49 protein-coding genes and 1 tRNA gene (2 of these 50 cut by a window edge) are annotated in these 56,680 nt (G+C 70.5%); 23 read left to right on the top strand and 27 right to left on the bottom strand.

The annotated features are described in order from the left end of the window. The 8 genes from VZQ01_RS17865 to VZQ01_RS17900 form a co-directional block, all read left to right on the top strand. Positions 1–799 carry the 3' portion of a glycosyltransferase gene (locus VZQ01_RS17865; protein ID WP_426748454.1) on the top strand. 395 nt of this gene lie to the left of the window's left edge, so only the last 799 of its 1,194 coding nucleotides appear in the window; its start codon lies beyond the left edge, outside the window; it ends in the stop codon at positions 797–799. Positions 800–876: 77 nt separating this feature from the next. After that, the gene (locus VZQ01_RS17870) at positions 877–1,653 is read left to right on the top strand and encodes an ROK family protein (RefSeq protein WP_426748455.1); all 777 of its coding nucleotides are present in this window, start codon (positions 877–879) and stop codon (positions 1,651–1,653) included. Positions 1,654–1,844: 191 nt separating this feature from the next. After that, positions 1,845–3,272 (top strand): tetratricopeptide repeat protein, encoded by a 1,428-nt coding sequence (locus tag VZQ01_RS17875; protein WP_426748456.1) that lies wholly within the window; start codon positions 1,845–1,847, stop codon positions 3,270–3,272. Positions 3,273–3,337: 65 nt separating this feature from the next. Continuing rightward, positions 3,338–4,000, top strand: a complete 663-nt coding sequence (locus VZQ01_RS17880) for a choice-of-anchor Z repeating domain-containing protein (RefSeq protein ID WP_426748457.1) — start codon at positions 3,338–3,340, stop codon at positions 3,998–4,000. Between the two features lie 132 nt (positions 4,001–4,132). Further along, on the top strand, positions 4,133–5,029 hold the full coding sequence (locus VZQ01_RS17885; RefSeq protein ID WP_426748458.1) for a S1C family serine protease: 897 nt from the start codon (positions 4,133–4,135) through the stop codon (positions 5,027–5,029). A 16-nt stretch (positions 5,030–5,045) separates the two neighbouring features. After that, positions 5,046–5,960 (top strand): S1C family serine protease, encoded by a 915-nt coding sequence (locus tag VZQ01_RS17890; protein WP_426748459.1) that lies wholly within the window; start codon positions 5,046–5,048, stop codon positions 5,958–5,960. A gap of 160 nt (positions 5,961–6,120) precedes the next feature. After that, a complete protein-coding gene (locus tag VZQ01_RS17895; protein WP_426748460.1) occupies positions 6,121–6,558 on the top strand; it encodes a type II secretion system protein GspG in 438 nt (145 codons plus the stop codon). Continuing rightward, positions 6,555–6,689 (top strand): hypothetical protein, encoded by a 135-nt coding sequence (locus VZQ01_RS17900; RefSeq protein ID WP_426748461.1) that lies wholly within the window; start codon positions 6,555–6,557, stop codon positions 6,687–6,689. Before VZQ01_RS17895 ends, VZQ01_RS17900 begins: the two co-directional genes overlap by 4 nt. Here VZQ01_RS17900 and VZQ01_RS17905 read toward each other — a convergent pair. Then, the gene (locus tag VZQ01_RS17905) at positions 6,686–6,979 is read right to left on the bottom strand and encodes a UBP-type zinc finger domain-containing protein (RefSeq protein ID WP_421542255.1); all 294 of its coding nucleotides are present in this window, start codon (positions 6,977–6,979) and stop codon (positions 6,686–6,688) included. The two genes, VZQ01_RS17900 and VZQ01_RS17905, sit on opposite strands and share 4 nt — an antisense overlap. Before the next feature lie 149 nt (positions 6,980–7,128). On the opposite strand from VZQ01_RS17905, the gene VZQ01_RS17910 reads away from it, so the two are divergent. Then, positions 7,129–8,583 carry an MFS transporter gene (locus tag VZQ01_RS17910; RefSeq protein ID WP_426748462.1) on the top strand — a complete coding sequence of 485 codons (1,455 nt, stop codon included), beginning with the start codon at positions 7,129–7,131 and terminating at the stop codon, positions 8,581–8,583. Positions 8,584–8,630: 47 nt separating this feature from the next. Here VZQ01_RS17910 and VZQ01_RS17915 read toward each other — a convergent pair whose 3' ends face one another. The 6 genes from VZQ01_RS17915 to VZQ01_RS17940 all read right to left on the bottom strand — a co-directional run bounded on the left by VZQ01_RS17915 (position 8,631) and on the right by VZQ01_RS17940 (position 15,617). Beyond that, positions 8,631–9,467, bottom strand: coding sequence for a GSU2403 family nucleotidyltransferase fold protein (locus VZQ01_RS17915; RefSeq protein ID WP_426748463.1), 837 nt, complete (start codon positions 9,465–9,467; stop codon positions 8,631–8,633). Then, positions 9,464–10,513: a hypothetical protein gene (locus VZQ01_RS17920; RefSeq protein ID WP_426748464.1), complete on the bottom strand. Its 1,050-nt coding sequence runs from the start codon at positions 10,511–10,513 to the stop codon at positions 9,464–9,466. The genes VZQ01_RS17915 and VZQ01_RS17920 overlap by 4 nt, the downstream gene beginning before the upstream one ends. A gap of 240 nt (positions 10,514–10,753) precedes the next feature. Next, complete coding sequence (locus tag VZQ01_RS17925) at positions 10,754–11,335, bottom strand: thioredoxin family protein (protein ID WP_223751842.1); 582 nt, start codon at positions 11,333–11,335, stop codon at positions 10,754–10,756. A gap of 55 nt (positions 11,336–11,390) precedes the next feature. Further along, on the bottom strand, positions 11,391–13,694 hold the full coding sequence (locus tag VZQ01_RS17930; protein WP_426748465.1) for a protein-disulfide reductase DsbD family protein: 2,304 nt from the start codon (positions 13,692–13,694) through the stop codon (positions 11,391–11,393). Positions 13,695–13,877: 183 nt separating this feature from the next. Beyond that, a complete protein-coding gene (locus tag VZQ01_RS17935) occupies positions 13,878–15,131 on the bottom strand; it encodes a vWA domain-containing protein (protein WP_141331093.1) in 1,254 nt (417 codons plus the stop codon). A gap of 321 nt (positions 15,132–15,452) precedes the next feature. Beyond that, a complete protein-coding gene (locus tag VZQ01_RS17940; protein WP_170300443.1) occupies positions 15,453–15,617 on the bottom strand; it encodes a hypothetical protein in 165 nt (54 codons plus the stop codon). Between the two features lie 573 nt (positions 15,618–16,190). Between VZQ01_RS17940 and VZQ01_RS17945 the strand changes: the two genes are divergently transcribed. Then, a complete protein-coding gene (locus tag VZQ01_RS17945; protein ID WP_426748466.1) occupies positions 16,191–18,401 on the top strand; it encodes a (Fe-S)-binding protein in 2,211 nt (736 codons plus the stop codon). Positions 18,402–18,485: 84 nt separating this feature from the next. On the opposite strand, the gene VZQ01_RS17950 is transcribed toward VZQ01_RS17945, so the two are convergent. The 7 genes from VZQ01_RS17950 to VZQ01_RS17980 all read right to left on the bottom strand — a co-directional run bounded on the left by VZQ01_RS17950 (position 18,486) and on the right by VZQ01_RS17980 (position 23,224). Beyond that, positions 18,486–19,040 carry a DUF2378 family protein gene (locus VZQ01_RS17950; RefSeq protein WP_426748467.1) on the bottom strand — a complete coding sequence of 185 codons (555 nt, stop codon included), beginning with the start codon at positions 19,038–19,040 and terminating at the stop codon, positions 18,486–18,488. A gap of 145 nt (positions 19,041–19,185) precedes the next feature. Then, complete coding sequence (locus VZQ01_RS17955) at positions 19,186–19,644, bottom strand: ankyrin repeat domain-containing protein (protein WP_267698464.1); 459 nt, start codon at positions 19,642–19,644, stop codon at positions 19,186–19,188. A 64-nt stretch (positions 19,645–19,708) separates the two neighbouring features. Next, positions 19,709–20,686 (bottom strand): TolB family protein, encoded by a 978-nt coding sequence (locus VZQ01_RS17960; RefSeq protein WP_223751847.1) that lies wholly within the window; start codon positions 20,684–20,686, stop codon positions 19,709–19,711. 119 nt (positions 20,687–20,805) lie between these two features. Next, positions 20,806–21,333 carry a non-proteolytic archaemetzincin-like protein gene (locus tag VZQ01_RS17965; RefSeq protein WP_046710478.1) on the bottom strand — a complete coding sequence of 176 codons (528 nt, stop codon included), beginning with the start codon at positions 21,331–21,333 and terminating at the stop codon, positions 20,806–20,808. A 66-nt stretch (positions 21,334–21,399) separates the two neighbouring features. Continuing rightward, positions 21,400–21,470, bottom strand: a tRNA-Gln gene (locus tag VZQ01_RS17970). Between the two features lie 210 nt (positions 21,471–21,680). Then, positions 21,681–22,838: an RtcB family protein gene (locus VZQ01_RS17975; RefSeq protein ID WP_426748468.1), complete on the bottom strand. Its 1,158-nt coding sequence runs from the start codon at positions 22,836–22,838 to the stop codon at positions 21,681–21,683. After that, positions 22,835–23,224 (bottom strand): ribosome-binding factor A, encoded by a 390-nt coding sequence (locus tag VZQ01_RS17980; RefSeq protein ID WP_223751849.1) that lies wholly within the window; start codon positions 23,222–23,224, stop codon positions 22,835–22,837. The genes VZQ01_RS17975 and VZQ01_RS17980 overlap by 4 nt, the downstream gene beginning before the upstream one ends. 570 nt (positions 23,225–23,794) lie before the next feature. Between VZQ01_RS17980 and VZQ01_RS17985 the strand changes: the two genes are divergently transcribed. From VZQ01_RS17985 to VZQ01_RS18020, 8 genes are all read left to right on the top strand, one after another. Continuing rightward, on the top strand, positions 23,795–25,186 hold the full coding sequence (locus VZQ01_RS17985; protein WP_223751850.1) for a dihydrolipoyl dehydrogenase family protein: 1,392 nt from the start codon (positions 23,795–23,797) through the stop codon (positions 25,184–25,186). Positions 25,187–25,617: 431 nt separating this feature from the next. Beyond that, the gene (locus VZQ01_RS17990) at positions 25,618–26,880 is read left to right on the top strand and encodes a glycosyltransferase family 87 protein (RefSeq protein ID WP_426748469.1); all 1,263 of its coding nucleotides are present in this window, start codon (positions 25,618–25,620) and stop codon (positions 26,878–26,880) included. Positions 26,881–26,962: 82 nt separating this feature from the next. After that, a complete protein-coding gene (locus tag VZQ01_RS17995) occupies positions 26,963–27,739 on the top strand; it encodes an energy transducer TonB (RefSeq protein WP_305070718.1) in 777 nt (258 codons plus the stop codon). A gap of 44 nt (positions 27,740–27,783) precedes the next feature. After that, positions 27,784–28,536 (top strand): MotA/TolQ/ExbB proton channel family protein, encoded by a 753-nt coding sequence (locus tag VZQ01_RS18000; RefSeq protein WP_223782151.1) that lies wholly within the window; start codon positions 27,784–27,786, stop codon positions 28,534–28,536. Then, a complete protein-coding gene (locus tag VZQ01_RS18005; protein WP_426748470.1) occupies positions 28,520–28,927 on the top strand; it encodes an ExbD/TolR family protein in 408 nt (135 codons plus the stop codon). Before VZQ01_RS18000 ends, VZQ01_RS18005 begins: the two co-directional genes overlap by 17 nt. A gap of 9 nt (positions 28,928–28,936) precedes the next feature. After that, on the top strand, positions 28,937–29,362 hold the full coding sequence (locus tag VZQ01_RS18010) for an ExbD/TolR family protein (RefSeq protein ID WP_141324143.1): 426 nt from the start codon (positions 28,937–28,939) through the stop codon (positions 29,360–29,362). A 365-nt stretch (positions 29,363–29,727) separates the two neighbouring features. Next, positions 29,728–32,928, top strand: coding sequence for a TonB-dependent receptor domain-containing protein (locus VZQ01_RS18015; RefSeq protein ID WP_426748976.1), 3,201 nt, complete (start codon positions 29,728–29,730; stop codon positions 32,926–32,928). Positions 32,929–32,954: 26 nt separating this feature from the next. Further along, complete coding sequence (locus VZQ01_RS18020) at positions 32,955–34,337, top strand: beta-helix domain-containing protein (protein WP_426748472.1); 1,383 nt, start codon at positions 32,955–32,957, stop codon at positions 34,335–34,337. A gap of 124 nt (positions 34,338–34,461) precedes the next feature. Here the strand turns inward: VZQ01_RS18020 and VZQ01_RS18025 are convergent, their stop codons facing one another. The 4 genes from VZQ01_RS18025 to VZQ01_RS18040 form a co-directional block, all read right to left on the bottom strand. After that, on the bottom strand, positions 34,462–35,532 hold the full coding sequence (locus VZQ01_RS18025; RefSeq protein WP_426748473.1) for a Fic family protein: 1,071 nt from the start codon (positions 35,530–35,532) through the stop codon (positions 34,462–34,464). A gap of 367 nt (positions 35,533–35,899) precedes the next feature. Continuing rightward, on the bottom strand, positions 35,900–36,418 hold the full coding sequence (locus VZQ01_RS18030; protein WP_223751853.1) for a hypothetical protein: 519 nt from the start codon (positions 36,416–36,418) through the stop codon (positions 35,900–35,902). Between the two features lie 156 nt (positions 36,419–36,574). Further along, positions 36,575–37,681, bottom strand: a complete 1,107-nt coding sequence (locus VZQ01_RS18035; RefSeq protein WP_223751854.1) for a metallophosphoesterase family protein — start codon at positions 37,679–37,681, stop codon at positions 36,575–36,577. 178 nt (positions 37,682–37,859) lie between these two features. Beyond that, complete coding sequence (locus tag VZQ01_RS18040) at positions 37,860–39,233, bottom strand: hypothetical protein (protein ID WP_223751855.1); 1,374 nt, start codon at positions 39,231–39,233, stop codon at positions 37,860–37,862. Between the two features lie 449 nt (positions 39,234–39,682). Here VZQ01_RS18040 and VZQ01_RS18045 point away from each other — a divergent pair, with 449 nt between their 5' ends. Next, complete coding sequence (locus tag VZQ01_RS18045; protein WP_426748474.1) at positions 39,683–42,511, top strand: protein kinase domain-containing protein; 2,829 nt, start codon at positions 39,683–39,685, stop codon at positions 42,509–42,511. 445 nt (positions 42,512–42,956) lie between these two features. On the opposite strand, the gene VZQ01_RS18050 is transcribed toward VZQ01_RS18045, so the two are convergent. Beyond that, a complete protein-coding gene (locus VZQ01_RS18050; protein ID WP_426748476.1) occupies positions 42,957–43,586 on the bottom strand; it encodes an FMN-binding negative transcriptional regulator in 630 nt (209 codons plus the stop codon). A gap of 130 nt (positions 43,587–43,716) precedes the next feature. Between VZQ01_RS18050 and VZQ01_RS18055 the strand changes: the two genes are divergently transcribed. Next, positions 43,717–44,727 (top strand): hypothetical protein, encoded by a 1,011-nt coding sequence (locus VZQ01_RS18055; protein ID WP_426748477.1) that lies wholly within the window; start codon positions 43,717–43,719, stop codon positions 44,725–44,727. 114 nt (positions 44,728–44,841) lie between these two features. On the opposite strand, the gene gyrB is transcribed toward VZQ01_RS18055, so the two are convergent. Beyond that, positions 44,842–47,295: a DNA topoisomerase (ATP-hydrolyzing) subunit B gene (gene gyrB, locus VZQ01_RS18060; RefSeq protein WP_223751859.1), complete on the bottom strand. Its 2,454-nt coding sequence runs from the start codon at positions 47,293–47,295 to the stop codon at positions 44,842–44,844. 157 nt (positions 47,296–47,452) lie between these two features. Further along, positions 47,453–47,911 (bottom strand): hypothetical protein, encoded by a 459-nt coding sequence (locus VZQ01_RS18065; RefSeq protein WP_223782143.1) that lies wholly within the window; start codon positions 47,909–47,911, stop codon positions 47,453–47,455. Positions 47,912–48,011: 100 nt separating this feature from the next. On the opposite strand from VZQ01_RS18065, the gene VZQ01_RS18070 reads away from it, so the two are divergent. Continuing rightward, positions 48,012–48,761, top strand: coding sequence for a GNAT family N-acetyltransferase (locus VZQ01_RS18070; protein ID WP_223751861.1), 750 nt, complete (start codon positions 48,012–48,014; stop codon positions 48,759–48,761). A gap of 10 nt (positions 48,762–48,771) precedes the next feature. On the opposite strand, the gene VZQ01_RS18075 is transcribed toward VZQ01_RS18070, so the two are convergent. From VZQ01_RS18075 to VZQ01_RS18085, 3 genes are all read right to left on the bottom strand, one after another. Continuing rightward, complete coding sequence (locus VZQ01_RS18075; protein ID WP_223751862.1) at positions 48,772–49,590, bottom strand: helix-turn-helix domain-containing protein; 819 nt, start codon at positions 49,588–49,590, stop codon at positions 48,772–48,774. A gap of 10 nt (positions 49,591–49,600) precedes the next feature. Then, a complete protein-coding gene (locus VZQ01_RS18080; RefSeq protein ID WP_223782141.1) occupies positions 49,601–51,751 on the bottom strand; it encodes a cation:proton antiporter domain-containing protein in 2,151 nt (716 codons plus the stop codon). Between the two features lie 95 nt (positions 51,752–51,846). Next, the gene (locus tag VZQ01_RS18085; RefSeq protein WP_141324131.1) at positions 51,847–52,215 is read right to left on the bottom strand and encodes a response regulator; all 369 of its coding nucleotides are present in this window, start codon (positions 52,213–52,215) and stop codon (positions 51,847–51,849) included. A 444-nt stretch (positions 52,216–52,659) separates the two neighbouring features. Between VZQ01_RS18085 and VZQ01_RS18090 the strand changes: the two genes are divergently transcribed. Both VZQ01_RS18090 and VZQ01_RS18095 read left to right on the top strand, forming a co-directional pair. Continuing rightward, the gene (locus VZQ01_RS18090) at positions 52,660–53,349 is read left to right on the top strand and encodes a hypothetical protein (RefSeq protein ID WP_426748478.1); all 690 of its coding nucleotides are present in this window, start codon (positions 52,660–52,662) and stop codon (positions 53,347–53,349) included. Between the two features lie 11 nt (positions 53,350–53,360). Continuing rightward, complete coding sequence (locus VZQ01_RS18095) at positions 53,361–54,074, top strand: ferritin-like domain-containing protein (protein ID WP_223751865.1); 714 nt, start codon at positions 53,361–53,363, stop codon at positions 54,072–54,074. 10 nt (positions 54,075–54,084) lie between these two features. Here VZQ01_RS18095 and VZQ01_RS18100 read toward each other — a convergent pair whose 3' ends face one another. The 3 genes from VZQ01_RS18100 to VZQ01_RS18110 all read right to left on the bottom strand — a co-directional run. Further along, on the bottom strand, positions 54,085–54,693 hold the full coding sequence (locus tag VZQ01_RS18100; protein ID WP_223751866.1) for a TIGR02265 family protein: 609 nt from the start codon (positions 54,691–54,693) through the stop codon (positions 54,085–54,087). Between the two features lie 296 nt (positions 54,694–54,989). Then, positions 54,990–56,150, bottom strand: coding sequence for a pyridoxal-phosphate-dependent aminotransferase family protein (locus VZQ01_RS18105; RefSeq protein WP_267698477.1), 1,161 nt, complete (start codon positions 56,148–56,150; stop codon positions 54,990–54,992). Between the two features lie 103 nt (positions 56,151–56,253). Further along, on the bottom strand, positions 56,254–56,680 hold the 3' portion of the coding sequence (locus VZQ01_RS18110) for a M20/M25/M40 family metallo-hydrolase (RefSeq protein ID WP_426748479.1). It continues 869 nt past the right edge of the window; 427 of the gene's 1,296 nt are visible here — the last part of the coding sequence; its start codon lies beyond the right edge, outside the window; its stop codon occupies positions 56,254–56,256.

The raw sequence follows: 56,680 nt of genomic DNA on the forward strand, positions 1-56,680 counted from the left end.
GGCCGGAGTCTCCTCCGCGCTCTCCCTGCTCGAACCCATGGAGGACTACGGGCTGCGCCGCAACGTGCGAGCCCTCGCGTCCGAGCGCGCCGCGCTCTTCGCCCAGCACGGCTTCGACGCGCGCTTCCGCAACTGCGAGTGCCTCTCGCCGCGCCTCAACATCATCTTCGCCACCGAGGACTTCCTGGGACCCGACGCGGGCCTGCCCCCAGCCACACAGCTGGTCGGTCCGTCGACTCCACCCGAGCCCCGAGGCGACGAGGTGGACTTCCCCTGGGAGCGATTGGGCACGAGGCCCGTGGTGTACGTGTCCTTCGGTAGCCAGATTTCGTGGCAGCCCACGTTGTTCCGCACCATCGCCGAGGCCGCCGCGCCCCTCGGCGTCACCCTGGTCCTCAGCGCCGGAGCGCTGGCCGACACGGACTTCGCACGCTCGCTGCCCGGTGACGTGGTGGCGGTGCCCTACACGCCTCAACGTCAGCTCCTCCCACGCGCCTCCGCCTTCGTCTCGCACGGCGGCGCGAACTCCGTGATGGAAGCGCTCACCGCGGGCGTGCCCCTGTTGCTGCTGCCGGTCTGCAATGACCAGCCCATCCAGGCCCACTTCCTCCAGAAGTCTGGCGCGGGCCTCGCGCTGTCGCCCGACACCTTGAGCGTGGAGGAGTGCCGCGCCGCGCTCCGTCAGCTCCTCGATGCGGGGACGCCCCTGCGCGCGAAGGTGTCCGCCATCTCCAAGGCCTACCAGGCGCGCGACGGCGCGAAGGAAGCCGCCGAGCGCATCGCCGCCCTCGTCGCATGAGCGCACCGAAGCAAGGCTGGCGCCCACGCCGATATCACGCCCCCGGAGTGACTCCGCTCGAGGTGTGGAACCTCCCGGTGCTCGGCCACGAACTGTGGGAGCTGCTCAGCACGCCGCGTGTCGAGGCGGACCGGAGCGCCGGAGTCCCCGAGCACGCGCTGGCGACACGCCTGATGCCCGCGCTCGCGAGCGCGCTGGAGTCCCTGGTCCATCAGCACACAGTGGACGCGGTGTGGCTCAGTGGCGGACTCGCGTGCCTCCAGGGTTTCGAGCAGGCCCTCACGACCGCGACGACGAAGCTCGGCCGTCCCGTGGTCCTCGCCGCGTCCCCGCGCTTCGCACCCGTGCATGCGGGCCTCGGGTTGCTGACGTCCTCAGGCTCCGCACACGAAGCGCTGTGCCTCGACGTGGGCCAGACGAGCCTCAAGTGCGCGAGCCCCCAGACCCTCCAGGTCTTCGAGCGGGACACCACGATGCTGCCTCGGCTCTTCATCGGCATGCCTCGCCCCGAGGACGGGCACCACATCATCGCGGCGGTGCGCTTCCTCGCGGGAGCGCTGCGCGCCCTGGCCCCAGACGCCTCGCTGGACGCACTGTGCCTCGCGCTCCCGTGTCCTCTCGATGAGGGACTCGTTCCGGGCAGCTGCACCTACGGCTGGGAGGGACACGCGACGCTCGTGGCCGACATCCTGGCGGAGGCGCGACTGACAGGAAGCGGGGAGGTGCTCGTGCTCAACGACGCGGAGCTCGCGGCGGAGGCCGCGCGCGGCGACGCCCGTCTCGCGAGTCATCGTCGCATCCTGTGCCTCACCCTCGGCTTCGGTCCGGGAGGCGCGCTGCTCGTGCGCGACTGACACATCACCGTCGACCACGCGCTGTTCCTCGGCCCACGGGGACGACCCGCACCTCGCGAACGGTCCGTGGTCCTCATCATGCTACCGTCCCTCACACCGTGCGCTCCGAGCACGGCGCATGAGTCCCCGAGCAGGCGTCGGCGCTGCCCTTCCCCGGTCTTCGCCATCCATCCCGCCGCCTGCGTCCCGACATGAACCTCCCCTCTCCGCTCCGAGTCCTCGCGCTGGCGGTCCTCGTCACCGCCTGCGCCACGTCGCCCAAGCCCCTCCTCGCGTCCAAGCCGGGCGAGCCTCGCTACGTCGTCGGCTTCCTCTCCCTGCGCCCCACCACCCCCGAGGCAGCCGAGGAGGCCCGCGCCCAGGAAGCACGACTCCTCACCGCGCTGACCGAGCTGACCCGGAACACGCCCATCGACGTGGTGCGCCCCACCGTGGCGGTGCCGGCCTCGCTCGAACAGGCGCCCGGGCTCGCCCGCGAGGCGAAGGTGGACCTGCTGCTCTGGGGTGACGCCACGGTGGACGCGGGCAAGCTCACGGTGAAGCTGAGCGCCTTCGAGACACTGCTGTCCCTGCCCTCGTCGTTCTGGCCCATGGAGTACGCCGCCGGCGACGCGAAGCGACCCGAGGCCCTGTCACTGGACGCCCTGCGCCTCTCGCAGGCGGTGCTCCAGGAGACCCTGCTGCCGATGATGATGCTCGACCAGCCGGCGAACACGCGCGCCGTGCTGGACGCGCTCGTCGTGAAGCAGACCAAGGACTGGGTCGACTGGAACATGGACATCATCCAGCGACGCTGGGGCATGCTGGGTCGGCTCCTGCGTGACGGCGCGCTGACGGAGAAGGGCTACCGGGCCGCTCTCGACAGCGTCCTCGCCTGGCGCAAGGACCACGCGGCCACGCCGAGCTCCGACATCAAGGAAGCCTTCTACAGCGTCGGGCTCGCCCGGGGACTGCTGCTGCAAGGCAAGCCCCAGGCGGTGGTGGACCTGCTCGCGCCCATCGTCGAGCGCATGCCGAGAGACCTCGAGTCCCGCCTGCTGCTCGGCCGCGCCCTGCTCGCCCTGGGCCGCGCGAAGGACGCGGCGGACACCCTGGAGCCGCTCGCCCGCGAGGGCACGTCCATCGGCGCCACCCGCATCTACGTCGCGGCAGTCACTGAGTTGCCCGATGGCCCATCACGCGCGACCACGGCGCTCGACACGTTGGTGGAGAAGAACCCGGAGGACGCCATGGCCCATCTGCTCCGCCACCTCACGGCGCCGGGCACCCGGGACGCCTCCGCGCTGAAGGCCTTCACCGCCACGCACCCCGGCGAGGACTGGCCGCTCCCCCTGGCGCGCCACCTCACGGGCGAGGCCCCGACCTTCGGCGCCAACCCGGACGCGGAGGAGGCGACAGACCACGGCGTACGCCTGCGTCGCATCCAGCTCCACTACTACCTGGGCGAGGCCGCGCTCGCGGGTCGGCTCCCAGGCAAGGCAGGCGTCGTCGACCCCACGCTGGCCCGACAGCACTTCGAGGCCGCCCTGGCCACGCACGCCTTCCACCATCCCACGTACGACGTGGCGGACTTCCAGCTCGAGCAGCTCGCCCGGGCACCGTCGGCCGAGACGCCCTGAGCGCCGTTGCGCAAGAAGCACGGCTCCGGGGTGATGCCGTGACGCGGGCTGTGAAGGGAGCACGGATGCGGCTGGGAACGATGGCGACACTCACCGGGCTGCTCTGTGCTTGCGGCACGGGCCTCCAGAGCGCTCCTCCGGACGCGGGGGCGGCTCCGAAGGAGGAGACCCTCCCGCCCATCACCCTGGAAGAAATCGCGGTGACGGACCATGAGGACGGCACCCTTACCGTTCGCGTGCGAGGCGTGGACTTCAGCACGGGCAGCCTCCTGGTGATGACGCGGCGGACGCTCGCCACCCAGGTGACGAGCAGCACCGAGCTGCGGGCGACCCTCCCTCCCTCCTTCCTGGAGGAGCGCGAGGGCCTCTATCTCGAAGCGCTGACCGCCTCGCCCCAGTACCCGCATGGCGCCAGGTCCCCGCAGCTCGGGTTCAATATCCCCGCCCCCGAGCTGACCACCGTGGAGCCCCCAAGCGTCCCCGCGGGCTCGTCCGAGCCCACCACCGTCCTCCTCTACGGAAAGAACTTCGTGAGGAACAGCGTGGTCACCTTTCGTGGGTTGACGTACCCGCTCCACGTGGTCAGCCCCACCAGCGGCGTGGTGAACCTGCCCCCCATGCTCCCCCCCGGCGAAGAGGAGTTCGAGCCCATCCACATCGGCGTCCCCGCGCCGATCTCCGCGGAGACGAACTCCGGATGGCTGACGGTGTCGGCGCCCTCTCCCTGAGGTGAGGGCGCCGGGTCTCACTCCTCCGAAAGGAGGGGTGACCTCCCCGAACAGGCAGGTCCCCTCCCTGCCCGGTCCGCCGATGTGGCGCGCCCTCGAGGCTTTTACCTTCCGCCTCGAAAGGAACACGCCATGTCCACCGACCTCTCCTCCCTCTCCCAATCCCTCGCCTCCGTGGTGGAGCGCACCGCGCGGAGCGTCGTCCGCGTGGACGCCCGCCGTCGTCGCTGCGCCACCGGCATCGTCTGGAGCGCCGACGGGCTCATCCTCACCACCAGCCAGGTCGCCGAGCACGGCAGCCACCTCCAGGTCGGCCTGGGCGACGGGCGCACCCTCCCCGCCGAGCTCATCGGCCGGGACGCCAGCACCGACGTCGCGCTGCTGAAGGTCGACGCCACCGGACTCAATCCGCTCACCCCCACGCCGCTGGACGGCGTGAAGGTGGGGCACCTCGTCGTCACCGTGGCGCGGCCGGGGCGCACGGCGAGGGCCACGCTCGGCATGGTGAGCGCGCACGGCGAGGGCTGGCGCACGCACGCGGGCGGACGCGTGGACCGCTACCTCGAGACGGACGCGGACCTGCCTCCCGGCTTCTCCGGGGGCGCGCTGGTGGATGCGACGGGACAGTTCATCGGAGTGCTCTCCGCGGCCTTCTCTCGCACGTCCGCGGTGGTCATCCCGCACGAGACACTGACGCGGGTGACGTCGTCACTGCGAGAGCACGGCGGCATCCGCCGGAGCTACCTGGGCGTGGGCGCGTATCCCGTGAAGCTGCCGCAGCACCAGTGGGCGGCGGCCGGAGCGGAGGCAGGGCTCATCTTCCTCTCCGTGGACCCTGAGGGCCCCGCGCAGAAGGCCGGGCTGCTGATTGGCGACGTGCTGGTGAGCCTGGATGGACAGTCACTGCACCGCGTGGAGGACCTGCTCGGCTATCTGGGCGACGCGAAGACGGACACCACCATCCAGGCGCGCGTGCTGCGAGCCGGCGAGGTGAAGGAAGTGCCCATCACCCTGGGCCGGCGCTCGTGAGGACGAGGAGCACACGATGAAACTCCTGCAACAGTTCTCGGACGACCTGGAGACGCTCGTCGCGCGCGCCTCGCCCGCGGTGGTGGGCGTGGAGCACGCGCGGGGCCATGGCACGGGGCTCTTCCTCACGCCGGATGGCTACGTGCTCACCAACCGCCACGTCGTCATGCGCGGCTCGCGCAAGCTGACGGTGCAGTTGTCGAACGGAGAGGAGCTGCGCGGCTCGCTGGTGGGAGGCGACGCGCCCACGGACCTGGCGGTGGTGCGAGCGGAGGGGACGGACTTCCCGACGCTGCCGCTCGCCGCGCCGGAGACGGTGCGCGTGGGCCAGCTGGTGATGGCCATCGGAAATCCGTTCCGGTTGGAGCAGTCGGTGGCGCTCGGCGTGGTGAGCGCGGTGAACCGGAGCGTCACCCTGCCGGACGGCGTCATCCTGGAGGGCATGCTCCAGACGGACGCGGCCATCAACCCGGGCAACTCCGGCGGGCCGCTCATCAACACGCGGGGCGAGGTGGTCGGGCTCAACACGCTGGTGCTGCCGTACGCACAGGGCATCGGCTTCGCGGTGAGCGCCACCACGGCGGCGTGGGTGGCCAGTCTGCTCATCCAGCGTGGCAAGGTGGAGCGGCGCTTCCTGGGCATCGCGGCGGCGGCGGTGAACCTGGGCGCGGAGCACGTGAGAGACCTGGGGCAGCCCCGGGCCGTGCGGGTCATCAAGGTGCAGGGTGGAACACCGGCGGATGACGCGGGGCTCCAGCCGGAGGACCTGCTGCTCGCCATCAACCGACGACCGGTGAGCAGCGTGGACGACCTCCAGCGACTGATGGCCCTGGCGGCCGATGACGAAGTCTCACTCGACGTGCTGCGCAAGGGACGGCGAAGGACGGTCGCGGCGCGCACGCGTCCACGCATCGAGCCGGTGGCCGCGTGAGCACGGTGTGGCTCCGGGGCCCTGTGCGCCTCGGAGCCACGGCTGTCATTCCGGCCGGTGCGGACCCGCGGCCTTGACGGAATGACAGACACCGAAGGACGCGAGTCGGTCGGAGCGAGGGGAACGCCACCTCGGCACGTGGCTTGAAACGCGGGCGGCGATGACCGAATCCATCCCTCGTCGCCCGTTGTCACGAGCACTCCGCCAGGCTGGCCTCGCGCTGCTGTGGGTCGCGGGGCTCGGCGTGTTGGCGTTGTTCGCGATGCTCGTGGGTATCTCCGTCAACTCGGACGGTCCACGTCGAGAACGCGCGGCCCTCGACCTGCGCTCCATCCAGGGAGCGCTCCTGCTTCACCAGGACGCACAAGGCCGGCTCCCCACGGAGACCGAAGGGCTCAGGCTGCTCGTCGAGCACCAGGCGCTCCAGGCCCTGCCGATGGACCCGTGGCACAACCCCTACGAGTACACGGTGCGCGACGGACAGGTGAGGCTGCGCAGCCTCGGCGCCGATGGAGACCTCGGCGGCGACGGCAGCGACGCGGACATCGAGCTGACCTTCCCCGTGGCGACAGCCCCCGAAGGCAGGCCGACGCCATGAGCCCCTCGACGCATCAGCTCATCACCGGTCTCTGGCTCCACCTCTCGGGAATCCTGGCGGCGCTGCTGCTGGCGATGCTCCTTGTGGGCTGCTTCGCCAGCCTCTTCCGCGAGGACCGCGACAGGGCCTAGACGCGAGAGCCTTCTTCCTGCTGGGGCCTGTCGTCCAGGAAGAGCCGGTCCTCGAAGCACCACACCCACGTCTCACCCGGCTCGAACGACTGCACCACCGGGTGCTTCGTCTGATGGAAGTGCTTCGTCGCGTGCTTGTTCGGCGACGAATCGCAGCACCCCACGTGCCCGCACTCCAGGCAGCGGCGGAGGTGGACCCACTGGGCATTCATCTTCAGGCACTCCTCGCAGCCGTTGGTCCGCGGCTCGGGGTTGCCCGCCTGCTCGATGTGCTTGCACTCGGTCGCCATCGCTCGTCTCCATTCGAAACACGTTGTCCGCGGACAGGGTGTGCACGGGGCCTTCGCTCCACCATGTGCTGGGCATCCGGGCAGCCAGGCTCACGGCTCCTCGAAGCCCGCCGTGGCACGATGACGATGCACGTCCCACGCTGAGGCGTATGCCTCCCGACACCACGTCCGTGGCCTACGCCAGTCCGCGCGGGCGCGGGGTGCTGCTGGCCAGCGTGCTCGGCAGTGGCATGGCCTTCCTCGACTCCACGGCGGTCAATGTCGCGCTGCCCGCGCTCGGTCGCGAGCTGCACACGGGCCTCGCCGGCCTCCAGTGGGCCGTGGATGCCTACCTGCTCACGCTCGGCTCGCTCGTGCTCACGGGCGGCGCGCTCGGTGACGCGTGGGGGCAGCGACGCGTCTTCGTGCTCGGCCTCGTGGCCTTCACGCTCATGTCCGTTCTCTGTGGACTCGCCCCCAACGCCTGGACGCTCGCTCTCTTCCGCGCGGCGCAAGGCATGGGCGCGGCGCTGCTGGTGCCCGCGAGCCTCGCGCTCCTGCGCACCTCCTTCCCCGAGGCGGACCGACAGCGCGCGGTGGCCGCGTGGGCGGGACTCTCGGGTGTCACCACGGCCCTGGGCCCGTTGCTCGGAGGCTGGCTGGTCGACGCCGCGTCCTGGCGCTGGGTGTTCTTCCTCAACATCCCCATCGCCGTGCTCGCCGTCTGGGCGGCCCTCCGCTACGTGCCGGATGACCGGCCCACACGAGACACACGAAGGCTGGACCTCGCCGGCTCCATCACCGCGGCGCTCGGCTTGGGCGGCGTCATCTACGCGCTCATCGAAGGTCCCTCGCGAGGCTGGTCCCTCGCGCCCGTGCTCGCCGCCGTGGCTGGCGTGGCGCTCCTGGCCGCGTTCCTCGTCATCGAGGCACGCGCGAGACATCCGATGCTCCCACTCGGGCTGTTCCGCTCGCGGACGTTCTCCGGCGCCAACCTCACCACGCTCGCGGTGTACTTCGCGCTGGGCGGCGTGAGCTTCCTGCTCATCCTCGCGCTGCAGCAACAACTGGGCTACTCGGCGCTCGCCGCGGGCGCATCCCTGCTGCCCATCACCGTGCTGTTGCTCACGCTGTCTCCGCTGGTGGGAAGGCTCGCGGGACGCATCGGCGCGCGTCCGTTGATGACGGCGGGGCCGCTGCTCGCGGGCCTCGGCATGGCGCTGCTCACGCGGCTGCACCGTGGCGGTGGCTACGTGGACACGGTGCTGCCAGGGGTCCTCGTGCTGGGCCTGGGCTTGAGCCTCACCGTGGGGCCCCTGACGGCGGTGGTGCTCGGCGCGGTGGAGGACCGACACGCGGGCATCGCCTCGGGCGTGAACAACGCGGTGGCGCGCATCGCGGGCCTGCTCGCGGTGGCGCTGTTGCCGTTGCTCGGTGGGCTCGCGAGCAAGACAGGGGACGCGTTCCTCCAGGGAACACGCGAGGCGCTCTGGGTCTCCGCGGGCCTGTGTGGAGCGGGAGCGCTGTGCTCCCTGCTCCTGCTGCCTCGTGACGTGGGCCGGGTGGAGCCAAGGCCACCTCGCTCCGAGCGCCCTTCCGCTCCAGAGAAACCTTTACGCGTGTGACGGGTAGACGCCCTCGGGACCGCGAAGGTGCGCTCCTTCAATCGAGGTCAGCTCGCGCCAAGAGCAGAGAGCAGCTCGTTGGTGAGCGCCTGACATGACGCGGCGACTTCATCAGGGTCCATGAGGGGGCCGACAGCACGAACCGTCATCTCGACTCCGATGCCTTGCGGCGCCGAGAACTGCTGCTCGAGCAACTCCAGTCCGAGCCGCGTCGGCTCCGAGGACTTGGGGTCGGTGAGCAGCTTCTTGAATCGCTCCATGAGCACATCTACATCCGTGCCCCGCAGAAGCCGGAAGATGTCCAGCGCATCCTTGTCGCTCAGGCGAGCCGTCCCCTGCCTGTCCTGAATCTTGCGGGCCTTGGCGACGAGCAATGCGGCGGGCCCCGCCACCCGCACGTCGAAGGAGCGGGAGTCCTTCTCATCGAGCGCGGACAGTCGCATGACATCCGCATCGACCAATGCCCCGTCGAGCCCCTCCACTCTGCGCGCCGCACGGGAGTCGTGTCCTGGGAGTTTGGCGGAACGGCCCTTTCCCGGACTGACCGAGGCGGGAACGAGCAGGTCCACCGCGACCTTTGTTTCAGCACCGGCGCTCGTGGGTCGCGTCGCAATCCAGATTCCCACCGAGCTCCTGGACTCGGGGAAGAACCCCGCCTTCGTCAAGGCCTCCTCCAAGGGAGGAATCTCCTCGAGGACCTCCGGGTCGATGGCCAGGTCACCATCCGTGGTGAAGGGAGCCACGGCGAGTTCCGCCTCGCCCACGCGCAGATACACCGCTTGAGCCCCAACCAGCACGACCGCCTCACGATGAGGCCCCAGTGCCTCGAGCGCATCGAGAAGGACCCGCCGCGCCACGACATACAACTCAGCGGGCTTGTTCACCCGCGCCACTGCTCCTCGTTCTCCAGCATCCATCGAATCAGTTCCTCCCCCTCGGCGGGCCCACGGCCAGGACTCGTCAACAAGTCCATCGCGGCCTGGCTCGGAGCGACGTACCAGACGCCAGCGCGCTGAATCGCCCCCTCGAATATGCCTTCATCATCGGGCTCGATGAACAGCACGTTCGCCCCTGACTCCGCGGGACGGAGCCCCAACCGCCTCGCGGCCTCGACAGCATCTCGGACCCACACCGTCGCAAGCCGCACCGGGGCCGTCGGCGCGAACGCCTCGGAAGCGAGCCCTCCCGTCAGGGCATACCGCTCGTCCGACTTCGCGAGCCGACCAACCAGCGCGGAGAGCCCTCTTGGTTCGAGGTAGGTCCGCGCTTCGCCCCGAGACTCCAATGGCGCTTGCTGCGCGCAGTACCTGAGCAACCCAGGCCAATCCACGCTCTGCATCCGTCCATGACCGACGCGCGTGATGAGTGCTTCCTTGTCGAGAAGCGCGAGCACCCGGGAGACGTACCCCGCATCGACCTGGGTCAGGGTGGAGAGTTCACGCACCCCTGGAGGCACCTTGCGGTCGATCAACGCACGCGCGACCCGACGCGCCTTCGCGCCACGCATGGAAAGCGCGGGACGCTCCGAACGTTCAGGGTCCTCCCTGGCTCCCTCCGCTTCGATGTAGAGGCCAGGCGTGGAGACGACAAGCCGCACGTTCCCGGTCAGGTCCAGGTATCCCACCTGGGCTTCTCGCAGGCGCTCCTGGGTGAGCTTGCTCAGATAGGGAGCCAGGAGCACCAAGGTCCGGGTTGAGCGCAGGGCCTCGGTCCGCAACACGAGGGCGGCGACATCTCTCGGCTCGAACCGGGCACGGGCTTCCAGCGCCAGCACTCCCCTATGCCCATCAGGTGCCCGGAGCTCCGCCAGGGCATCAACGGAGAGAAGCGCCTGTTCGAACGCCAGCTCACCGACCTGCCAGCCTGGGGGAAGCCGCTCCTGTAGCCCTCGGAGTCCTTCGCGGATGAGCTTGTTGTCCGATTCGGCCATGTTGCACAACATGCACAACATAACCCATCCAGGCAACTATACTCACTTGTTGCTGGTCATCCTGGTGATGCACAACAGGTGCAACTCACCATGATTGAGCAACAACTACATGGACTCACCTAGGTAGCTGGCCTCCTGAGCAGTGTCCCGACCAAGACAGGGGGTTCCGACCCTGGAAACACGAAGGTCCTCCTCCCGCGAAGGGAAGAGGACCCTGGGGACCACAGGTGGCCAGCGTCTTCAGCTCTTGTACTTCACCGAGCAGCCGTAGGGCGTGGTGGTGGCCGCGGGCACGGGCTTGCCATTGAGCACCGCGTCCACGGCGGTCTGCACGTGGTTGACCTTCTTGTCGTTCTTGCCGCGCGGGTCATCATCGATGGCGCCCGCGTAGCGGACCACGCCCTCGGTGTCGATGATGTACATGTGCGGCGTTGTCTTGGCGCCGTACGCCTTGCCCGTGGCGCCGCTCGCGTCCTGGAGCACCGGGTAGGCGAAGCCCTCCGTCTTCTTCCAGGCCGCGGACTTCTCCGGCGTGTTGTGCGCCGTGGAGTCCACCGCCAGCCACACGACCTTCTGGGCGTCGAAGCCCTTGAGCGTCTTGGTCATCGTGTCCGCCTCGTAGTGGCGCTTCACGAAGGGGCACTCGGGGTTGGTCCACTCCAGCACCACCACCTTGCCCTTGTACTTCGACAGCGAGTGCTCCTTGCCGGCCTCGTCCTTCAGCGTGAAGGCGGGAGCGGGCTTGCCGACCTCGGCATCCGCGAGGGCGGGCATGCCCACGAACAGCGAGCCGAGCGCGAGCGCGGTGAAGACCTGCTTCATGGCGTTCCTCCAGGTTGGGGACTGCATCACATGACTGCGGATGACTTCGGATGCCTCAAGGCCGCGGGAGCTGCGCGGCGCACAACACCTTCGAGCCGTCCGGACGCGGCGAGCACGCCGACGCGCGCTTCACCGAGTCCACCACCGAGTCCACCGTGAGCAGCTCCGGCAGCACCTCCGGCTTGTCCGGCGCGCTCGGGCTCAGCACCAGGTACATGGGGACACCGGCGCGCCCATGGTCCGCCAGCCGCGCGGTGATGCGCGCGTCGCGGCGCGTCCAGTCCGCCACGAAGAAGGCCACCTGGTGCTCGGTGAACGCGGCGCGGACCTCCTCGCGCGACAGCACCGTGCGCTCGTTGAACTTGCAGGTGAGACACCAGTCCGCGGTGAAGTCGATGAACACCGGCTGCCCCGCCGCCAGTGCGGAGGCCACCGCCTCATCGCTCCACGGCTGCGCCATCGCCACGGTGGAGGACGCCTTCGCCGCCGGAGCCGCCGCCTCGTCGAAGCGCAGCGCCGCCACGCCCGAGCCCACCAGCACCACCGCCGCGATGCCCAGCGACGCCCAGCGCTTGCCGCCCTCCTGCAGCTGCGACTGGCCATACACCCACGTGCCCAGGCCCACCGCCACGAGGAACGCGAGCAGCCGCGCCATGCCGTCCACACCAGCCAGCCCGCCCATCACCCACACCAGCCACACCGTGGTGCCCAGCAGCGCGAAGCCCAGCACCTGCTTGAAGCGCTCCATCCACGCGCCCGGCTTCGGCAGCTTCTGCGCGAGCCCCGGCACCAGCACCAGCAGGCAGAACGGCAGCGCGAGCCCCAGGCCCAGCGCGGTGAACACCGCGAGCACCGTCAGCGGACCCGCGGCGAAGGCGAAGCCCACCGCCGTGCCCAGCAGCGGCGCCGAGCAGGGCGTGGCCAGCACCACCGCGAGCACACCCTCGCCCGCGCTGTGAAGCAATCCGTGGCTCTGGTCCACCTTGCCCGCGAGCGCCGTGCCGTCCAGGCCCACGTTGAAGACTCCGAAGAGGTTGAGCGCGAACGCCACCAGCACCGCGCTCACCGCCGCGACGAAGAGCGGCTCCTGGAACTGGAAGCCCCAGCCCACGCCCGCCCCGCCCGCGCGCACCGCCAGCACCGCGCCCGCGAGCACCAGCATGCTGGCGATGATTCCGCCCGCGTACGCCGCCGCGTGCGCGCCCACCCGGCCCTGCTCCTGGCGCACCATGCGCGTGAAGCCGTAGGCCTTGAGCGCCAGCACCGGGAACACACACGGCATCAGGTTGAGCAGCGCGCCGCCGAGGAACGCGAACAACAGCGCCATGCCCAGCCCCATGGACGCCTCCTGGGGCGCGGCCGGCGCGGCGCTCGTCACCGGCTTCACCGCCGCGAGCGAGTCCTTGATGGAGGGCGCCTTCGCCACCGCCGTCGGCGCCAGGCCCGGCGCCGCGGCCACGAAGGGCGCCAGGGCCAGGTCCACCTCGAGCGCCTGATAGCCCGTGGCCTTCGTCCCCAGCCGCAGCACGCCCTTGAGGCGCGGCTCGACCTCGGGCGCGTCCGGCTCCGCCTTGCCCTTCAACGCATAGCGGCCCGGGGCCGTCTGCGTGAGCGTCACCTTGTCCACGCCGGGGTTGCGCTCGGGGACGAAGAAGTCCTTCTCCGTCGCGGCTACGCCAGCGCCGCCCGTCAGCGTGACGGTGCCGGTGAACTCCTTGCCCGCGGTGAGCTCCTTCGCGTCCAGCGCGAGCACCGCGCTGTGCCCCGTGTCCTTCGTCGGGCGGGGGACCTGCGCCTTCGCCGCGTCGAACGTGGGCGCGGCCTCGGTGTCCGCCACCGTCGCGGGCCCCACCGGGATGGAGCGCGTGAGCATCAGGTCCGCGGGGATGCAGTGCACCTCGCACACCAGCGCGTTCACCGCGGCCGACAGGTTGAGCGAGCCCGAGGCCTGCTCGGAGGCGCGCGCCTGCGCGAACAGGAGCACCTCCCCCTCGTAGCCGTGCGTGGTGATGAAGCCGTCCGGGGTGCGGAAGGTGCTCGGGAACGGCCACTGGAGCGCGCCCACGGTGGAGCCGGGCGTGTCCCACGCGATGTCCGTCTCCAGACCGGAGTCGCCCGGGTTCTTCCAGTAGACATGCCAGCCCGGGTCCAGCCGGAAGCGCACCCCCACGCGGAAGGTGTCGCCCGGCTTCACCTGGGTGGAGTCCACCAGCAGCGCCGCCTCGATGCGCGGGTCGCCCTCGTCGGGCGCGCCCGTGGCCACCGCGGACGGAGGCAGCGCCGCGTGCGCCACCGCCGCCGTCAGCCACAGACCGATACCGCCCACCAGGGCGAACCTCTTGGACACCGAGTGCTTCATGCGCCTCCCGTTAACCCAGCCGAGACGGGCCCGCCAGCATCGGCGCGGGGACCACGTCCGTGCCAGAACCTCCCAGGCGGGCGGACATTCCCCGCGCCCGGCTGTGGTCCAGGGAGGTAACGAGGCACACATTCCAGCGCCAACACGGGGGCGGCCCACCCGGGAGGGGCAGGCGGCCGAGCCTCAATCCTCCGACTTCCAGGGCGCCAGGGCGGGCAGGGGCAGCGCCGGACCGATGCGGCTCAGGGTGATGCGGGACGCCTCCGAGTGCGCGCGGCGCATCACCAGCGCCTGGGGCTGGGCCGCGCGACGCTCGACGATGCGGCGCAGGTCCGCCAGCCGCTCCAGGTGGCGCTGCGGGGGCACCTCGGGCGCGCCCAGCCGCGCGAGCTTGTAGAGGGCCAGGTCCGCGGACTCCAGCGCCTGCTCCGCGGCGGACTGCTGCTTGCGTCCCAGCGACTTCCAGGCGGCGGCCTCGGCGGCCACCAGCTCCAGCTCCGCGGACACCGCGCGCACGAAGCGGCCCGGGTCGCTGTCGGTGTCCACGCGCGTGACGGACACGGGCCCCCGGCGCGTGTCGCTGCCCTCCACGAAGGACGTCGTCACACCCAGGCTCCACTCGGTGGACACCGGACGTCCCGCGAAGAGCACGCGGCGCGGGAAGGACTGGGACACCGAGCCCAAGGACGCGCTCATCGCGTCCCCCTCCACCCGCGCGGGATAGCGGTGCCGGCAGCGCAGCTCCAGGAAGCCCGAGGGCAGCACGTACACGCGCGCGTCCGAGCCCACCTCGCCGAACAGCTCCGCGGACAGCGAGCCCACCGCGTCGGGCAAGCCCTCCGGGTCGTCCACGTGCACGAAGCCCGTGCCGGACGGACTGGTGAGCGCCTCCAGGATGTCGGGCAGGTAGTGGCGCCCCAGGCCCAGCGCGTGGAGGACGACGCCGGACTCGACGACGCGGGCGCCCAGCGTCTTGAACTCGGCGAGGTTCGACACGCCGACGGACGGCTCGCCGTCGGTGAGCAGCAGCACCTGGGGCCGCGCGCCGGGGACGAGCACGCGGCGCACGGCGTCCGCGCCCCGCTCCACGGCCTCGTGCAGCGCGGTGCCCTCGCCGGACTCCAGGCGGGAGAGCGCCTTGAGCAGCGCCGCCTTCGCGGGCGCGTCCATCGCGCGCACGGGCAGCACCTGCTCCGGCTCCGCGTCGAAGGTGAGCAGGCCCAGGTAGTCACGGGGGCTGGCGCGCTCCACCAGCGCCTGCGCCGCCTGCACCGCCGCGAGCAGGGGGATGCCGCGCATGGAGGCGCTGCGATCCAACACCAGGTTCACCGCCACGGGGGCGCGAGGCGCGTCGACGTCCGCCTCCAGCGTGACGAGCAGCAGCACTTCCCGGCCGTGCTCCGCGTCCCGCTCCACTGCCAAGGCCGTCTGCTTCATCCGCGCTCCCGTGCGAGCCCACGACCCGTCCCGCCCGCGAACCGTCCCAGGCAGACGGCGCCCGCCAAGGCCGGAAGTCTCATGGACCTTCAGGGGGCGCCTCGCGGGGGTGAGGCCAGCCCGTCGAGGATGTCGGCAGTCACACCCCGGACGCAAGAGGGGCCGTCCGCACCCCACGCGGAGCACGACACACGCCGTCGCGATTCGAGTCTTGTCCGGGAAATCCCACCGGCCCGGGAGCCACCAGCAAGGGGCCACCGCGCGAGCCGACCGACGTCTCAGCAATGCCCCCGCGCGTCCACGAGCCGCGGGGGCCGCGTGTCACTCCGCCGCGTTCCAGCCACCCCACGACTCCTCGGCGTAGCCCCACCTGCGGCCACCTGCGGAGCCATCCACGGGCGTCACGCTCTCGCACTCGCCATCTTCCGCGAGGTCCACATACGGCAGCCCCTCATCGTCCATGTACGTGGTGTCATCGTGAACCATGTCCGGCTCCTCCACGGGCGCTCCGCTCGACGAGGTGAACGGCCTTCCGGCTCGCCTCCTCGCAGACGCCCCTTTTTCGGTCCTCGTGGGCCCGCCCCATGCGGTACCCGGCTACGACTCGTTGACCGATTTACTAGCCATGGTGACCATGTCGCTTCGCGTTGTAAAGCCCTTGGGACGTCAAAGTTTCGGGCCCTCCCTCGCTCCGCTGCTCCCCTGCCTGCCCACCAGCCACGAACCCAACAAATCCAGCGGGTTGGGGCAAAATCCGGTGGCGGACAGTCTAGGGAGCCATCGTACAAGGTAGGGCCGACCCTGGCCGGATGGAAGCACACACCTGTCAACACTCGGCCGTTTTCAAGCGGGTGAGCGCTGAGTGCGGGTGTTGGTAAATCGGTGTAGCGAGCCAGCTTGCTCGCCCAGGGCACCGCGCCGTGCTTCAGTCCCGGACACGGCGCCCGCTCGATGCTTGATTCGAGAATCACCCCTGTTAGGGTTGACGGGCACTCAAGTTTTGCCGCATCGCGGCAACGGGCCTACCGCAACATCCCCTGAGAGGTCCCCCGAGTCCCAATGAGCCCCATCATCACCGGCCTTTTGCTCGCCATTGCCATCCCCATCTTCGTGATGACCATGTCCGGTCGCGTGGGCGTGCTGCTCGCGATGAAGAAGGAGGGGCGGCTCGACAACATCCCGCTGCGCATCAAGCGGCTCGTGCTCTTCGGGCTCGGGCAGAAGCGCATGGTGGACCCGGAGGAGTTCACGCCCGGGTTGATGCACGTGCTCATCTACGCGGCGTTCATGGTGCTGCAGGTGCGCACCATCATGATGTTCGCGATGGGCTTCTCGTCGGGCGCGCTGGAGCTGTTCACCGACCTGAGCCACCCGTTCTGGCTGGAGAACGCCGGGCTGGGGATGCTCTACCGCGTCTACCTGCTGGTGAAGGACGTGGTGGCGGCGCTCGCGCTGGTGGGCTGCGGCTACTACGTGTGGACGCGCTGGAAGGTGAAGCCGGACCGCATGTCCCAGTCCTGGGAGGCGTACCTCATCCTGGGCTTCATCTCCGGGCTGATGGTGTCCGAGTTCCTGTTCGGCGGCAGCCACATGGTGGCCGCGAACGCCGCGGCGCAGGTGCCGGTGGGCGCCACCCAGGTGCCCGCCTCTCCGTCCGCGCTGGTGTGGTGGGAGCCGTTCACCAGCCTGACGGGCCTCTTGATGATGCCGCTGGGCGCCACCGCGGCGCACGTGCTGGGCGTGGCGGGGTTCTGGATCCACCTGGTCATCGTCCTGGCGTTCCTGAACTTCCTGCCCATCGGCAAGCACTTCCACATCATCACCGGCCTGCCCAACGTCTTCTTCCAGCGCACGCACTCCACCGGGAAGCTGTCCACGCCCAACCTCGAGAAGGAGGAGTTCGGCGCGGCGACGGTGACGGACCTGACGTGGAAGCAGGGCCTGGACCTGTACTCCTGCACCGAGTGCGGCCGCTGCCAGACGCACTGCCCCACGTACATCACGGGCAAGCCGCTCACGCACAAGGCCGTCAACCAGGACCTGAAGCACTGGCTCTGGGACCACGAGCAGTGGGTGGAGGAGGGCTACGGCCCCAACCACGTGAAGGAGGCCCTGCCGGAGATCGTCGGCAGCGCGCTCAAGTCGGAGACGGTGTGGGCCTGTACCAGCTGCGGCTGGTGCGAGCAGGCGTGTCCGGTCTTCATCGAGAACGTGCCGCGCCTCATCGACATGCGCCGCTACCAGGTGCAGGTGAAGGCGGACTTCCCGCCCGAAATCCAGCGCGTGTTCGAGGGCATCGAGCGCCAGGGCAACCCCTGGGGTCTGGGCCAGGACCGGCGCGACGAGTGGGCCGAGGACCTGGCGCTGCCCACGTGGGGTGACGACGGCGGCCCGTACGAGTACCTGTTCTTCGTGGGCTGCGCGGGCAGCTACGACGACAAGCAGAAGAAGGTCAGCCGCTCGCTGGTCAAAATCATGCGGGAGGCGGGCGTGAGCTTCGCCACGCTGTCCAAGCAGGAGATGTGCAACGGCGACTCCGCGCGCCGCATGGGCAACGAGTACCTGTACCAGACGATGGCGAAGACGAACGTCGAGTCGTGGAACTCGATGGGCGTCAAGGCGGTCATCACCCAGTGCCCGCACTGCTTCAACACCATCAAGAACGAGTACCCGGAGTTCGGCGGCGAGTACCGCGTCATCAACCACACGGAGCTCATCAACGAGCTGTTGCGTGAGAAGCGCATCAAGCTCTCCGCGGTGATGAACACGAAGCTCACCTACCACGACCCCTGCTACCTGGGCCGGCACAACGGCGTGTACGACGCGCCCCGCGAAGTGCTCAAGGCCATCCCCGGCCTGGAAGTGGTGGAGATGCAGCGCAGCAAGCGCGAGGGCTTCTGCTGTGGCGCCGGTGGCGGCCGCATGTGGATGGAGGAGCACATCGGCACGCGCATCAACCACAACCGGTTGAACGAGGCGGCGCTGACGCTCAAGCACGCGGAGGACCCCACGACGCCGTTCCCGGACGCCGCGGACAAGAAGAAGCCCGGCCAGGTGGGTGACTACAAGGAGAAGGGCGGCACGGGCATCGTCGCCGTCGCGTGTCCCTTCTGCTCCACCATGCTCGGCGACGCGGTCAACGACACCGGCCGCGAGGAGAACATCAAGGTCAAGGACATCACCGAGCTGGTCGCCGACGCCATGGAGACGCGCGGTGGCCCGGCCGGCGGTGTCACCCCTGGCGCCACGCTGAGCGCCAAGCCGGAGTAGCGCCGCAACCGCTTCGAGCGAGGGCCCGGAGGCTTCCTTCAAGGAGCCCCGGGCCTTCGTCGTTTCAAGCGCCCCACGGACGGCTCAGGGCTCCCACTCCAGGAGGTACGTGCAGGAGGGGCCCTCGCGGTGGAGGATGGCGACGCGGGGACCTCGCGCGCCGGAGAGCGTGAGCACCGACTCCAGCACGCCCGCGTAGTAGGTGGGCCGCTCGTTGATGTCGCTGAGCCACAGCTCCACGCGCCCCGGCGCGCTCGCCTTCACCTGGGACGTCACGTAGTTGTCCGCGCCGCGAAAGCCTCGGTTGAGCTGGAACAGCACGAACTGGGGCCCCAGCGCGCGCACCCCCACGCCGAGCATCCGCCCCAACACCGTGCCCAACAGCCCCTGCATCACGGTGTGGCCCAGCTGGCGCCACGCCTCGTCCTCCGGGAGGTCCGGCCACACATCCGCGAGCACGATGCGCTGCCAGCGCAGCCACTGCGACAGCGGATAGGTGGGCAGCAGGGGCTTGGACAGGTCCAGGCCCGCCTCGCGAAGCGCCTCCCAGCCGGCGGCGGAGAGGCGGTCCTTCAGCGCAATCTGGAACAGTCCGTGGACCGTCCCGCCCTGGACGAGCTTCGGTTCAGGGGTCTCCATGTGGCCGCTCCATAGAGGACCCGACGCGCGGGGTCTCGCTTCACACTTCCAGACCACCGTATGTCCCGCGGGCGGGGTCGGTGACAGCGTCCGGGTGCGCGTGGCCTCTGGTGAACGGCGCGACTGTCGCCGCGCCGACGCGCGCTCAGGGCTTGCGTTGCTTTTGCGAACGCAGCGCCCGCTCCAGCCGCGCGGTGGGGCCGTCATCGCCCAGCTTGCCGGCCACGTACGCGCTGGCCGACGCGAGCTTGTGACGAAACCCCTCGGGTTGGGTGGGCGCCATGGTGCCCGTCCGTCCGGTGGCCAGGTGCGCGCGGGCCATGTCCTGGTCGGCCTGGGAGCCGGAGTCCCACAGCAGGCGGACGCTGTCCGTGTTGCCGTAGGTGGCGGCCAGCACGAGGGCCGTCTCGCCCAGGGCGTTGGTGAGGATGGGGTCCCCGCCCGCCTCCAGCAGCAGCGCCACCAGCTCCGAGTGGCCCTCGCGCGCCGCGACCATCAGCGGCGTGAGCCCCTCGTCATCGAAGGGGTTGGGGTCGGCGCCCGCGGCGAGCTGGGCGCTCAGGGACCTGCTGTCGTTGGCGAGCACGGCGTCGAAGAGGGACATCTGGAAGCCTCCGTGCTCGCGAGCATCGCGCCTTTGGGGGCGCGGATGCCACCCGCCCTGGGGACTACAGGGGGCCGTACGAGGGCTCGGCGGCGCTGGGCACCGCGAGCGTGACGGAGTTGGACGGCGCCGCGGCCACCGTGGCGCGGTAGATGCCCGGGTCGCTGCCCGCCGAGTCGGCGAAGAGGAAGCCCACCTGGCTTACGCCCGTCCACATGGGCCACGTCTCCTGGGCGCTCGCGCCGCCGTAGCTCGTCACGCGCCGCAGCGCGCCCAGCCGCCCGTTCGACAGCGACGTCACGTAGGTGCGCACGCTGCCCGAGCCCCCGCGTCCATCCAGCGCCACCTGCGTGCCGTCCGGCGACACCACGACGCGGTTGGCCACCGCGACGACGTCCCCCAGGGACGAGGTGTAGATGATGGAGCCGCCCGTCAGCGGCACGTACGCCACCTGGTTGAGCTGCTGCAGGCCGCTGCCCGCGGGCGCCACCAGCGCACTGCCGTTGGGCACGAACGACGGCGCCCCGTAGGCGATGGTGGTGTTGGGGGTGAGCTCCTGGAAGCCGCTGCCGTCGGTGTTCACCCGGCCCAGCGACGTCAGCGAGCTGTTGCCCGGGGAGAAGACGAAGACGACGCTGCGGCCGTCCGGGCTGAAGGTGGGCGTGCGGAAGTTGGAGCAGCCGCGCGCGCACGCCGGGTCGTTGGCGCCGAACAGCGTGGCCACCGTGCCGCCCGTGGTGGGCACCGTCTGCAGGGCGGTGGCACCGTTGGTGGCGCGCGTCACGAAGACGACGCTGCGGCCATCCCGCGACACGGAGGGCCAGTACGCCCCGCCCGCGCTCGTCAGCCGCTGCGGACTGTTGGGGTCCCCCGCGTCATCCACCACGTAGACGTTGCGGTCGTCCTCCCGCACGAAGGCGAAGCCCCGGCGGAAGTCGACGTCGCCGATGCCACCACCGCCACCCGCGTCGTCGAGCGCCTCGCACCCGCCCAACAGCCCCACCGCCAACACGCCCCCGACGAAAACCCGCATGCCCGTCATCACAGTCGTTGCTCCACGTCAGCCGGCCCGGTCCAGAGCCCCGCACTACAGGGCGCACGGGGTCGGACGTCAACGCATCCGACGGCATTCACGGGCAGGCGGGCACGGGGGCCGCGGCCTCAGCGGTTGAGCTTGTTGAGCTCGTTGCGGCACTGGTTGCAGAGCGAGAGCTGCTTGCGGTCGCAGTCCTGCGGCGTCTGCGCGAAGAACATCACGCACCGGGGGTCCTCACAGTAGGACAGCCCGAGCAGGTGACCGGCCTGGTGGATGGCCTCCACCTGGATGCGCCGTCGCAGGTGCTCCCCGTCCGCGCCCTGGCGCAGCCGGAACACGCTCACCACCGCCGTGCGCGACTCCCGGTCCGCCTCTCCGAAGACGAACGGCGAGTCCGGCACGAACAGGTCCACGTCCGTCACCCCCAGCACCAGCTGCTGCCCCGGCTCCATCATCGGCGTGAGCCGCTTCATGATGGCGTTGCAGTGGTACTGCGACCGGTCCTTGTTGAAGGCGTAGGCGGGCGTGGTCAGGACGACCTTCGACACCACCGAGGCGGTCCCCATCTGGGTCGCCAACGGGTCCTGGAGGTCTTTCAACAGGGAAGCGGTCTGGCTTCCCACGGAGACCAGCAGGAGTGTCTTCTGCGGCATCGGGCCACCGTCCTTCATGCACGCGGACGGACGCGCTGGCTACCGCGTCCCCCCGGAGCGGATTGACTGGGGCGCAAGGATTCGAACCTTGATACTCAGAGTCAAAGTCTGATGTCCTGCCATTAGACGACGCCCCAGCAGGTTCGCACGTGTACTTCTGGCGGCCGATTCTACGGCATCTGGACGGCCTCGGGAACCCACTCTGACGTCAGGTTCGACGCGGAGGTGGATCAACCCCGGAAAGAGCCGTCCTCGGGCGCTGAATTCCACCTGGAGTGAATACATCGCTCCGGGTGTATCGGCGGAGCCCGGCGCTGGCCTGCCACCGGGCCCCGTTCCTGGGTGTTTCAGCCCTTGAGGACGGCGATGGGCGTCAGCCGGCGCACCGGGGTGACGAGGTCGGCCTCGTCCTCGAGCACCTCGGCGATGTCCCGGTAGGCGGCAGGGGCCTCCTCCACCAGGGAGTCGGCCTTCCCGGCGTCATGCACCACGCGGCGCAGGGCGTGCTCCAGGGCGGCGGGACGGATGCGGGCCCGCGCCTCCGTCCGGGAGAGGACACGTCCGGCGCCGTGGGAGCAGGAGCGGAACGAGCGGGGCTCGCCCAGGCCCTCCACCACATAGGAGGCGGTGCCCATGGAGCCGGGGATGAGGCCTCGCTGTCCGGCCTCCAGGCCCACCGCGCCCTTGCGGTGGACCCAGAGCGTGCGGCCGAAGTGCTCCTCCGGGGCCACGTGGTTGTGGTGGACGTCCACGGTGGCGTCGGCGTCGGGGGTGATGCCGAGCACGTCGGACAGCACCTCCAGCGCGCGGGCGGCGAGCACGTCGCGGTTGGCACGGGCGAAGCGGCACGCCCATTGGGTGTCCGCGAGGCACGCGGCGCCCTCGGGGGTGTGCAGGCTCAGGCCCGGCAGCGTGCCCTCCCCGAGCGCCGTGGCGACGCGGAGGTGGTGGTCGGCGATGGTGGCGCCCACGCCCCGCGAGCCGGAGTGCAGGAGCAACCACAGGTCGCCGCCCGCGTCCCGGTCCAGCTCGACGAAGTGGTTGCCTCCGCCGAGCGTGCCCAGGTGCCGGGGCGCCAGTCGCGCCCACTCGCGGCCCAGTCGCTGGGTGGAGAGCGGGGGTGACTCCAGCTCGACGGGCAGCGCGAGCCCCCTGCCCCGGTGCGTGGCGTCTCCCACCGGGATGACCCGGGACAGACGCGTGAGCAGCGACTCCAGCAGGTCTCGACCGAGCAGCGCGGCGGGATACGCGAAGCGGTACGCGCGCACGCCGCAGCCCAGGTCTCCTCCGAGCGCGCCGGGCACGATGTGATGCCCGGTGGCGAACACGGAGCCCACCGCGATGCGCCGCGCGACGTGGAGGTCCGGCATCGCGGCCACGTGCTCGACGACATAGGGCTGGGACGCGATGAGGCGCAGCTGCTCCTCCGCGCCCGGTGGCAGACGGCGCGTCCACGCGAGGATGGGCACGCCCCCGGGCTCGGCGGGGAGGACGCGCGGGCTCATCGCGCACCTCCCTGCTCCGTGACACCGATGAACGTGAAGCGCAGCCGTGGGATGCGCTTGAGATTCAGGTGCTCGGCGAGCAGCGAGCGCAGATAGCCGTGGGTCCTGGCCAGCGCGTCCTGCACTTCACGAGGACTGGCCTCGGATTCGGGCGTGAGGGTGTAGCCGATGTGGATGAGGCGACCGTCCGGTGTCAGCTCGAACGACGCGAGCTGGAGTCCCTCGAAGCAAGGGTCCGACAGCTCCGAGCGGAAGAGGTGCGCCACCTCATGGGACAGCGAGGACTGCACGCGCAGGTGATGCGCGGAGAGGATTTCGGAGGACGACGATGAAGCACCCTCACGCCGACGCGGCGCGCGGGAACGACGGTTCCTGGAAGAAGACATGAGTGGACGAAAGGATTCCCAGCCGGGCCACGCGCGACGAGGTGTCGGGGCTCACGCTCCCGAGCACACCCGTGTCACGTCGCCGGATTGCACGGTGACAATGGCTTCACGCCCTGCCGTCCCGTCCGGGAACCGGCCTGCTTCGTCCCACCTGGCCGCGAGGGCCGACGAGGAAGCGGGGCTCAGTCTCCGAGGGAGGCGCACGACGCGAAGCGACCCGAGACACCGTTGAGCGCAGTCCCCATGGCACACCTCCCGCCGCGCACGGACGCATCCGCCACGGACCTGACTGGGTTCACGTCTCACGCGAGGAGGCGCTCATCGCCTGCCCGCGTTCCACGGCGGACGCGGACGAGGACGTGGCCGCCGTCCTGACAGCGGTGCTCGACATCCTCGCGGGGCGGGGCCGTCGTCTCCTGGCGGACAGCGCACGGCGCGGGACTCCCAAGGGCGCCGCGCGGATGTCCGGTGGTGGCCATCGCCTCTTTCCACCATCCGACGAGGAGCCCCCGGTGGGATTGGCCCACCCGCACCTTGCTGCCTACGCAGCAGGAGCGCGAGGGCGAACACATGGCGGAAGTCTTCGATGTGGTGGTGATTGGTGGTGGGCCCACGGGCGAGAACGCGGGAGCGCGAGCCGCCGCGGCCGGGTTGTCGGTGGCCCTGGTGGAGCACGAGCTGCTCGGCGGTGAGTGCTCGTACTGGGCCTGCATCCCGAGCAAGGCGCTGCTGCGTCCGGCAGACGCGCTGTGGCTGGCGAAGCAGGTGCCCGGCGTGCGGGAGACCCTCAAGGGTCCGCTGGTGGCCAGCGCGGTGCTCGAGCACCGCGACGCGATGGTCGGCTACTACAAGGACGACTCGCAGGTGAAGTGGGCGGAGGGCGCGAAGCTGAAGGTGGTGCGTGGCCACGGCAAGCTCGCGGGCCCGCGCAAGGTGCGCGTGGAGGCGAAGGACGGCGGCGTGCGCGAGCTGGAGGCGAAGCGCGCGGTGGTGCTGGCCACCGGCAGCCGGCCTCGCATCCCGGACATCCCGGGGCTGAAGGAGGCGCGGCCCTGGGACAACCGCGAGGGCACGGCGGCGAAGCAGGTGCCCCAGCGACTGTTGGTGCTGGGCGGCGGCGTGGTCGCGGCGGAGCTGGCGCAGGCATGGCGCTCGCTCGGCGCGGAGGTGACGCTGGTGGAGCGTGGCAAGGCGCTCCTGTCCCGCTTCGAGCCCTTCGTGGGCGAGCAGGTGGAGCATGCGCTGCGCGAGGACGGCGTGAAGGTGGTGAAGGGGGCCACCGTCACGAACGTGAGCCGGCCTGGGGGACAGGGCGAGGTGACGGTGAAGCTGTCGACGGGCGAGGAGCTCCGCGCGGACGCGCTCCTGGTGGGCATGGGCCGCGTGCCCCGCACGGACGAGCTGGGGCTGGAGACGGTGGGGCTGAAGCCCGGCGAGACGGTGCAGGTGGACGACCAGCTTCGCGCGAAGGGCGTGGAGGGAGGGTGGCTCTATGCCTGCGGAGACGTGAACGGGCGAAACCTGCTGACACACATGGGCAAGTACCAGGCGCGCCTGGTGGGCGACGTCATCGCGGGAAAGAAGGCGAGCGCGTGGGCCGACACGAAGGCCACGCCGCAGGTCATCTTCACGCACCCGCAGGTGGCCAGCGTGGGGCTCACCGAGGTGAAGGCCCGCGAGAAGGGGCTGCCCGTGCGCACGGTGCAGTACGATTTGGGCAAGGTGTCGGGCACGTCGCTGCTCGGCGAGAAGCTGGGCGGCACCGCGAAGCTGGTGGTGGACGAGAAGCGGCGCGTCGTCCTGGGCGCGACCTTCACCGGCCCGGAGGTGGGCGAGATGCTGCACGCGGCCACCATCGCCGTCGCGGGTGAGGTGTCGCTCGACACGCTCTGGCACGCGGTGCCGTCGTTCCCCACCATGAGCGAGGTGTGGCTGCGGCTGCTCGAGGAGTACGGGCTGTAGCGTGTCGACGGCGGTCGTCGCCCGCACGCATGTCTGACTTTGCGTCCGGGCGACCCATCCCAGACAACACCCCCGCGCGCCCTCCGCGCGGGCGGGCCGTCATCGCCCGTGAGACATGACGTCGAGCGCCCGCACGCTCCCTGGCCAGGCTCATGTGCCGCCAGGTCAGTGAAACACCTCCCTCCACGCCAGGCCCACACCGCCGGACACCGTGTTCCGGAGACGAGCCCCTGTCCGTGGAGCCGCCCCCTCCTCCACGCACAGGCCGTTGCCGGGCAGGGCCCCGGCGTGAAATGGTGAACACCTCCCCCGCCCTTCATTCCCGCGATGAACGTCGATGCCCTGGGGCCGTGCCGACACCACGGCCTTCCCCGCCCATGGCCCTCACCTCGCGTGAATGGGCCCGTCCACCCGACCCGGAGCCTGGCCCCGTGACGACCTCGTCCCAGTCCGCGAGTGCGCTCAGCGAGCCCTCCAGCCAGACGACCTACACCACCACCCGGTGGGCCCGCTGGCTGTGGTGGCTGGTGCTCGCCGTGCTCCTCGTCGCCGCCGTCGCCGTGGGCCAGCACCCCCGCCGGGGCGTGGACTTCCGCGTCTACCTCACCGCGGCCGAGCGCTTCATCGAGGGCACCGACCTCTACCGCGTCTCCGACGGCACCATGCCGTTCAAGTACGCGCCCATCACCGCGCCCCTCTTCATCCCCTTCTCCCTGCTGCCCTCGCGCATGGCCGTGGCGCTGTGGAACGTGGGCTCCATCCTCGCGCTCATCGCCGTGGCCCGGCTCACCCGCCGCGCCCCCCATGGCACAGGCGAAGCGCCCCCCTGGTCCTGGGGGCCCCCGCTCGCCACCATCGCCCTGCTCCCCGCCTTCACCTTCGAGCTGTTCTACGGCCAGGTCGACGTCGTCATGCTCCTGCTCGTCGTCGTCTCGGCCCTGGGCGCCGAGCGCGGACAGGTGTGGCGCCCCGGCGCGGCCTTCGCCGTGGCCTTCCTGCTCAAGCCCCCCGCGGCCCTCATCGGCCTGTTCTTCCTGTGGCGCCGGCACTGGAAGGTCATCGGCGCCACCGCCGTGTTCGGCGCGCTCCTCTGCCTGCCCACCCTGGCGCGCTATGGCTGGGACGGCACGCTCGCCCAGTTCCAGCTGTGGAGCGAGACGCTCGCGCGCACCACGCCGCCCTGGGTGCTCAGCACCAACGCGCAGGGCCTGCCCACGCTGTTCATCTCCCTGTTCTACCCGGGCTCGCTCGAGACGCCCCCCGGCGCCACCATCACCCTGGCGCAGCTGGTCGCCCTCACCGTGTTCCTGGTGGGCGTGGCGTGGGCCCGGCCCGGTCCCGCGGACCTGTTGGCCCTGTGCTGCCTGGGCGTGACGCTCCTGTCACCTTTGGCGTGGCGGGCCAACTACGTGCTCGCGTGGCCCCTGGTGCGCGCGGCCACCGAGGGGCGCGCGCGCGGCAACCTCACCCTGGTCGCGGTGATCGCCTTCATCGGCACCGTGTTCTCCGACAAGGGCCTGGGGTTCGACTGGTCGCATCATGTGATGCTGATGCGCCCCTTCGCCCTCATCTACACCGCGTTGCTGATCGCCACGCTGTGGCAGGTGCGCAAGCAGGGCTCGCTGTCGGCCATGACGCCCGGTGACACTCTCGCCCGTCTGCCGCGCACCCTGCGTGGCATGCGGGCGTCGTGACGCTTCCGTCATCTTCCTGGCCTGAAAGTGTCACGGGGTCCGGACACCCCTGAAACATGGCGTCGCTATATGCGCGTCAGCCATGTTCGAAACGTTCGACAGCGCCTCCGATGTCGCCTCGGCGCGAAGGTTCGCGCTCTCCACTTCGGCGTCCGTCGCCGTCTTCGTGCTCATCGGCGTCGTGGTGGTCTCCGCCGCCGACAAGGTCCGTGAGGTCATCCAGGAGAAGAAGGGCACGGACGTCGTCTTCCGTCCGCCCCCGCCTCCCGTCGTCGAGGTGAAGCCGCCTCCGCCCCCGCCTCCCGCGCCGCCGCCCAAGGCCAAGCTGCCGCCCAAGGCCGCGCCGCCCGCCGTGGCCAAGGCGCCCCCTCCCGCCGCTCCGCTCGTCGCGCCCGCCGCCATCGTCGCGCCGCAGGCGGTGCCGCTCGAGAAGCCGCCCGAGGCCGCCACGGAGACCGTGGCCGCCGCGCCCATCGCCGTCGGAGGCACGGGCGCGCTGGTGCCCGGCGGCGTGGTGGGTGGCACGGGCACGGGCACGGGACTCGCGGGAGGTGGCGGCCGCGCGGCCCCCATCAACCTGCCCGAGTCGGCCACGCCGCCCGAGCCGCTCGAGTCCAACCTCATCCCCGAATACCCCTCCGACGCGCGCTCACGCGGTCAGGAGGGCATGGTCATCCTCAAGGGCGTCGTCGAGGTGGATGGCCGCGTCACCCAGCTCAAGGTCATGCGCGGTGACGAGCCGTTCGCCAGCGCGGCGATGTCCGCGGTGCGCACGTGGCGCTTCAAGCCCGCCGTCGTCGAGGGCCGCCCCACGGCGGTCTTCCGCATCTTCAAGGTTCCTTTCCGTCTCAAGTCGTAGGTCGTCTGTCTCACCCCGCACCTGCCCCCCAGGAGCACCTCGTCATGAACTTCAATCTTCGGGACATCTACAACCACATGGGCGTGTTCGCCCTGGGCATCGCCTGGACGCTGATGCTCTTCGCCGTCGCGTCCCTGGCGGTGTTCTTCGAGCGTCTGTTCGTGTTCTTCCGCTCGCGCAGCAGGTCGCGCGTCTTCGCCGCCCGCGCCGGCCAGCTCCTCCTGCAGCAGCAGCACGAGGCGCTGGTGAAGGAGGCGGAGGGCACCAAGGGCAGCCACCTGGCGATGCTGCTCGGCGGTGGCATGAAGACCTTCCTCGCCAAGTCCAAGCTGCCCGCGGGCAAGCTGGGCCCGGTGGAGCTCACCCGCCGCGAGCTGGTGCGCATCAACGAGCGCGTCAGCGCGGACGTGCGGCGCGGGATGTCCGTGCTCGCCACGGTGGGCTCGGTGGCGCCGTTCGTCGGGCTGCTCGGCACGGTGGTCGGCATCATCGAGGCCTTCTCCGGCATCGCCAAGGAGGGCTCCGGCGGCCTGGGCGCGGTGTCCGCGGGTATCGCCGAGGCGCTCGTCGTCACGGCGCTGGGCCTGCTCGTCGCCATCCCCGCGGTGCTGATGTTCAACTTCCTGTCGACGCGCGCGGACTCGCTCCAGCTGTCGCTGGATGCGGCGCGCAGCGAGCTGATGGACCACCTGGAGGACATGTCCACGGACAAGCGCCCGGGCGCCAACAACGGCGCCGTGGCCACGGGCCCGGAGACGGTGGCGCGCCGGGAGGGGCTCGATGTCCGCCCGGCGTAGCAGCCTCACCCCGGAGATGAACGTCACGCCGCTGGTCGACGTGGTGCTCGTCCTCCTCATCATCTTCATGGTGGTGACGCCGCAGATCGAGTCGGGCGCGTCCGTGGAGCTGCCCGCCGCCACGAACCCGGACAAGGAGAACAAGGAGCTGGAGCCCACCACGGTGAGCCTGGCCACCAACGGGTTCTTCTACCTGGACCGCAAGGAGCTCAAGAAGGACGCGCTCATCGTGGAGCTCAAGGCGCTGCGCGAGAAGAAGCCGGACTCGCCCGTGGTGCTCAAGGCGGACCGCGGCGTGCGCTACTCCGAGGTGCGCGGGCTCTTCAAGAGCATGCAGGAGATGGGCTTTCCGGGCATCAACCTCCAGGTCGTCGAGAAGAAGGGCCCGTAGGAGCACGCCATGGCATTCGACCTCGGTGGAGCCAAGGGCGGCCTTCGCCCCTCGATGAACGTGACGCCGCTGGTGGACGTGGTGCTCGTCCTCCTCATCATCTTCATGGTCGTCACGCCGCTGATGACCAAGCAGATGTGGATGACGGTGCCGGCCAAGCCGGACAAGGAGGACACCACGCCTCCGCCTCCGGACGCGCTGCCGCCGGTGGTGCTCACGGTGGACCGCGCGGGCGTGCTGCGCATCAACCGGGAAGAGGTGCCGAGGGACCAGGTGGTCACCCGGCTCCAGCGCATGCTCAACGCGCGCCCGGACAAAATCGTGTTCTTCGACGCGGGCGACGACGTGCCCTACGGCGCCGCCATGGAAGTGCTGGACCTCGCCCGGGGAGGCAATCTCACCGTGGGCGTGCTGCCTGACAAGCTCGCGGACTGAGTCTTCCGCGCGGCGGCGGGTCGTGACCTCGAGTTTGCGATCCGCCGCCTGAATCGTCACAAGCCATCCATTCCAATGCCATCCGTATCGCGTTGTTTACGGCGCGACCGTTGGCAAGGAGAGTCGTGTTGTCTCCCGCAAGCTTTTCGCGCGCCCTCGTGGCGGCGCTCACCCTCATCACCACCCCCGCGTTCTCGCGGATGAACGGCCAGGAGCCCGTCGCTCCCGCCGTGGCGGCCCTCGGTCAAACCCCTTCCACCCCCGGCGGGGAAAGCACGCCGTCCGGGACGGAGACGCAGGTCGTCCCGCCCGTGACGAATCCCAACGCGCCCCCGTCGGAGGAGCTGCGCCCCTCGGCGCCCGGCATGGCGCCCGCGCCCGACGGAACGAAGCAATCACAGACACCTCCGCCCTCACCCGCGCCGAACACGCCGCGGTCTGGTGCCACGCAGGCTCCCGCTGCCGCGCAGCCGGGCGCCACGCAGGCCCCCGCCGCCGTGCAGCCCGATGTCTCGCAGCAGGGCTCCACCGCACAGCCGGACGGCTCGCAGCCGGGCGCCACGCAGGCTCCCGGTACGGTGAAGCCGAATGGCTCGCAGCCGGGCGCCATGCAGGCTCCCGGCACGGTGAGGCCGAATGGCTCGCAGCCGGGCGCCACGCAGGCTCCCGCCACCGTGCAGCCTGATGGCTCGCAGGCTCCCGCCACCGTGGCCACGCAGCCCGATGGCGCGCAGCCCCCGGGCGCCGTGCAGCCGGATGGCTCGCAGGCTCCCGCCACCGTGCAGACGCCGGGCGCCGAGGAAGTCCCGACCGAGGGCATCGCGACCGACGAAGCCGTGACGGCCGAGGACGAGGCGATGATGGCCGAGGCCTCCGAGCCCCCCGCGGGCTTCACGGGCGTCTACGGCAAGGTCATCGACGAGACGAACCAGGAGGGCCTCATCGAGGCCACCGTGAAGGTCGTCACGGGCGCGCAGAAGCAGGCGCTCACGGACCTGGACGGCAACTACCGGCTCGCGCTGCCGCCCGGCAAGTACGACCTGCGCGTCTTCTACGACGTGTACCAGGGCCGCCGAATCACGGGCGTCATCGTCACCCAGGGCAAGGCGACCAGGCTGGACGTCGCACTCAGCGCCGACGTGGGCGCCGTGCAGGAGGTCGTCGTCGAGGCCCGCGCGGACCGCCGCGCCGAGGGCGCCCTGCTCCAGGAGCGCAAGAAGGCCGCCGCCGTCTCCGACGCCATCAGCGCCCAGGAGATCTCCCGCACCCCCGACTCCAGCGCCTCCGACGCCGTCAAGCGCGTGGTCAGCGCCACCGTCGTCGATGGCCGCTACGTCCTGCTGCGCGGCCTGGGCGGCCGCTACACCACCACCCTGCTCAACGGCGCGCTCCTGCCCAGCCCCGAGCCCGACGAGCCCAGCGTCCCGCTGGACCTCTTCCCCACGTCCCTGCTCGCCAACCTCAACGTGGTCAAGAGCTACACCGCCGACCTGCCCGGCTCCTTCGGCGGCGGCACGCTGCTCATCGAGACCAACACCTACCCCAGCCAGTTCGAGTTCAAGCCGCGCATCACCTTCGGCGGCGACACCGAGTCCACCTTCCAGGGTCGCAACGCCCAGCGCGGCGGCGGCGCCATGGAGTTCCTCGGCTTCCCCGGCGACACCCGCCGCCTGCCCGCAGCCATCCCCACCGACCACGCCCTGGGCAACGGCGGCGAGTCGCGCGAGGAGCTGACGAGCCAATGGAACAGCTTCAACAACGTGTGGAACGCGCGCCGCACCACCGCGCTGCCGAACATGGGCCTGAGCGCGTCGCTCGGCGACACGCTGCGCTTCGAGAACAAGCGCCTGGGCTACCTGGCCACCGTCAACTACGGCCACCGCGAGAACACCCAGCGCACCCAGTACACCAAGGCCGCGTATGACCTGCGCGGCGACTTCGTCAGCTACGACGACGCCCAGACGCAGCTGGGCACCGAGGTCGCCAACCTGAGCGGCCTGGCCAGCGTGGGCTACCAGCTCAACCGCGACAACGAGCTGACCCTCTTCAGCCTCTACACCCGCGGCACCGAGACGCGCACCACCACCAGCGACGGCGTGGACTCGCTCAAGGGCGACCTCTACCAGGGCAGCCGCCTGCAGTTCATCGTCCGGCAGCTGTCCTTCAACCAGCTGCGCGGCTTCCACCGCATCGGCCTGTTCGGCGACTCGGAGGTGGACTGGCAGGCCAACTTCTCCCGCGTGGACCGCGACGAGCCGGACACCCGCGACTCGCTCTACAGCGACAACCTGGGCAACCCCTCCGGCGGCATGTCCTTCCCCAACCAGGCCAACAGCGGCGAGCGCTTCTTCGCCGACCTGGGCGAGACGTCCTTCGGCGGCAGCCTCAACGTCACCGTGCCCTTCAGCGACGTGCGCGTGAAGGTGGGCGGCCTCACCCAGTTGTCCTTCCGCGACTTCCGCGCCCGCCGCTTCCGCTACAGCATCAGCCCCAACTCGGACGTGGACCGCTTCCTGCCGCCCGAGGTGCTCTTCAGCAGCGACTACCTGGGCAACGGCATGCGCATCCAGGAGAGCACCCGTCCGGACTCGGACGCGTATGACGCGTCGCTGGGCATCTTCGCCGGCTACGTCACCGCGGACGTCACCCCGACGGAGTCCCTGCGCCTGGTGGGCGGCGTGCGCCTGGAGAGCTCGCGCCAGGAGCTGGTCGCGCTCAACCAGTTCACCGACGTGGAGGCGTCTCGCAACGACGTCAACTACCTGGACTGGCTGCCGTCGCTCAACGCCATCTACGCGCTCACCCCCACGGTGAACCTGCGCGCCGGCTACAGCTACACGCTGGCGCGGCCGTCCTTCCGGGAGCTGGCGCCCTTCTCGTTCTACGACTTCGTGCGCCGCCGCAACATCTCCGGCAACCCGGACCTGGTGCAGACGCGCATCCACAACGTGGACGCCCGCGTCGAGTGGTTCGCCGGGGAGAACGAGGTCCTCGCCGCCAGCGCCTTCTACAAGCGCTTCCAGAACCCCATCGAGCGCGTCATCAACTCCGTGGGCTCCGGCGACATGAACTTCGAGAACACGCCGGCCGCCAACACCTACGGCATCGAGCTGGAGGCGCGCACGTCGCTGGCGCGCATCACCCCCGCGCTGCAGCCGCTGAAGGTGGGCGCCAACCTGACGCTCATCCAGTCCGAAATCGACCTGGGCAACGTGCAGGGCCTGCAGACCAACTCCAAGCGCCCGCTGCAGGGCCAGTCGCCCTACGTCATCAACGTCAACCTCGGTTACGAGCGGCAGCAGAGCGGCACGGAAGTGGCGCTGCTCTACAACGTGTACGGCCGCCGCATCGCCGAGGTGGGCACGGACAACCTGCCGGACGTCTACGAGCAGCCCTTCCACCGCGTGGACCTGGCCGTCACGCAGAAGCTCACCGAGGCGACGCAGTTGAAGCTGACCGCGTCCAACCTCCTCAACTCCCGCATCAAGTTGCAGCAGGGCGACATCGCCCTCGTCGAGTTCCGCCCGGGCCTCGCGTTCTCCGCGTCGCTGGGCCTGTCCCTGTAGTTCCCCTCCCGAAAGGAAGTCTCGCCATGAAGCGCTTGTTCGCCTCCCTCTTCATCATGTCCAGCCTGGCTGTTGGCGGCTACGGCTGCGGCGACGACGACAAGAAGGACCCGCCCACCAACCCGGACCCGAACCCCACCAACCCGGAGACGGTGGAGGTTTCCCAGGACCTCACCGCGGACACCACCTGGAAGGCGGGCAACACCTACGTGCTGAAGAAGTACGTCTTCGTCAACAGCGGCACGCTCACCATCGAGGCGGGCGCCACGGTGAAGGGCGAGGTCGGCAGCGCGCTCATCATCACCCGCAACGCGCGCATCAACGCGGTGGGCACCGCGGAGAAGCCCATCGTCTTCACGTCCTCCAAGGCGGCCGGCGAGCGCGAGGCGGGCAACTGGGGCGGCGTGGTGCTGCTGGGCAAGGCGCGGCTGAACGTCTCCGGCGGCGAGACCACCGTCGAGGGCTTCTTCGCCACCAGCGGCAACGAGCAGACGAAGTACGGCGGCCAGGACGACGCGCACAACTGCGGCACGCTGAAGTACGCGCGCATCGAGTTCGCCGGCTTCGAGCTGGCGCCGAACAACGAGCTCAACGGCCTCACCGTGGGCGGCTGCGGCTCGACGACGGACATCGACTACGTGCAGGTCCACATGGGCCTGGACGACGGCATCGAGATGTTCGGTGGCACCGCGCCCCTCAAGCACATCGTCATCACGCAGGCGGACGACGACGCGCTGGACTACGACCTGGGCTACACGGGCAAGGTGCAGTTCCTGGTGGTGCAGCAGAGCCCCCGCGTGGGCGACCGCGCCATCGAGGCGTCCAGCCACAAGACGACGCCGACGCAGGCGCCCATCAGCGTGCCGGAGATCTGGAACGCCAGCTTCATCGGCTCCAACGCGGACCCGGGTGGCAACCCCTCGCAGGAGGGCCTGGTGTTCAACACGGGCGCCGGCATCCGCCTGCGCAACGCCGTGGTCGCGTACTTCAAGGACCAGGCGGTGGACGTGGACGGCGAGGCCTCCGCGGCGCTCTTCAACGAGACGGGTGACTCGCGGCTGTCCATCCGCAACACCTTCTTCTGGGACAACGCGAACCTGACGGACACCATCCCCTTCGCGCCGAACCCGAAGGTGGAGGGTGGCGTGACGGTGGACCCGGACGTGAGCCGCTTCAACGAGGCGGAGAAAATCCTGGTCGCCGCCAACGGCGTGAAGGTGCAGGACCCGCAGCTGACGGACGCGACGAACCTGACGGCGCCGAACTTCCTGCCCAAGGCGGGCTCGCCGCTGCTCAACCCGGACAACGCGGCCACGCCGGGCGCGGGCTTCGACACGTCGGCCCGGTTCGTGGGCGCGTTCGGCACCACCAACTGGATGGCCGGCTGGACGGCGTTCCCGCAGAACTGAGGCATCTGGGGTGTACCCGTCCGGCGTCCGCGGAGTGAATGCGGAGGCCGGGCGGTCTCGTGGCCCGGCGCGGGTCTCTTCCGGAGGGGGGCTCCGGGAAGGCCTCGCGTCCGGGCCGCGGTTTTTAGGGGGTGGGTGCCGAGGCGTCCGCAGCGCGCCCCGTCTCGAGCCCTTCTTTCTCGAACAGGGCGAGATAGGGCTCATAGCGATAGAGTCGGTTGCGCTTCTGTCCCGTGGTCTCCCTCAACAGCCCCACCGCCACCATCGATTCGATGACGGAAGAGGCTGTCACGTAGGAGCAGGACAAGTGCTCCTCCGTGGCACGCACGGTGATGACCGGACGCTCGAAGAGGAAGTCCAACAACCGCATGGCCTGAGCGCTGTGGGCGACTTTCTGCCGGGAGTCCTCACGCAGTTTGAGGATGGCACGAGCAGTGTTCGTCGCGGAGGCGCTCACCTCTGCTACGCCGCGAAGGAAGAAGCGCAGCCACCCTTCCCAATCGCCATCGCTCCGAATGGCCGTCAGCCGGTCGTAGTACTCGGCACGATGCTTCTTCAGGTAGACGCTGAGGTAAAGCAAGGGACGCTCGAGGACGCGTCGCTCACAGAGCAAGAGCGTGATGAGCAGTCGACCCACGCGCCCATTTCCATCCAGGAACGGGTGGATGGTCTCGAACTGGGCATGGGCCAGACCACAAAGAATGAGGACGGGGAGCTCACTCTGGCGATGAAGGAACAACTCCAGGTTCGCGAGCGCCTCCTGCATCTCATGAGGAGGTGGTGGCACAAACGTCGCCGTCGACAATGAGCACCCTTGGGGGCCAATCCAGTTCTGGCTGGCCCTGAAGTCCCCAGGGCTTCGCTCGCTTCCGCGAACGCCCTCCATCAATCGGGCATGAATCTCCCGCAGCAGGCGAAGCGAAAGCGGAAGGGAAGCGAGCCGCTCCAGGCCGAAGTTCATCGCCCGGACGTAGTTGACGACCTCCTCCACGTCCTTGGTGACCCGAGCTCCTCGACCGTCCATCTCGAACTCGAGGACGTCCTCCAACGTGCTCTGCGTTCCCTCTATCTGGGAGCTGAGAACCGCTTCGTGGCGGACGTACATCGCGACGAAGAGGTCGGGATTCGGAAGGATGGAGGACACGCCATCCAAGCGGCCAAGCGCCCGATCCGCCTCGCTCAGCAAGGAGGTCAACGGCCCCTCAAGGCGGATGGGGGGATCAGGAGGCAACCCGCTCGGGATGAACGCTCGATACCCTCGAAGCTGCTGAACGTACCTGCCAGCCCGCATCACCTTGCCCCCTGAATCACGCTGAACTGAAATATGCGCGCCAAGACCGCGTCACTATTTCAAGAATAGGCCCCATATTAAAATAAGGGCCGCTCCGATTCAGGCCTATCTCAGGAATCTTCAACAAGAGGAGGTCGCGGCCCGCGGGCCCCTTTCGGGGACCAGGGCACTTGCCTCCGCGGCAGGCGGGCCTTTCCCCACGTCGGATCTGAAAGCCCGCCTCAGACGTGGGCACAGGTCACGCGCCCGATGCTCGAAGCCGCATGGGACGTCACGCGGAGGGCAGCACGCCGTTGCCCTCGTGGGCGATGGCCAGGGACTCGGCGGTGGCGCCCTCGGAGAACAGGGACGCGCCCTGCGCGGGACGCGCCTTGGGGGGACGGCCCCGGCGCTTCGGCGCGTTCTCCTCGTTGCCGTTCGCCGCGGCCACCGGCTCCGAGGTGGCGCCCTCCGACTTCGGCCCCTTGCGCACCGGACGCGGCAGGTGGATGGCGTCCAGCTTCGTGGCCAGCTCCGGGTTCTCCTCGGAGAACACCCGCGCGTAGGCCAGCGCGCGCTGGCCCTTCTGCAGCAGCGCGTCCTGGCTCTCCTGCAGCCCCTGGCGCGCCGCCTCCAGCGCCGCCTGCGCCTGGGCCACCGCCTCCGCCTTCGCTCGCACCTGCGCGGCGGCGTCGTCCAGCACGTCCCCGCTCATGTCCGGGAAGCGCACCTCCGCCAGCTCCGTGGTGAACAGCTCGAGCAGCGCACGCAGCGCCGGGGAAATGGGGTCGTTCTCGTTCGAATCGAACATGGCGGGCCTCCTGGCTCCTCGCGGTAGGGCCGCCATCTGCTCACGTGTTCAGTGTCAGATCAAGAGGGTACGCTGCGAGGCCGGATTGTCGGCCCCGCGCGCGTTTCCTCCCACACACCGCCGGCTGACGCTTCGTTCAGTGCCGACGTTCCGGCGTCAGTCCACGCGCACCAGGGCCGCCTCGCGCAGCCCCTCGTTCGCGCCGACGTCCACCGCGAGGTAGTGACGGCCCACCCCATCGAAGGTCTCCGGAATCGCGCCGCCGCCTCCGGAGATGAAGGCCGGGATGCCCGCGTTGGTGAACGAGTAGTACGAGTGGATGTGGCCATAGAGCGTGAGGTCCACGCCCTCGCGCGCGAGCTTGCCGACCAGGCTCGCGGACTCGCCGCGGTTCGCGAAGCCGCCTCCGCGCAGGCCCACCGGGTCCTGGGGCGGCACGTGCATCGACACCACGTGCGTGCCGTGTCGCGACGACGCGAGCCACCCGTCGAGCTGCTCCTCCACGATGGGGTCCAGCGTGCCGTTGCTCGAGTCCACCACGGTGAAGCGCACACCCTGGAAGACGAAGCTCTGGTTGCCCCGGCCCACGAGCGCCGTGTACTCCTCCGCGTCCTTCGAGAAGGTCTCGTGGTTGCCGAGCGTCGCGTACAGCGGGATGGGCGAGCCCGCCTCCAGGCGCTCCTGGAACTCCAGCAGCTGCTCGCGCGTGCCGTTCTCGGTCAGGTCTCCGGAGAAGAGGATGAAGCGCAGCGTGGGGTCCTTCGACAGGCGCGCGTAGATGTCTCCCACGCGAGGCAGCGCCTCCTGTACGTCCGCCAGCGCCGCGAAGCGGAACGGCTCCGCGGAGTCCCAGCCCGGCGGTGCGACGTGCAGCTTCGCCACGGCGCCGGCGCGCAAGCCCACGCGCCAGGCCTTCACGGTGCGAATCGACTGGGGCACGGGCTCCACCGCGAGCAGCTCACCGTCCTCCAGCTCCGCGACGAGCCGCGCGTCCGGCATCGCGTTGCGGACCGTGATGAGCCAGTTCGTCGTCGCGCTCGCGTCCAGCGTGGCGCGCGCGGTGAAGACCGGGGCGTTGCCCCACAACGTCACGCCTCCGGACTCCACGCCGCGCACCGCCGCGAGCCCGTCCTCCACCACGAGCGAGAGTCCACCGCCCTCCGCCTGCCCGACCTTCAGGTCGCGCATCGCGCGGTTCTCCGCAGGACGCAGACACCCCGCCAGCAACAGCGCCGACACCACGCCCACGCTTCCGAGCCGCATCACAGCGCTCCTCCCTGACCCGACACGCCGACACCACGCGCCCTCGCGCCCTGCTTCGCGGCGCGACTCCCACGCAGCGTCAGCGCGGACATGAGAGACCGACGCCTCGCCACTTCGGTCCTCTCCCGCGTCCGCTCACGACGTCCCGACGCGGAGTCGGTACACATGCGCTCGTGCATCACAGGTCACCTCCGAACGCGTAGATGAGCGACAGGCGTCCGACGAGCGCTCCACCCGCCTGCGCCTCCGCGGCCACGCCCCACGCGTCCGTCAGCAGCACGCGCCCGCGCAGACCGAAGTTGCCCACCACGCCGCCGCCCAACGAGCGCACTCCGCCCGCGAAGTCATCCTTGCGATGGTCGTAGTACAGCATCGCCTCGCCCCTGAACGGCCCGCCTCCGCGCCCCAGCCACACGCCGTAGCCAAAGGTGAAGAGCAGCTGCGTGTGCAGGTTCCCGTCGTCCACCGGGCCGAAGTACGTGTAGCCCTGCATCGACATGCCCAGGCTCACCTCGGCGAACGAGCCCGCCAGGGACGGGCTCACCCGCGCCATCGCGTAGCGGCCTCGCAGCCCCACGTCTCCGCCGATGACGGCGAAGCCCTCCGTGGGGAAGCGGTGGAACAACCCGACCAGCTCCGCGTCCAGCGAGGACCCGTCCGAGCCTTCGAGCCTGCGCTCCGACACCCCGAGCAACCGATACGCCCCGCCCACCCGCACCTGCGTGTTGCCCTCGTCCGGCGCCAACCTCGCGGTGGCCCGGAGCTGCACCTCGTCGAAGCGCGCCACCGCGCCCAACGACACGAAGTGGTCGTAGTCGAACGACGTGTCGCTCACGTACTGGTAGCCCATCTCCAGCTCCAGCGGCGGCAACGACGGCGGAGGCACCCCCGGGTCGAACGCCGGCGACGCCACCGAGTACAGGTTCGCGAGCGCCGAGATGCCGAACACGCTGAAGCCCGCCAGCGTCACCGCGTACAGCGGCGCGATGGTCTTCCGCGACGCACCCGTGAGCGCGATGGGCACGCCGCCCAACGCGATGAGCCCCAGCCCCGTGCCCTCCAACGCGAACAGCCGCTTCGCCGTGTGCCCATCCCCCGCCACCGCCGGCGCCAACCCGTGGAACAAGAGCCCCGGCACCACCGACACCACCGCAGGCAGCACCTTGAACTCGCGCGGCCCGGCCGTCGACGACGCGGGCATCAACGTCAACGCGCCCTCGCTCGGCGCCACCGTAGCTCTGCTCGCCAGGTCCCTGTCGGTCAGGACCCTGAGCGGGAAGTCCGACTCGCCTTCGAGGTGCTCGTCCGGGGAGGACGTCTGCGCCTCGGGAGGCTCCACCCCCGGCCGCATCGCGGGCCCCACCGTGACGCGACCCGGCAGGTCCCTCGGGATGTCCGACCCGCCCAGCTCCGGACTCCGGGCGAGCAGATCGAACGCGGAGGGTCTCACCGCCTCCAGCTCCTGCGCCCGCCCACGCATCGGCAACGCGAGCAATGCGCCCATCACCACCAGGGCAAGGGGCCTCGAGCGGGAGGACAGCTCGGACAACATCGGCGTCGCCTCGTTTCTCCGGAAGAAGGCCGACCGCCCTCCACCACCGGCCCGCGCGGCCGTGCCGGCCTACATAACCGCCCTTCCCCCGCGCGCGCCGGACACGTCCGTGAAGAAATGTGAAGCGACCCGACAGTCTCGGGCGCAGCTCCCACAACCCTCCGGAATCACGGCGACTCTTCGCCACAATCCCCCGGACCCCGGATTATCCCCCGACCGCGACGAATCATTCTGAGACCCCCAGCCCCCTCAGTCCGAGAGCTGTCACACCCCCGCGACAGGCCACCCGGGCGAGGTGAGGGATGACTCAGGTCTCGGTTTTCCACCAGGCCCCGAGGCACGGAACACCCTGGTGACGCGTTCGCATGCGACTGGAGCCCGTTCCGGGACTTTCAGTGGAACAAGAGTATGCTTGGTGTTTCACGACGACCTGACCTGGCCTTGTAAACGTGGCGGAATCCCCCCCTCAGCAGTTCGGCAAGTACGTCCTTCTTTCGAAGATTGCCGCGGGCGGCATGGCCGTCACCTACCGCGCCCGGATGACGGGGGCCGCGGGCGTCACGAAGCCTTGCGTCATCAAGCAGATCCTCCCCCACTTCGTGGACGAGGCGGACTTCGTCGAGATGTTCATCGGCGAGGCGCGGCTGGTGGCCAGCATGAGCCACAGCAACATCGCGCAGGTCTTCGACTTCGGCGAGGTGGGCGGCCAGTACTTCATCGCCATGGAGCTGGTGCAGGGCCAGCCCTTGTCCAAGGTGCTGCGCCGCGCGCAGCGCGCGGGCATGGGGTTCTTCCCGGAGCCGCTCGCGCTGCATGTGGCCAGCAAGCTGTGTGACGGCCTGGACTACGCGCACCGCCACGTGGGCGAGGACGGCGTGGAGATGGGCCTGGTGCACCGGGACGTCTCGCCCGACAACGTCCTCATCTCCTACGAGGGCGAGGTCAAGGTCATCGACTTCGGCATCGCCAAGGCCACCAGCGCCGTGGAGGCGAAGACGTCTCCGGGCACGCTCAAGGGCAAGTACCCGTACTTCTCCCCGGAGCAGGCGCAGGGCCGGCAGGACCTGGACGCCCGCACGGACGTGTACGCGGCGGGCGTGGTGCTCTACGAGATGGTGTGCGGCAAGCGCCCCTACGAGGGCGAGTTCGTCACCGTCCTGCCGCGCATCCTCACGGGCGACTGTCTGCCGCCGTCGGCGAACAACCCGACGGTGAGCCCTGATTTGGAGACGGTCATCGGCAACGCGATGGCCATCGACCGGGAGGCGCGCTACCAGACGGCGAAGGAGCTGAGCGAGTCGCTGGTGGAGCTGCTCTACCGCGACAACCCGCGCTTCACGCCGACGATGCTGTCGCAGCTCATGGCGTACCTCTTCGCCGAGGAGCTGATGGCGGAGGGGCGCAAGGCGGAGGTGACCCCCGCCTTCAAGGAGCAGGTCGCGCTGTGGCAGGCGGGCATCGTGGAGCCGTCACAGGGCCGGGCCCGGCCCCTGTCGTCGGGGAGCGTGTCGCGGCCCTCGAGCCCCGGCATGCGCTCCAGGCCCGGCAGCGAGGGAGGCGCGCGGCCCCCGAGTGACGGCGCGCGACGCTCCGCTCCGGGCAGCAACCCCGACATGCGCAAGGTGTCGAGCGCGGGCGGACGCCGTGCGACGAACACCGGCATCCCGCGCGCGGAGACCACCGGCGCGGGCCGCAAGTCCGGCTCCTACGAGCGCCCCGGTCCGCCCGTCCCGGAGCTTCCGGACGAGCCCGCCACGGACGCGGGCATCGACATCCTCAAGACGTACGTCCCCACCGTGGTCCCCGCCGCCGTGGCCGCGATGGGCGACGACCCCCGGGACACGCCGGTGGAAATTCCCGTCGTCACCGCGCAGGCGGTGGCGCCGCAGCCCTCGGGTTCGGCGCGCACGTATACGGGGACGGGGTTCCGCACCGCGGCGGACGAGGCTCGCGAGAAGCTGGCCCGCGAGGAGGCCGAGCGCGGGGCGAAGCGGCAGAAGGACATGCGGACGATGACCCTCTACATGTTCGGGTCCGCCATCGTCCTGCTGTTCGTCGCGCTCTTCTACCACTTCGTCATCAAGTCCGACCCGCCCCCGGAGGCGGTGGCGGTCCACACCACCACGCTGCGAATCACGTCCACGCCCGCGGGCGCCAGCGTGAACCTCAACGGCAAGGACGTGCCGGGCAAGACGCCCGTGACGCTGGACGGCGTGCGCGTGGGTGAGGCCAACACCCTGGCGCTCACGATGCCCGGGTATTCGACGTGGATCCGCCGCTTCACCCCGGCGTCGGTGTTGCTGGAGCCGATGAACGCGGAGCTGGAGGCGCTCAAGCCTCCGGAGCCCGCGCCCGTCGCGGTGGCGCCCGTGGACGACAAGGCGGATGACGACGTCGTGTCCCTCGTCGGGGCCGAGCAGGATGGCGGCGGCGCGGCGACGGACGACGCGGGCACGGTGGCCGTGGCGGCGGAGGGCAGGCCCGCCGAGCAGCAGCAGGCCGCGGTCGAGAAGATGACCGCGTCGCAGCGGGCACTTCATGAGGTGGACTACCCCACGCGGCTGTTGGTGCTGCGGCCCCAGTACAACGCGGCGCCCATCCCCGAGTACTCGACGGCCTCCATCGACCTGAACCCCTCGCTGTCCTACTCGGTGTGGACACAGGGCAGCGCGTCGCTGGCCGAGGGTCGGGGGACCGCGTCGGGGACGCTGGTGTACTTCATCGAGGGCGAGGGCCCGGCGGACTCGAGCTTCGGATTGTTGAGCGCGTCCACGCGGACCATCAAGAACGCTCGCAAGCTGCATGTGTTCGCGGTGGATGACAACGGGCCGGAGGACAACAGCGGCACGGTGCGCGTGAACCTCCGGCAGTCCGCGTATGTGCCTCCGCGCTCGCTCACGTTCGACGCGAAGGAGCACGCCCTGCAGCTCAAGCCCGAGCACCAGGTGGTGCTGCGCGGCCTGAATCCGCGCGCGACGTACCTGTTCACGGTGCGCGACGACTTCGCGGAGGTGCGCCCCGGGGCGAATGGACGCATCCAGCAGATGCTGTGCGTCGAGCGGGGCACGGAGCCGGCCTCGGTGCGCGCCACGCATCGCATCCTCGAGACGGGCAAGCGCTACCAGATCACCGACACCGAGGACCTGCGCTGCTTCTTCCCGGACGTGAAGCGCGAGGACAACCAGGGCGCGCTCGAGGTGGACATCGTCGATGCCACCGCGATGACTCGCAAGGAGCGCGCCGCCGCGCTCAAGGGCTCGCGCCGCTCGGAGCGGTAGTCGGGCCCAGTCGGAACGGACGCTTCTCGCGAGCGGCGTCCTCCTCGTGGCGCCGCCATCCAGGGAGGTCGGCCGCGCGGAGAGGCGGTGGACGCGGACGACAGACACGCGGGCCCCGGCTTCGCTCGCTCACGTGCCCAGGTGCTGGGTCGACCTGCCCCCTCCGCTCTGGGGTAGCAGGCGACGGGGCGAGCCCTCCATGCGCCTCCCGGTCGGCGAGCATGAGCCGGAGCCGTTCATCGGGGGCTCGGCGACATGCGTTCCCGGACCTGGGCGGGGTGCCTAACCTGTCCCTGTCGCACCCCGCATTCAGACGGGGCGCGATGCGAGCTGACAGCTTCCCGCCGTAAGGGCTATCGGGGCCCGTGTCGCACTCGTGGCCCGGCTCGACAAGACGGGAAAGGCACGTGGGCGCGGAGCCGAGGAGGGCACCGGGCCCACGAGTCTATCCAGGCTCCTCGCGTGAGCGCATCAGCGCCGCCAGCTCGCCGTCCCCCGGGAACGGGCTGTGCTCCAGCGCCGAGATGACGGCCTTGCGGTCCGCCTCGCCCTTGTTCTGGCTGAGCTTGAACTTGCCCTCCAGCCGCGTCACCCGGAGCTCGAACGCGACGATGCCGCCGAGCAGCCGGTTCACGTACTCCTGGGACTGCTCCATCGTCCACGGGGGAGCGTTGCCGGCCTCGTAGCGCGCCGCCGTGTCTCGCAGGATGCGCAGCACCTCGTCGCGAGACTCGATGACGCTGGGCCTGCCGTACGCGTGCACCGTGGCGTAGTTCCACGTGGGCACCTGGGAGCCCGTCGTGTACCAGGTGGGTGACACGTAGGCGTGGGGCCCCTGGAAGATGACCAGCGCGTCGCGCTCGGCGGGGAACGTGCGCCACTGCGGGTTCGGCAACGCCATGTGCGCGAGCAGTCGCAGCGCGCCCGCCGCGTCCCGCTCGACGAGGAACGGCAGGTGCGTGGCGAAGGGCGCGCCGTCCTGGTCCATCGTCACCAGCACGGCGAAGGCGTGCCGCGTCATCAGCGACAGGAGACGCTCCGCGTCCCGTTCCTCGAAGTGGCGGGGGATGTACATGCCCCCTTGCGTCCCCCGGGTGGGGCCACCGCGTCAACCGGGGCTTAAGAACCGCGCAAGGTTTGTCCCCTACCTTGGTTCTCGTGCGCGGGGCCGGCGCGCGCTTCGACGTGTGTTGCGGGGAGACACCATGAAGCTCAAGGCAGGCATGTTGGCGGCCGCGCTGGTTGGCGCGGGCTGTGGCACCCAGAAGACGCAGGACACCACCGAGCAGCAAGCCGTGGTCGCCGTCGCGGGAGCCATCAACGAGGCGCAGTCCGCGGACGTTCCCCTCGGCTCCCGGTTCCTGGAGGGGTTGCCGCTCGAGGTGCGTCGCTGGGAGCACGAGGGCTTCCAGTGCGACGCCGAGCCGGAGACCGCCGAGGTGGAGGTCTGCGGACAGGGCTTCCCCTCCGAGCTCCATCTGTCCTGGACCGACTGCGAGGCGCGCGCCCGTGGGCCCCGTGGCGGAGGTTGTGGATGGGAGCGGCCGCCCGCGCCCGGTGGCGGCCCCAGGCCCGAGGACTCCGAGCGCGGTGAGGCCACGGGTGTGGTCTCCTCGGGCACGGTGGAGGTGGTGACGGCCATCGCTCCGGTCGAGGCCTGCGGTGAGGACGCGCCGCTGCGCTTCGAGCAGCAGTCCACGCACGACATCACCCACACCCTGGAGGATGGCCGGAGCGCGAAGATGGCGGGCAGCATCGCGTCCACTTCGGTGCGAGTGCCCGGCGCTCGCCAGACGCTCAGCCGCGCTGTCACCGTCGACACGACGCGCACGCACCTCGACGCGGAAGGGACGGTGCTCGACAGCCTGCACCTCACGGGCTCGCTGGAGGAGACCTTCGACGCGGAGGCGGACTCGCCCACGCGCACCAGCAACGGCACGCTCACCGCCACGCTCGCGGATGGCAGCGCGTCCTCGGTGACGCTCACGGGCATCGTCCGGGTGCCGCCGTCCGTCTGCGCGTGGCCGCTCGCTGGCACGCAGGTGCGGACGGGTGCGGAGGGAACCACGAACACGCTGGTGTTCGGACCCGAGTGTGGACAGGCCACGCTCGATGGCGAGGCCATCACCCTGCCCGCGCGTCCGCTCGGGCCCCGTGACGGAGGGTTCGGTGGCAAGCCACCTCGGGGCGGTGGCCCCCGCGGTGGCGGGCGCTGAAGCCTCGGCATACTCCACCCCAGGCCCCTGAAACGACACGAGGCGCGGCGCCTGCTTCCGGCACCGCGCCCCATGAGTCCGCGCATCCCCGGCCTCAGGCCGGGAGACGCCGCCTCAGATGTCGAGGTTCTGCACGTCCAGCGCGTTGCGCTCGATGAACTCGCGCCGCGGCTCCACCGCCTCGCCCATCAGCAGCGAGAAGATTTCGTCGCTCTCCACCGCGTCCTCCACCCGCACCTGCAGCAGCGTGCGCGTGAGCGGATTCATCGTCGTGTCCCAGAGCTGCTCCGGGTTCATCTCGCCCAGACCCTTGTAGCGCTGCAGGCCCAGGCCCTTCTGCGCGTCCTTGCGCAGCGCCGCGTGGACCTCCTGCACCGAGTACGCCGTCACCGTCCCGGCATCCACCTTCACCTTGTACGGCGCGTCCCCCAGGGACTTGAACGCATCCCGCAGGGCCACCAGCTCCACGTACTCCGGCGACGACAGGAACGCGTGGTCGAACACCGTCGGCCGCATCGCGCCGTTCACGTCCGTGCGGAACACCAGCTTCTTCGTCCCGTTCTCCGTGTCCGTCTCCACCTCGTGCGACACCCGGCCCAGCACGTCCGGCATGCGCCGCTCGAACTCCGCGTACGCGCCCTTCACCGCCGCCGCCAGCGCCGCCTCGTCGCCCAGCACCTCCGACGTCAGCCGCGCGCCCTGCACCACCGCGTCCACCACCCGCGCGTCGCGCCGCTTCGCCTGCTTCTCCAGCCGCTCCTCGTACGTAATCACCTTCTCGAGCAGCGCCTTCAGGTCCGCCCCACCCACCTCGCCCGAGGGCGTCAGCACCCGCCCGTGCTCCGTGGCGATGCCCAGCAGGTACTCGTCCAGCGCGCGCTGGTCCTTGACGTACTTGTCCTTCTTGTTGCGCGTGACTTTGTAGAGCGGCGGCTGCGCGATGTAGAGGTAGCCCTTCTGCAGGAGCTCCGGCATCTGCCGGAAGAAGAACGTCAGCAGCAGCGTGCGGATGTGGCTGCCGTCCACGTCGGCGTCCGTCATCAGGATGATGCGGTGGTAGCGCGACTTCTCCGGGTTGTAGTCCTCCGGCCCGATGCCCGTGCCCAGCGCCGTGATGAGCGTGACGATTTCGGCGCTCGTCAGCATCTTCTCGAAGCGCGCCTTCTCCACGTTCAGAATCTTGCCGCGCAACGGGAGGATGGCCTGGTTGCGCCTGTCCCGCCCCTGCTTCGCGGAGCCACCTGCGGAGTCACCCTCGACGATGTACAGCTCGCTCTCGTGCGGGTCGCGGCTCTGGCAGTCCGCCAGCTTCCCGGGGAGGCCGCCGCCGTCCAGCACGCCCTTGCGGCGCACCGTCTCACGCGCCTTGCGCGCCGCGATGCGCGCCCGGCACGCATCGCCAATCTTGGCGACGATCTTCTTGCCCACCATGGGCGTCTCTTCCAGGAAGGTGGCGAGCTGGTCGTTGACCATCTGCTCGACCAGGCCCTTCACCTCGCTGTTGCCCAGCTTCGTCTTCGTCTGCCCCTCGAACTGGGGGTTGGGCAGCTTCACGGAGATGACCGCGGACAGGCCCTCGCGCGCGTCCTCGCCCGCGGGCGCCTCCTTCAGGTCCTTCCAGAGGCCACCCTTCTCCGCGTAGCTGTTGAGCGTGCGCGTCAGCGCGGCCTTGAAGCCGGACAGGTGGCTGCCACCCTCGTGGGTGTTGATGTTGTTGGCGAAGGTGTAGATGCGCTCGTCGTAGCCGTCGTTCCACTGCATGGCCAGCTCGAGCGACACGCCGTCCTTCTCCACCTGGAAGGCGATGGGCTTGTCGTGCAGCACCTGCTTCGACTTGTTGAGGAACTCCACGAACGAGGAGATGCCTCCGTCGAACTTGAAGTCGTGCTCCTTGTTCGTGCGCTCGTCGCGGATGCTGATGTGCAGCCCCGCGTTGAGGAACGCCAGCTCACGCAGCCGCTGGCTGAGCGTCTCGAAGTTGAAGTCCACCGTCTCCATCACGGTGCTGTCCGGCTTGAACGCGATGAGCGTGCCGCGCTTGTCGGTGGTGCCCACCTCCTGCGGCGCCCCCTGCGAGACGCCTCGGGAGTAGGCCTGCTCGAACACCTTGCCGGCGCGCTGGACGCGGACCTTGAACCACTCCGAGAGGAAGTTCACGCACGTGACGCCCACGCCGTGCAGTCCGCCGGAGACCTTGTAGGCCCCGTTGCCGAACTTGCTGCCGGCGTGCAGCTCCGTGAGGACGACCTCCAGCGTGTCCTTGCCCTTGAACTTGGGGTCGGGGTGAGGACCCACGGGGATGCCGCGCCCGTTGTCCTGGACGCTCAGCGAGCCGTCCACGTGGATGACGACCTCGATGTCCGTGCAGTGGCCCGCGAGCGCCTCGTCCACGGCGTTGTCGACGACCTCGTACACGAGCTTGTGGAGCCCGTAGGTCATCGTGTCGCCGATGTACATGCCAGGGCGCTTGCGAACGGCCTCCAGGCCCTCGAGCTTGGTGATGCTATCGGTCCCATACTCCACGGGCGGCAAAGCGACCTCGGCGCCAGTAGCGGGGGTCTTTTCCATGTGATGCTGTCCTTGGGAAAAGGAGCCTTGCAGAAGGCCTGTGCCTACCATTTAGAGGCACACTGAACAAGAGTAACGAGCCCGCGCAAAGCTGCGTAAATATTCGTGAAAATCGCTTGGCCGCCCCCTCGGGCGGCGGCGCCCCGGGAGCGGGGGTTCAGGCGTCGAACCGCGGCGGCGGCAGGCGCTCCTCCAGCGCGGAGATCAACTCCTCGAAAACAGCTTTGCGGGCGAAGAGATGCCGGGTGACGAGCACCCGTCCCTCTTCCTTGAGGAACAGACCGAGCACGTTCCCCCGCCGACCGAGCCGGCGCACTGAATCAATCTGGCCCCAGTGCAAATCCAGCTCGCTGGCGCTGAAGGGGCGGGCCACGCGCACGCCGCGCGCGTCCAGGGTGACGCCCCAGCCGGTGCGCGGGCGCAGCCGGTGGAGGGCCACGAGGAAGGCGAGCATCAGCCCCGCGCTCACCCCGGCGCGAGCCAGCTCCTGCACGCCGCCGCCGTCCTGGGCGTTGGCCAGGGCCCAGGCCGTCAATACCGCCAGCACGCAGGCGCCCAGGAAGAGCGCGATACGGGGGACGCGAGGGTCGAAGGCGTAGAAGCGCTGGCTCGTCATGAGTGCGGGCGCACCCTACCCGTCCTGGAGGACGGGTGCGCGCTTTTGCGCGGTGCGATGTTCGCCGCCCGGCGCGGGCACCCTAGGCTGGGGGCGTCCCATGACCGATGCCGAACTGAACGACCGCCTCCTCACCAACGTCATCGCCTTCAAGCACCTGCAACGGGAGCGGGGCATGCTGCGCCACTTCGGCGCCCCGGGCCTGGATGCCTTCAGCCTGCCGACCCATCCCGCCGAGTCCCACTTCCAGCAGGCCTGCTTCCGGACGACCCAGGCGCTCGCCGAGGGACTGCCCGCGCTGGAGGACTTCTACCGGCGCCAGGGCATCCCCGCCTGGCGCGTGGCGGTGCTGCCCGGCCAGGACGAAGGGGCCAGGCTGCTGGGCGCGCACGGCTATCGCCCCGACAACCGGCTGCCCGCCATGGGGCTGGCGCTGGCGGACATCCCGGACGAGCGCCCCACCTTCCCCCTCGTGGAGACCGAATCCCAGGAGGAGATGGTGGCGCTCAACGTCCGCGTCTGGGGCAAGTGGGACGACCTCCTCTGCGTGTGGAACCAGCCGCCCCGGCTGCCCGTGCACACGCTGGTCGCGCGCGAGCAGGGCCGCGCGCTGGCGTGCGGCTTCAGCCTGGACGTGGACGACACCGCGGGCGTGTACATGGTCGTCACGCTGCCGGAGGCGCGGGGCCGGGGGCTGGCCGCGGAGGTGATGAAGGGCCTGCTCTCCGGGGCCCGCGCCCGGGGCCTCGCCGCCTCCGTGCTCCAGGCCACCGAGCAGGGCCGGAGCGTGTACCGCAAGCTCGGCTACCGCGAGCTGGGGGACTGGGTGAACTGGGCGCGCGTCGCTTGAGGAGAAAGCCTCAGCGCAGCGCCTCCAGTTCCTCCAGGATGGCGAACACCTGCGAGGGCTGGCGCGCCTCGCCGAGCCGCGCGGACAGCCCTCGCGCGGCGAGCCGGGCCACGTGCGCCATGCGCACCAGCCGCACGCGCCCCAGCTCCCCGTCCACCGCCGCCACCACCAGCCGCAGCGGACGGCCGTCGGGCGTGTCCACCGCCAGCCCCTTGGCCAGCGTCACCAGGGCCGCCACGGGGGATGCGCCCGGCACGAAGACGTGGGGCACGGCCACCTCGCCGCCCACCGCGCACGAGGACGTGATGTCGCGCCGGCGCAGGCTCTCCGCCAGGCGCGGCGCGTCCACGCCGGGCAGCTCCACCGCCAGCCGCCCCGCCACCACGTCCAGCACGTCCTCCCAGCCCTCGCAGGACAGCTGGAGCACCATCCGCTCGGGCGCCAGGAGCGGCGCCAGCGCCGGCACCGGCGCGTCCGAGGGCCCCCTGCGCACGGGGAACTCCGCGTCCAGGAAGTCGCGCACCCGGGCCAGCTGCGCCCCCGACAGCCGACGCCGCGCCAGCTCCAGGAAGAGCGTCCCGGAGCCCGGCACGTCCTCCAGGTACTCGGACACGTAGGGGCTGACCCGGTTCGCCACATCCATCAACAGGCTGGGAGGCACGTCCAGCTCCCGGGCAATCGCCGTGAGCCGCTCCACCGTGGGCGGCGCGTCCACGCCGTTCTCCACCCGGCTGAGGTACGCGCTCGACACACCGATGCGCCTTGCCAGGTCCCTCAGGGACAGGCCCGCGTCCACCCGCAACAGTCGCAGCGTCGCACCCAGGTGCATGGTGGTGTGCTCAGCTCCTCGAGGCCGCCGTCCGAGGGGAGACCGGGTCCGCGGCGGCGACGGCCTGGGTCACCGGCTCCGACTCGTGCACCACGAGCAGCGAGCCCGGCGCGTCCCGGATGATGCGCTCGCGGTGCAGCCCGAAGACGCGGTCCTCCAGGCCCCACTGCGCGCCCATGCCCACCACCAGCAGGTCGTAGCCTCCCTGGCGGATCTCCTCGAGCACCGCGTCCTCCGGGGACTCGTGCCGCACCACCTTCAGCCGCACGGCCGAGCCCTCCGCCGCGGGGAACAGCTCCTCCACCTGCGCGCGCGCGTGGGTGTTCTCGTGGGACGTCACGTGCAGCACGGTGACGTCCGCGCCCGCCTGCTTCATCAGCCGCCGCGCCAGCTTCAGCGCCGCGCGGTCATGCCGGCTGCCGATGAAGGGCACCAGCACCCGCTTCACGTCGGACAGGCCCCGGTCCACCAGCACCGCCACCGTGCCGCCGGCCGCGTCCTTCATCACCTCGTGCACCGTGCCGCCCAGCACCGTCTGGCTGAACAGCGGCTTGTGCCAGCCCAGCAGCACCAGGTCCGCGCGCCGGGCCTCGGCCGTGCGGCGGATGTCCTGCGCGGGCTCCGTGGACACGAACGACAGCGGCCGCACCGACAGCCCCAGGCTCCGCGCCCGGCCGAGCAGCGGCGCCAGCGCGCCCTCGCCCTCGGCGGACTCCTCGGACACACCTGCGCGCGGCTCGGCCTCGCGCAGGGACACGCGCTCCGGGTGCACCAGGTGCAGGGCGTGCAGTTGCGTGGCCTCCGTGCCGGAGAGCGCCTTGGCCAGCGTGGCCATGCCCGGCCCGGCCTGCTGATGGGAGACGCACATCAGCATCGTGTAGGGCGTCAGGCCCGGGGCCATGACCGGCGCCAGCTCCAGCTTGTCGCGCGCCATCTCCTCCAGCGGGTAGATGAGGCGCAGCAGCGGCGTGGTCATGAACGTGGTCACCAGCGCCATGATGACCATCATGGTGAAGAGCGTGGGCGAGATGACGCCCAGGTCCAGGCCCAGGTTGAGGACGATGAGCTCCATCAACCCGCGCGTGTTCATCAGGATGCCGACGGCGCCCGCCTCGCGCCAGCGCATGCCCGTCAGCCGCGCCGCCACCGCGCTGCCGCCGAACTTGCCCAGACAGGCCAGCAGGATGATGACCCCGCAGGTCATCCAGGCCTCCGGCGTGTTGAGCAGGCCAATCTGCGTGCGCAGGCCGCTGAAGGCGAAGAACAGGGGCAGGAGCAGCACCACCGCCGTGTCCTCCAGCTTCTCCACCAGCGCCTCGGCCAGCCCCCCCTCCTTGGGGATGACGGCGCCGAAGAGGAACGCGCCGAAGAGCGCGTGGATGCCGATGAGCTCCGTGGCGAGCGCGCTCGCGAGCAGCAACAGCAGCGTGCCCGCCACCACGTTCTGCGTCAGGCCCTCGCGGCTGGCCACGCGCGCGCCCAGCCGGGCGAGGAACGGCCGCACCGCCAGCAGCATGAACGCGATGTAGCCCACCGCGAACGCCGTGGTGAGCGCCGCCTCCGCCAGGCTCGCCGCGCGGACGATGGACACCACGAAGGCCAGCAGGCACCACGCCGTGACGTCATCCACCGCGGCGCACGTAATCGCGATGGCGCCGATGCGCGACTGCAGCAGCCCGCGCTCGGCGAGGATGCGCGCGAGCACCGGGAAGGCCGTGATGCTCATCGCCACGCCCATGAAGAGCACGAACGAGGAGAACGGCACGCTCGGGTCCGACAGCGACTTGTAGAGCCACAGCGCGCCCGCCACCGCGCCCAGGATGAAGGGCACCACGATGCTCGTGTGGCTGATGGCCACCGACGCATGGCCCCGGCCCTTGAGCATCTTCGGGTCCAGCTCCAGTCCGATGAGGAACATGAACAGCACCAGGCCCACCTGGCTCAACATCTTGAGCACGGGCATGGAGCTGGCCGGGAACAGCGCGTCCATCAGGTCCGGCGCCAGCCACCCCAACAGCGACGGCCCCAGCACGATGCCCGCCACCACCTCCGCGATGACCAGCGGTTGGCCCAACCAGCGCGCGCCCCGGCCAATCAACCTCGACACGCCGATGATGACGATGAGCTGCGTGATGAGCAGGGTGAGCGGGTTGAAATGCATCCGGCCTCCTTCGGCAACGCGCCTGTTAAGTGAGCACTTACCAGCCCACCTCGCGAAGCGTCAAACGCACATTGCGCGCGGGGAGGCGACGGACGTCAGGCCGCCTGGTGCCTGCGCACGGCGTCCAGCAGCGTGTCCACGTCCACGGGCTTGCGCAGGTGTCCACACGCGCCAATCTCCTCGGCCACCTGACGGGCGTTGGCGGACGCGGAGAAGACGAGCACGGGGATGTCACGCCACGCGGGCACCTGGCGCATGGCCCGCGCGAAGCCGGCGCCATCCAGCACGGGCATCATCATGTCGAGCAGCACGAGCACGGGCAGCGACGACATGTCCCCGAGGACGTCGAGCGCGTGCTTGCCATTGATGGCCCCCGTCACCGAATAGCCCGCGTCGCGCAGCACCTCCTCCAGTGCCTCGCGCAGGTCCGCGTCGTCGTCCACCACCAGCAACGGCCCAGTCACGCACTCGCCTCCTTCTCTCGACCCCACCACCCGACGGCCTCGAGACTATCTCGCGCCACCCACGCATACGTCACATGTCTCGACGGGAGGCGGGCGCCCCGCCCCAGGCTCGTGTCGTGTTGTCGGCGCGGTGTTGAGCATTGGCCAATACGAGCCAACGGCGGCGTGTGCATCTGGGGATTCCTCGTGAAGCAGTGAAGCGCGCTGGGTGACGAGCGACCGCGCGGACTCTCGGGTGCTGGGAGTCGATACGCGTTCGGGGGCGAACGGGGCCTCACCCCCGAGACCTAAGGGTGCGACATCCTCTGTCTCGGAGACACCGTCCCCGTGTTTCACGACGTGCGCGCGAGAGGGCCCGCCCCCATCTCCTTGCCTCGCCCGCGCGAGGACCGAAGGGGGCCATGGAGGCCCGCCAGCGCGCGCGGACGGAAGCCGGGGGGCACCATGACCGAAGCACTCTCTCGCCGTGCCGCGCTGGGGCACGCCGCCGTCGCGGGGCTGGGCCTGCTCACGGCCGCCCCGCGCGCCCAGGCCCAGCGAAGCATCAAGGAGGACCTGCCGGTGGTGCGCGCGCTGCTCGCCGCCGAGCGTGACGCCGTCGCGACGCATGACGCCCTGGCCGGCGTGCTCGCGGCCGCGCCCGCCACCGACGCGCTGTTCGCCTTCCGGGGGCTGCTCGAGGCGCTCCTCTCGCGCTTCCGCCAGCAGCACGCGGAGCACGCCGAACGGCTGGTGGACGCGCTCGTCCAGCAGCGAGGCACCGACGACGTGGGCGCGGGCACGGCGAGGCTCCCCGAGGACTTCGCGCCCTGCCTCCAGAACGCGCTCGACCTGCTGACCAACCTGGAGAAGGCGTGCGCCCTCACCTGCACCCAGGCGCAGACCGCCCTGAGGCTCGACGCCAACGGGGGGCTCGCCGCGAGCCTCGGCGCGGTCGCCTCCCAGCGCTTCGTCGTGCTGAACCTGCTCGCGCGCGGCCTCGCCACCCCGCCCGCGGCCACCGCGAACCAGCCCGCGGACGCGCTCGCGAGCCTCGTCGCCGCGTGGGTTCCGCGCACGCTGGCCATCAGCCTGGACGACGGCGCGGGCCTCGACGACGAGACCGGGCTGCCCTTCTACGACGTGACCCGCTGAAGGAGCCCCCCATGACTGCGAACCCGCGCCTCGCCCGCCGCCGCGTCCTCCAATGCCTGGGCCTCGCCACGGGCGCCCACGCGCTCGGGGCCTGTGATGCCCCCATGGAGTACCGGCCGAACCAGGAGGTGAACCCCATCGAGCGCGCCCGGGAGGTGGGCGCCCTCAACACGCTGCTCGCCGCCGAGTACTCGCTCGTCGCGGCCTACGCCCAGGCCACCTCGCGCCTCGTGGCCGCGCGCGATGACCCGGCGCGCCCCCAGGCGGAGCGGGAGCTGGCCGTGCTCGCGCTCGGGCTGGCGCAGGCCTTCCAGCAGCATCACGCCGCGCACGCGGCGCTGCTCGCCCGGACGATGACGGACCTGGGCGCCATCCCCGTGCGCGAGGACACGGTCTCCTACGCGCCGCCCGCGGGCTTCAAGCCCTCCGTCGGCAACGTCCTGAAGCTGTCGGCCAACGAGGAGCGCCGCTCCATCATCGCCTTCACCCGCGTGCTCGCCTCCATCCAGACGCCGAACACGCGCTTCGTGCTCGCCTCCATCCAGGGCATCCACGCGCAGCACTTCGCGGTGCTCACGGCCCTCGTCGAATCGCGCCTGGAGATGGCGCCCGCGCTCGACGCCTCGCGCGTGGTGCCCCGCCCCTTCGTCGCCTCCACCGAGGAGTTGGGCGGCGGCGAGGGGCTGGGCGCGGAGCCCGACCTCGCCGTCGGAGACGCGGGCTGACGAAGAAGCCCTACCGCCAGGACAGCTCGAACTCGCTGTCCAGCAGCGCCACCTGCCGCCCGCTCACGCGCACGTCGCGGGCGCCCACCGCCTCCAGCGCGCCGCGCAGCACGCCCTCGTGGTACGCGGCGGGCATGAAGTCGCGGCGCATGATGAAGCGCGCGCTGCGCTCGCCCGTCCACACCGGGTAGCGCTCCCCGTAGCTCACCGCCATGCGGTACGCGTCACCCAGGGACTCGAGCAGCAGGCGGGGACTGCCCGCCGACTCCGCCAGGAGCTCCCGACCGAACAGCGACGCCAGGAAGTCCACCGTGGCCTGCGCGCCCATGCGCTCGAGCACCTCGTCGAAGCCGCCCTGCCGGGGCGCCAGCAGCCGCGCCGCCGTGGACACCATGCGCAGGTAGCGCGACACCGAGTAGAGCTGGAACGGGTTGATTTCCCACACGCCCGCCACGCCCTTGCACCGCGCGACGGAGCCCTCTCCGCCCAGGAACGCGATGACGTGCAGCGCGCCGCGGAAGAACATCCCGCGCGCCTGGTCGTCCTCGGTCGCGGCCAGCCGACGCTGCTCCAGCTCCCACGCCGCGCCACCACCGCTCACATCCATGCTCACGTACATGGTCGTCTCCCCCGAGGGGCTCGCACTGCCTCGGCTCAGGGGACACGTCCGGCGCTGCTCAGGTCTTTCTGTGTTCGCCGGATTCCCCCCACTTCCTAGGTGCCAACCCTCTCATATTTTTCTACCCCTGTCGAATGGTTCGAGATGGCCCCGGGGTCCGGACCAGGTTCCGCCAGCGTACGAAACGCCCGGATTCCAGGCACATGGACGTCTCGGAGGCCACGAGCCTGGAGGTCCCTCGGAGTGCGGGGGACCTGGGAGGTGCGGGGAAGGGCCCTTCCCGGGCGGCGCCCGGGTCAGCGGGCGGCGAGCACGGACTCGGCGGCGCGCAGGCCCGCGCCGGCCTCCGCCCGGTGACCGGCGGCGAGCAGGGCGCGCTCCACGGCGCCCACGGTGACGAGCACGTCGCCGGGGCCCACGCGGTTCATGTGGCCCACGCGGAAGTAGCGCGTCTTGAGGTCCGGGTGGAGCCCGCCGGCAATCACCACGCCCTCGGCCTTCACGCGCCCGACGAGCGAGGCGTCCACGCCCTCCGGGTAGTAGACGGCGCTGAGCGTGTTCGCCGTCACCGCCTCCGACACGGGCAAGAGGCGCAGGCCCAGCGCGCTCCACGCGGCGCGGAAGGCGCGGGCCAGGCGCTGGTGACGGGCGAAGCGCGCCTCCATGCCCTCGGCCAGAATCTGCCCCAGGCTCACGTCCAGCGCGCTGACGAGGTTGACGGGCGGCGTGGCGAAGTACGAGGGCTTGCCGCCCGCGTACGCCTCCATGATGGGCAGCCACTCCGCCCAGTCCGAGTACACGCTGGCCACCGGCGCCTTGCGGCCCTTCCACGCCGCCATCGCCTGGGGGCTCGCGGTGACGAGCGCGAGGCCGGGCGGCACGCCCACCGCCTTCTGGCTCGCCGTCAGGTACACGTCCGCGCCCCACGCGTCCTGGTGGAACACCTCGCCCGCGGTGGCGCAGACGCCGTCCACCACCGACAGCACGCCGAGCGCGCGCGCGGCCTTCACCAGCCCCTCCACCGGCGCGAGCACGCCCGTGGACGTATCCACGTGCGTGACGGTCATCACCTTGAAGCCGCCGCGCTCCAGCTGGGACTTCACCTCCGCCACCGAGGGCGCGTCGCCCGGGGAGGCGCGCACGTGCGTCACCTTCGCGCCGTGCCGCTCGAGAATCTTCGCCATCCGGTCACTGAAGTAACCGGTGTTCACCACGAGGGCCGCGTCGCCGGGCTCCACCAGGTTGGCCACGGCCATCTCCATGGCCAGGGTGCCGGAGCCGGAGACGACGAAGGGCTGCGCGGAAGGGGCGAGGCACACCTCGCGCAACCGCTGCAGCGCCCGGCCGAAGGTGACGATGAAGGCCGGGTCCGTGTGGCTGAGCGAGGGGGCGCCCAGCGCGCGCAGCACCTCTTCCTCGAACTCCACGGGCCCCGGAATCATCAGCAGTTCTCTCACGGCGTCACCACTCCTCAGGGGGCTCGGGGGCTCCGAGCGGTTGGGCGTCACGGTATAGGCACGGGGGACGACGGGCGGGAGCGTGGGCCCCGCCAGGGCGCACTCACAGTCTTTCGAGCAGCTCCCACAGGATGGAGAACCCCTGCCGGAAGTCCTGCAGGTGCGCCTGCTCGTTCGGCGCGTGGTAGTACTTCATGTCCCCGAAGCCTGTTATCTGCACGTCGCAGCCCTGGCGCTGCAGGTCCCTCACCAGGGGCAGCGAGCCGGTGAGCGAGAAGGGCTGCGCGTCCACGCCGCGCACGGCCTTCATCGCGTCCTTCAGCGCCTGGAGGCCGGGCGAGTCCAGCCGGCACGCGATGCCCTCGGTGCCGCCGCCCTGGAAGCGCAGGGCCAGCCGGCCGCGCCGCCCGTCCTCGGTGCGCGTGCGAGGCCAGCCGGCGGGGACCTCACCGCGCTCCAGCCGCGCGTCCAGCTCCCGCACGAAGTCCTCGGTGGCGCGCCGCACCTCGGCCATGTCGTGGAAGGGCGTC

Origin of the sequence: Myxococcus faecalis (genome assembly GCF_050039385.1) — a bacterium.
Lineage (GTDB): Bacteria > Myxococcota > Myxococcia > Myxococcales > Myxococcaceae > Myxococcus > Myxococcus fulvus.

Bases quoted from the DNA above. Each gene is read 5' to 3' on its own strand.
- VZQ01_RS18040 (WP_223751855.1), bottom strand. From the start codon at position 39,233: ATGTTGTCCGAGCTGTCCTCCCGCTCGAGGCCCCTTGCCCTGGTGGTG.
- VZQ01_RS17885 (WP_426748458.1), top strand. From the start codon at position 4,133: ATGTCCACCGACCTCTCCTCCCTCTCCCAATCCCTCGCCTCCGTGGTG.
- gyrB (WP_223751859.1), bottom strand. From the start codon at position 47,295: ATGGAAAAGACCCCCGCTACTGGCGCCGAGGTCGCTTTGCCGCCCGTG.
- VZQ01_RS17950 (WP_426748467.1), bottom strand. From the start codon at position 19,040: ATGGAGACCCCTGAACCGAAGCTCGTCCAGGGCGGGACGGTCCACGGA.
- VZQ01_RS17945 (WP_426748466.1), top strand. From the start codon at position 16,191: ATGAGCCCCATCATCACCGGCCTTTTGCTCGCCATTGCCATCCCCATC.
- VZQ01_RS17955 (WP_267698464.1), bottom strand. From the start codon at position 19,644: ATGTCCCTCTTCGACGCCGTGCTCGCCAACGACAGCAGGTCCCTGAGC.
- VZQ01_RS17940 (WP_170300443.1), bottom strand. From the start codon at position 15,617: ATGGTTCACGATGACACCACGTACATGGACGATGAGGGGCTGCCGTAT.
- VZQ01_RS18070 (WP_223751861.1), top strand. From the start codon at position 48,012: ATGACCGATGCCGAACTGAACGACCGCCTCCTCACCAACGTCATCGCC.
- VZQ01_RS17975 (WP_426748468.1), bottom strand. From the start codon at position 22,838: ATGAGCCCGCGCGTCCTCCCCGCCGAGCCCGGGGGCGTGCCCATCCTC.
- VZQ01_RS18095 (WP_223751865.1), top strand. From the start codon at position 53,361: ATGACTGCGAACCCGCGCCTCGCCCGCCGCCGCGTCCTCCAATGCCTG.
- VZQ01_RS17925 (WP_223751842.1), bottom strand. From the start codon at position 11,335: ATGAAGCAGGTCTTCACCGCGCTCGCGCTCGGCTCGCTGTTCGTGGGC.
- VZQ01_RS17875 (WP_426748456.1), top strand. From the start codon at position 1,845: ATGAACCTCCCCTCTCCGCTCCGAGTCCTCGCGCTGGCGGTCCTCGTC.
- VZQ01_RS18090 (WP_426748478.1), top strand. From the start codon at position 52,660: ATGACCGAAGCACTCTCTCGCCGTGCCGCGCTGGGGCACGCCGCCGTC.
- VZQ01_RS17910 (WP_426748462.1), top strand. From the start codon at position 7,129: ATGCCTCCCGACACCACGTCCGTGGCCTACGCCAGTCCGCGCGGGCGC.
- VZQ01_RS18065 (WP_223782143.1), bottom strand. From the start codon at position 47,911: ATGACGAGCCAGCGCTTCTACGCCTTCGACCCTCGCGTCCCCCGTATC.
- VZQ01_RS17880 (WP_426748457.1), top strand. From the start codon at position 3,338: ATGCGGCTGGGAACGATGGCGACACTCACCGGGCTGCTCTGTGCTTGC.
- VZQ01_RS18030 (WP_223751853.1), bottom strand. From the start codon at position 36,418: ATGTTCGATTCGAACGAGAACGACCCCATTTCCCCGGCGCTGCGTGCG.
- VZQ01_RS17905 (WP_421542255.1), bottom strand. From the start codon at position 6,979: ATGGCGACCGAGTGCAAGCACATCGAGCAGGCGGGCAACCCCGAGCCG.
- VZQ01_RS17930 (WP_426748465.1), bottom strand. From the start codon at position 13,694: ATGAAGCACTCGGTGTCCAAGAGGTTCGCCCTGGTGGGCGGTATCGGT.
- VZQ01_RS18035 (WP_223751854.1), bottom strand. From the start codon at position 37,681: ATGCGGCTCGGAAGCGTGGGCGTGGTGTCGGCGCTGTTGCTGGCGGGG.
- VZQ01_RS18055 (WP_426748477.1), top strand. From the start codon at position 43,717: ATGAAGCTCAAGGCAGGCATGTTGGCGGCCGCGCTGGTTGGCGCGGGC.
- VZQ01_RS17890 (WP_426748459.1), top strand. From the start codon at position 5,046: ATGAAACTCCTGCAACAGTTCTCGGACGACCTGGAGACGCTCGTCGCG.
- VZQ01_RS18100 (WP_223751866.1), bottom strand. From the start codon at position 54,693: ATGTACGTGAGCATGGATGTGAGCGGTGGTGGCGCGGCGTGGGAGCTG.
- VZQ01_RS18005 (WP_426748470.1), top strand. From the start codon at position 28,520: ATGTCCGCCCGGCGTAGCAGCCTCACCCCGGAGATGAACGTCACGCCG.
- VZQ01_RS17895 (WP_426748460.1), top strand. From the start codon at position 6,121: ATGACCGAATCCATCCCTCGTCGCCCGTTGTCACGAGCACTCCGCCAG.
- VZQ01_RS17920 (WP_426748464.1), bottom strand. From the start codon at position 10,513: ATGGCCGAATCGGACAACAAGCTCATCCGCGAAGGACTCCGAGGGCTA.
- VZQ01_RS18000 (WP_223782151.1), top strand. From the start codon at position 27,784: ATGAACTTCAATCTTCGGGACATCTACAACCACATGGGCGTGTTCGCC.
- VZQ01_RS17995 (WP_305070718.1), top strand. From the start codon at position 26,963: ATGTTCGAAACGTTCGACAGCGCCTCCGATGTCGCCTCGGCGCGAAGG.
- VZQ01_RS17965 (WP_046710478.1), bottom strand. From the start codon at position 21,333: ATGCCGCAGAAGACACTCCTGCTGGTCTCCGTGGGAAGCCAGACCGCT.
- VZQ01_RS17960 (WP_223751847.1), bottom strand. From the start codon at position 20,686: ATGACGGGCATGCGGGTTTTCGTCGGGGGCGTGTTGGCGGTGGGGCTG.
- VZQ01_RS18020 (WP_426748472.1), top strand. From the start codon at position 32,955: ATGAAGCGCTTGTTCGCCTCCCTCTTCATCATGTCCAGCCTGGCTGTT.
- VZQ01_RS17985 (WP_223751850.1), top strand. From the start codon at position 23,795: ATGGCGGAAGTCTTCGATGTGGTGGTGATTGGTGGTGGGCCCACGGGC.
- VZQ01_RS18075 (WP_223751862.1), bottom strand. From the start codon at position 49,590: ATGCACCTGGGTGCGACGCTGCGACTGTTGCGGGTGGACGCGGGCCTG.
- VZQ01_RS17900 (WP_426748461.1), top strand. From the start codon at position 6,555: ATGAGCCCCTCGACGCATCAGCTCATCACCGGTCTCTGGCTCCACCTC.
- VZQ01_RS18015 (WP_426748976.1), top strand. From the start codon at position 29,728: ATGGCGCCCGCGCCCGACGGAACGAAGCAATCACAGACACCTCCGCCC.
- VZQ01_RS17980 (WP_223751849.1), bottom strand. From the start codon at position 23,224: ATGTCTTCTTCCAGGAACCGTCGTTCCCGCGCGCCGCGTCGGCGTGAG.
- VZQ01_RS18050 (WP_426748476.1), bottom strand. From the start codon at position 43,586: ATGTACATCCCCCGCCACTTCGAGGAACGGGACGCGGAGCGTCTCCTG.
- VZQ01_RS18080 (WP_223782141.1), bottom strand. From the start codon at position 51,751: ATGCATTTCAACCCGCTCACCCTGCTCATCACGCAGCTCATCGTCATC.
- VZQ01_RS17935 (WP_141331093.1), bottom strand. From the start codon at position 15,131: ATGAAGCAGACGGCCTTGGCAGTGGAGCGGGACGCGGAGCACGGCCGG.
- VZQ01_RS18010 (WP_141324143.1), top strand. From the start codon at position 28,937: ATGGCATTCGACCTCGGTGGAGCCAAGGGCGGCCTTCGCCCCTCGATG.